Genomic DNA, 56,593 nt, shown 5'->3' on the forward strand with positions numbered 1-56,593 from the left:
CCTCTTCAGTGAATTTAGCCAAAAGAAAAGCACCTCCAAATGTTAGATGATTTGTCTAACATTTGGGGTGCACTTCAATATCAGCTCTTGATGCAGTCATAATACCGAGGTTTGGGTTGCCTTTCTGGCTAATTCATTACAAATTATTTGCCGCATAATTCATTTTAAAATGGGAAAGTTCTTTTTCAATTAAGCCGTCTATTTGTGTGTCTTCCATTAAGTCGATTGATTGATAGCTATCTTTGTCGAGGATTTCTCTTTGGATTCTTTCTATGTGTTTCTTGCAGCTTTTCTTGTTTAATTTGCACGAAATTGTTAATTCCTGAATGGCTATTTGCTGTTTGATCAAAAAAGCAGCCCTGTTCCTTTTATGATTATCTAGTATGGAAATGACTTTTTTAAGCCGAAGTTGATAATCTTGGATTCGTTGGTTTTGCAAATCTAATATTTCATTTAGGCTTTGTAATTTCTGCTGTTCTTTTACTTTTTCGCGGACCATATCCTTGGCGGCTTCATCGTTTCCCATCTTTACATACTGGATGATGATTTTATTGATACTCTGCATTCGGACGTGCAGGCTCTTTTTTTGCTCAACCAAGGACTTGCCCAATGCTCTATGTTTGGCTAATGCTAATCGTAGAATTTGAATGTCCTGCTCAAGGGCTTTTATTGCGTCATCTAATGATTGCCGGTAATCATTTAATTCTTCGAAGAATAATTCTTTGTCTGTTTTGAAGTATCGGGTGATTTTTTTGACTGATATCCTCATGCTACCCCTCATTCTTAGTAGTATTAATAATCCTCTTGAGTTCCACGATGCTTCAGTAAAACGAAATAAATGCCAAGTGCTTCATCTTAGTACATGGAATAAGGAAGTCCTTTTAGGTATCATGACCATGCATCTCTGAGAGGTTTATTATTCTATTTTTGTATCTTTGATTTACTAATGTCTAAGTGACTTCTTATGAAGAAAAACTTTTAGAATGTAATTATCATTATAATTCAAAGAGTTTCTTTAATTAACTAAATTGCTCCTTAAGTAGAATTAATTTACTTTTTGGTCATAATTATACGACAGAGCCATGGTTCTTGCTTTAAATTGAAAACTTATACTGAAATAGGGCGGCAACTCTTTCTAAGGCTAAGATTTTTTATTATAATTGAAGTGAAATATCTCCATAATTGCATTTCTAGACACTTGGTTCTATTTGTTTAAAAATGTTATATCGAGGCTATTTAACTCATTATCACTATTTATATAGTTAATTGATCGATAGAAACTTTCTTACTGTTTATTGACTGTAAAAAGTAGTTGTAATACATTTACTATGTAGTAATCTAAACTATGTATTTTGATGGGTTAATCGTTGTGCTATATTCGAATGCCAAATAATAATTAAAGGGGTTTAGTCAATGAATCAAAAACAGCCGAGAATTGCCTGGATTACAGACACAACATGTACCGTGGGAGCAGATTTTATTAAGGAAAACCAGTTGAATGTCATCCCGCTGCAAGTCGTCATTGATGGTAAGTCATATAAAGAAACCATCGATATTACGGATAAACAGTTCTATGAAAGAATGGCAAGTGAATCTGTCACATTTCAATCGTCCCAGCCTTCCGTTGGCGAGTTCATCGAATTATATGAAAAGCTGAAGGAAGAGTATGATTGCGGAATAGCCTTCCACTGCTCCAGTAAACTTTCCGGTACTTTTTCTGCTTCTGTCATGGCTGCGGAACAGGTTGGTTTTAAGCTGTATGCGATTGACACTCGGACTGGTTCTTATCCCCATGCGTACTTGCTGAATAAAGGCATTGAGTTATTTAATCAGGGATTTGGTCCTGAAGAAATTTGCGATAAAATTGAGGAAATGAAAACGAATACACGGATATTCCTTATACCAGCCAATCTAAATCAGCTTCATAAAAGCGGACGAGTATCTGGAAGTGCACGCCTATTGGCTAATTTGCTCAATATCAAACCTATCCTATCTGTAGAGTTTGAAGGAGCTAAAATTAGGGATAAGGTGAGAACGGAAAAGAGAGCGATTAATTATATGCTGGATTTGCTCCGCGAGGATATGGAGGTCTCAAAGGTTAGCAAAATAATGATCATACATGCAGATGCTGAAGAGAATGCTATTAAACTAGAGAATTTGATTAATGCACAAGAAGAATTCAGCTCTATCCCGACAGATCGAATGATGCTTGTCCCTGTGGCAGGGGTTCATACAGGGGTTGGCACACTCGGGATCTCCTGGGTTTGTGAATAAAACGGATTATGTTAAGGCAGCAGTCCAATTTTGGACGCTGCCTTTTTTATGTCTTCTTAGCGGATGTGGTAGAATTTTCTTGAATCGTTCTTTTGAGGGGGCATGGGAAATATGGCAATCAAAAAGGTATCAATCATCGGATTAGGAGCATTAGGAGTGCTGTTTGGCCATCATTTATCGAAGAGGATGAAGCTTGAGGATTTAAGAATCATCGCTGATCAATACCGTATTTCACGGTATGAGGAGGAGATGGTCTATAGTAATGGGGAACTCTGTGAATTTCAGTATGTTACGCCTGAGGAAGAGTGTTCTCCGGCAGATCTACTGATTATTTCTGTTAAGTTTAATGGGTTGGATGAAGCACTCCACTCAGTCAGGAAGCATGTCGGTGAGAACACCATCATCCTATCCCTGCTCAATGGAATTACGAGTGAATCCATTATTGGTCATGTGTACGGAATGGATAAGGTATTATATTGTGTGGCACAGGGAATGGATGCGGTCAAGAGTGGGAATAAACTAACCTATGAAAATATGGGCATGCTTTGTTTTGGTTCCAAGGAGCCAGGTGTCGTGTCACCAAAGGCTAAGGAGCTCGCTGATTTCTTTGAAGAGATGGATATCCCCTATGAATTAGTTACGGATATGCACAGAAGGCAATGGGGGAAATTCATGCTGAATGTAGGCGTCAACCAAACGGTGGCCGTCTATCAAACGAATTATGGCGGTGTCCAATGTGAAGGTAGGGCGAGAGACACGATGATTGCAGCGATGAGAGAGGTCATTGCCCTGTCAGGGAAAGAAGGTGTCCATTTGACAGAGGAAGACCTTCAATATTGGCTGGATATACTCGGAACATTAGGAGCAAGCGGAAAGCCGTCCATGGCACAGGATGCCGAAGCACACCGGCCTAGTGAGGTTGAATTATTTGCCGGGACAGTGATCGAAATGGGGAGAAAGCATGGCTTGCCTACTCCTGTAAATGAAGAACTCTATGAGAAAATCAGAAGGATGGAAATGCACTATTCGGCTCAATAATCCAGATGTAATCCCTCCGATATCTACTAAAAATGCATTCTGACAAATGTATATGGGGAAAATCACCAATAACAGGATGGATACTATGGCCAGCAAAAAAGAAAAGAACGAAAGTATTAAGGAAGAAAAGAAGAATAAGAGTATTGCTGATAAAAGCCGAGTGCCTGATCAGCAAAATCATATGAAGGACCAGGAAAATTTGCGCCGGTAGAAAGAAAGCAGGGATATAGCCTTGATGGGGCATATCCCTGTTTTCTTGTAAGCCTTAAGATTTCGCATCCTCTAGGGAAGAATGTGCACTTAGTTTACGCGGATTAGGCTTTATCGTCTCTTGGTAAAGTAACCTAAAGAAATGAATGATGCTGAAAAAGAAAAACCATATGCACTTACATATGAAAAACGTGAAAAATAGCGTTATCAGCAGATTTTTGCCATAATCAGCTATCGCTTTTATTAGGCTGGCATCCATTCCTTGAAGGAGGGAACCAATTAAAGAGCCAAGGAAATAGGCAGCTAATAGAAAGGCCCATTGGGTAAGGACTTGTTTAATCGTGAACTTTTCCCGGAAATAATAGAAAATCATGAGTGGCAGCATCAAAGGAATCGGAAAAACATACAGGTTATCGTCAGTAAATTGACCATTGTCTATCATCCAGTTGGGAACATAAAAAAGACTGACTAAGAAGCAGTAAATCAAGCTCAGCCGGTAGAAAAACGTTCCATATTTATCAAGCTTCGCATATCTCCGCTCGCGTTTTTCCCTGATAGGGGCAGGTTCCCAGCTAAGTCCTGCACTATATTGTGTTCGAAAAGCTTCGAATGGCAAAGCAAGCGGGTACCGGTCTTTCAAATCATTCAACTCAGTTGTTGTGAAAATTTCATGCAAAGCAAAGGCGTTATAAGAAGATAGGTTATAGTTTGTTGTTTTAATTGGGGTATTCGGAGAGAATTTATTTAAGGTTTCTTCAAGCTGTTTTCTCGTTTCCGCACTTATTGAAGAGTATCCTTTCTTCCCATCTTCCGTCCACTCCCAGACAATACGGACCGTAATAAAATAGTACGGTTTTCTGGCAATTTTAAAAGCAGAAGGGCCAAGATAGATGCATTCAATCTGATCATAGGAGATGAAATGTTCCTTCGTTTCCTGACGGTCGAAATTGACAAAGTATTGATATATCCCGTCCTCCTTCAATTCAATCCCATAATCCTCTCTAGGTATGCGGGTGACCATCCGGATAAATAAGATGCCGGCTATAAATAAGATAAGTGCTCCGGTCGCCATGGCTGTTGCCCCAATTACACTCCCATCCTTATAGATCATGTAAGCGAACCAAAAGAAAAGGAAAGAACCTATTACAACGAGGCTTGTAGCGAAATACATAAAGATTCTGCCGACCCAATTCCAGAGGATACGGCTTTTATGAGTATGATGGATTTTTTTGAATGCCAAATGTATGAGACCTCCTTATAGAAATTCATATAATTTTACCATAATATGGACCGGAAGATTGAAACTATATCATCATCCATGCTAGTCCTAATTAGCCATGGCACCTATATAGACAAATAATTCCAAATATTCATGCTAATTAAATGCTGTCGCTTTATAATGAATAAAATGGAATTAACATAGGGGGATGAGGTATTGAAGAAGAAATTGATTGTTCCTGTCATTTTATCGTCAGCCATGATGCTGAGCTCGATTCCGATGGGCAATGTTTTTGCGGCACCCGTTGATTCACAGAAAGTGAGCAAGAGCTGGAATGAGAAGGCGAATGTTCCTCTATTTGTTAAGGAACGTCACGCAGAGAGATTCTCCTCCAGCACTCCTGCCAATGCTCTTAAGTACTTAAAGAACAGCCAGGAAGAGACAGGTCTCAGCAATCCGGATAAGAACTTGAAGGTAAAGGATGTTCAAAAGGATGAGCTGGGAATGACCCATGTTCGCTTTAATCAATCAATCAATGGAGTGAATGTGGAAGGTGCAGAAGTCGTTGTTCATTTCAATGAGGACAATGAAGTAGTTTCCGTGAATGGAAGGACCAATCAGACACTTGCAGAAGCTAATGTAGATACAAAAGTCTCCTTAAGCAGTGAAGCAGCCATTAAAGCTGCCAAGTCTTCTGTCAATGCCTCTCAAGAGCTTACATATGATCCAACCTCAGAACTCGTTGTCTATCCTTTCGAAGGAAAAAATTATACAGCCTATAAGGTCAATGTGAACTTCATGGGTGAGGAGCCTGGAAACTGGTATGTTTTCGTTGATGCGAAAACAGGAAAAGTCATTGATCAATATAACGCAATGATGCATGCGGATGAGCCTAAAACACAAAAAGGTACTGGCCTTGGTGTGCTAGGCGAACGCAGGGAACTGCATATTACCCGTGTGAAGGAACCGAAATCAGGCACGAAGTTTGCGCTGGCGGATTATGCCCATGCCAATCTTGGAGGCATTGAAACCTATGATGCCAAAAATGATAACACGGCAAGCAATGATACACTTTATGTCGGAAATTCTGCTGCCTTTAATGGAGATTATGACAGAGCGGCAGTTGATGCTCACTATAATTCCGAAAAGGTGTATGAGTATTTCCTGAAAGAGCATGGCCGTAACTCCCTCGATGGAGAAGGGATGGCCATTATTTCGAAGGTGCATTATGGAACCAATTATAATAATGCCTCCTGGAATGGGCGCTGGATGACGTATGGAGACGGGGATGGGGAGTTCATGATTTCTTTATCAGCCGGCCTTGATGTTGCTGCCCATGAGATGACGCATGGTGTTATCAGCCATTCGGCCAATTTGGTTTACCGCAATCAATCCGGTGCGCTGAATGAGTCCTTCGCGGATATATTTGGTGCCCTTGTGGATGATGATGACTGGGAAATGGGCGAGGATATTATGGCCCCAGCGGCAAAAGCGGACGGGGTTACCGTCTTACGAAGCTTGAGCAACCCGAACAGCGTCGTTGTCAGCAATGAGCAGCGACGGGCCTACAGCACAAATGGCGGCGTCTATCCGGATCATATGGATGAGTTCTATCATATGCCGACCTCTGTCGACGGGGGCGGCGTTCATGTTAACTCCTCCATTACCAATCATGCGGCTTACTTAATTGGCCAGGAGATTGGAAGAGAGAAGCTAGGAAAGATTTTTTACCGCGCTTTAACCGTCTATCTGACGGCAAACTCTGATTTCAGCGATGCGCGCCAGGCAGTTGTACAATCAGCGGTCGATTTATATGGAGCAGGAAGTGCGGAAACGGCGGCTGCTAATGCAGGATTTGATGCGGTAGGAATCTATTAATCACCTAGCAAAACAGACAGGCGGAGCTTTCCGCCTGTTTTTGTTTTTTTGAATAATTAAGGACCATTCTTTGGACAAAATGATAAAGTAGATTACATAGAATTAAAAAAGCAGGGTGGGATTGCACATGGAAAAAGTCATGAAAAAAGTAATAGAATTCAGAGATGAACGTGGCTGGGGACAATATCATAATGAGAAGGATTTGGCGATTTCGATTTCCTTAGAGGCGAATGAACTGCTCGAGAACTTCCAGTGGAGAGATAGCGAGGAGGCTGCGCGTGAATCACGGCAGAATATAAAAGAAGAGATGGCAGATGTGTTTATCTATCTTTTGCAGCTGGCCGATAAATTGGATATTGATCTGGAGGAGGAAGCGCTCAGAAAGCTTGAGAAGAACGCTTTGAAATATCCTGCTCCATCTCCATCTGATCAGTAATCATGTTAGTAAGACTGAACCTACATAATATGAATTCTCCAACAAAAAACACAATGTCCCTCCGCCTGAGGGTATTGTGTTTTTTAAAATTATGATACCAGCTTCAACCCAACAGCCGCTCCTAAGATCATGAAGATAAACAAAATCCTTTTCCAATCCTTCGATTCCCCATAAATCAACATGCCCAATATGGCTCCGCCTGAGGCGCCAATACCGGTCCAGATGGCATAGGCCGTGCCCATCGGCAATGTTTCCATTGCGATGGATAGGAAGAAGAAGCTTGCACCGAAGCCTAGAATCAGGAAAAGTAGCGAGCCCCAATTCCGATCATGATGCCATTTGTTTATCATCCCCACGCCAATCATTTCGCAAATTCCCGCCAAGATTAATGAAATCCATGCCATTAGGACTCATCTCCTTTCTTAGGCTCTTCATCTGTGACGAGCTTCAATCCAATCACGCCTGCCAATAAGACGAGTACGAGGAAGATTTTCTCCGCTTTAAATGGCTCCCCGAAGAAAAGAACCTCCGAAAAGACCGTCCCTGCGGTGCCAAGACCGACGAATACGGCATAGACGGTACCAACTGGCAGTTTTCGGCCGGCCATAATCAATCCGTAAAAGCTGATGACAATTGCTACAATCGTTCCGGCCCAGTCCAGAAGGCTGTCTGAGTGCTTCAGGCCTATCACCCAAAGCACTTCAAAGACTGCAGCAATAAATACTTTAATCCACTCCTTGCTCATTTCAATACCTCCTAAAATCAAAAAAGCCCGAGAGATAGCTGTAAACAGTATCTCCCGGGCTTTTATCCCTCCGTGGCACAGCAATTGCTGTGAGTTTTCTCTCGGACCAGGCCAATCAAGGCGATTGCGGAACCCTAGAAAACGTATTCGAATGATTTAATTCCTTTCATTATACGAAACTCTCCTTTTTAATCAAGTGAAAAATCTTTATGCAATCAGAAATGGCTTCAGCTATGTCAAAGGGGAATTTTAGCGAGAATAACAGAAAAGATGCCTTCTTAATAACCGACCACATATACACATATCATTCAATGTAATTCAGCTATTTAAATATATTTCCATGTCATATCACCTTATCTGAGGCTGTGATTTGACAAGCAGACCATAAATTAAAGTGAACAAGTTCATTTTTTCGGATATTAATGTCAGTATTATGGATTGTTGAAAGGTATGTAAGCGTTTACGATTTGATTGAAGGTATAGTTTTTGTTAAAGCCATTCTAAGTTTGTGAGATTTAACAGGAACATAAAAAAGGGGGACTATATTGATGAAGAAGGCAAAGTATCTTTCGTTCTTATTATTTATCGTATTAAGTATTTTTACTGTTTTAGCTGGTTGTTCATCTGATAAGGATGAGAAGGCGAGCGGCGACGGGAAGGAAAGTAAAGAGTTAATCGTCTATTCTCCAAACCCCATCGAATTTAATGAACCATTAATAAAAGAATTTGAAGCTGAAACTGGCATAAAAGTTGAGGTAATTTCCGCAGGTGCTGGTGAGCTGTTGAAGAGAATCGAAGCAGAAGGAGATAATCCGCTAGGTGATGTAATGTGGGGAGGGTCATTATCCTCACTAGAGCCATATGTGGATTATTTCGAGAAGTATCAGTCTGCGAATGAGGATAAGGTCATTGATGAATATAAGAATGAAGACGGATATATTACGCGTTTCTCCTTAGTGCCTAGTGTTATTATGGTAAACAAAAATTTGATTGGCGACAAGAAAATAGAAGGTTTTGCTGATTTGCTGGACAAAGACTTAAAAGGAAAGATTGCATTCGCCGATCCTTCTAAATCATCATCATCCTTTGAGCAAGTAATCAACCAGTTGTATGCGATGGGGAATGGGGATCCGGAAAAAGGCTGGGAGTATGAAGAAAAGTTGATTAAGAATCTCGATCAAAAATTATTAAGCGGTTCTTCTGCAACCTATAAAGGTGTTGCAGACGGCGAGTATGCGGTTGGATTAACATTTGAAGAGCCGGTTGTTAATTACATCAATGACGGAGCGCCGATTGACATTGTCTATCCTAAAGAAGGAACGATTGTTAAACCTGATGGAGTGGCAATTATAAAAAATGCAGTAAATATGGAGAACGCCAAAAAGTTTGTTGATTTTATCACTAATGAGGATTCTCAAACAATGGTAGCTAATGAATTAAGCAGAAGACCGGTTCTCTCAACAGTAAAAATAAAAGATGATATCGGGATGAAGCCGCTCTCAGAAATTAAACTTATTGAAGATGATCAAGAGTGGTCAAATCAAAATAAAGCATCCATCTTAGATAAATATAAAGAAATCTTCACTAGTAATTAAAATTAATCATACGCACAAAAGAGCATGAGTAGGAAAGCTGCTTATGCTCTTTTAATAAAGGGAGTGAACAACTTGAGTACATCAATTAAATTTGAACATGTTCGGAAGGATTATGATAAGAATACAGTTATTCCTGATTTGAGTTTAACCATAAAACCTGGAGAATTATTTACATTGCTAGGACCTTCGGGGTGCGGCAAAACTACCTTGCTACGCATGATTGCAGGGTTTCATAGCATTGACGGTGGGACGATTTCATTTGATGAACAAGTAATCAATGATATCCCTGTCCACAAAAGAAATATTGGAATGGTATTCCAGAATTATGCGATATTTCCGCATATGACTGTATATGACAATGTTAAGTATGGATTAAAAAATAAGAAGATAGGTAAGAAGGAAATGACGGAAAGATTAGAGGATATGCTTGAAACAGTCAAGATTACCGAATATAAAGACCGGCTGCCGAGTCGGTTATCAGGGGGACAACAGCAGCGGGTTGCTTTGGCAAGAGCAATTGTCATACATCCAAATGTATTATTAATGGATGAACCTCTTTCAAACCTAGATGCTAAACTTCGTATTGATATGAGGCGGGCTATTAGCGAAATTCAAAGGGATGTCAATATCACAACTGTCTATGTCACTCATGATCAAGAAGAGGCGCTCGCTATTTCTGATCGAATTGCGGTTATGAAGGATGGTATCATTCAACAGGTTGGTTATCCAGATACAATTTATCTGCGGCCGGTTAACCTTTTTGTTGCAACCTTCATTGGTCATTCCAATTTATTTGCAGCGACCATTATTGAAGAAAATAATCAAAAGTTTGTCCAAATGAATGAGAATTATCGAATTAACTTGGATAATCTAACAAGCAAAGCCATCAATGGCCGAGAGGTTATAGTTGCCATTCGTCCTGAGGAATTTGTAATGGCAAATGACCGAAGCGGATTGCATGCAAGGGTAAAGCATCGTAACTTCCTTGGCAAATATATTAATTATGAATTACTGCTAGATTCGGGTGAAAGTATTGAATACTCGCAAGATACTAACCAAACAAATCAATTTTTAAATGTAGATGACGATATCTTTCTAAAGGCTATACCTGCAAAGATAAATGTATTTAGCCGAGATGGTGAAGAAAATCTTATTTCCGGAGTGAATCGATATGTGGAATAAGATAATTAGCAAGATGGATTTCTGGAATATAGCCGTACTAATTATCTTTTTGTTTTTTGCTGTATTTCTGATTTACCCATTAGGATCATTGTTATTAAGCAGCTTTCAGGGAAATGATGGCCAATTAACACTGGAACATTATATGAGTTTTTTCGAGAAGAGATATTACTATGAATCTCTGTTCAACAGCTTTGCTGTCACAATTTCTGTTACGATTTTGTCGATATTGATAGGAGTGCCTCTTGCTTATTTAATGTCAACCATCAAAATATACGGAAAAGGGATTATTGAAGTGTTAATCATTATTTCCGTTTTATCACCGCCGTTTATTGGAGCCTATTCATGGATTCTACTTTTAGGCAGAAGCGGGGTAGTATCAAAGTTCTTCCAAGAACATTTAGGCATCACCGTGCCAAGTATCTATGGATTTGGCGGAATTTTGCTGGTGTTTACCCTTAAGTTGTTTCCATTTATATATCTTTATGTGTCTGGAGCGTTGAAGAAACTGGATTCCTCCTTGAGCGAGGCTGCTGAAAGCTTAGGGGTTACGGGAATAAGGAAGCTTTATACCTTGATATTACCGCTTATTCTTCCAACAGTATTAGCAGGATCATTGCTTGTGTTTATGAATGCGCTGGCCGACTTTGGTACACCGATGTTAATTGGTGAAGGATATTCAACCATGCCGGTTCTGATTTATTCAGAGTTCATCAGTGAAGTAGGAAGCAATGCCCATTTTGCCGCAGCATTGGCAACAATCATGGTTTTCATTACGGCTATTATTTTTATAGGGCAAAAATATGTGGTTAATAAAAAATCCTATGAAATGAGTTCTTTACGGCCCATTCAGCCTAAAAAGATAAATGGAACAAAGAATGTCCTTACTCACTTATTTATTTATGTGGTTGTTGGATTGGCAATCATTCCTCAAGCAACAGTTATTTATACGTCCTTCTTAAAAACGAAGGGTTCGATGTTTATAGAAGGATATACGTTAGAAAGTTATCGGAGGATTCTAGATAGGATGGGAGATTCCATCTTTAATACCTTTTTGTACGGCATTATCGCTCTTGCGATTATTATTATCCTTGGCATGCTTATCTCCTATGCTTCTGTCAGACGGAAGACCTTTTTTACATCCTTTATTGATACGATAGCCATGTTTCCGTATATTGTTCCAGGTTCCGTCTTAGGGATTACCTTACTTTTAGCTTTTAATAAATCTCCATTATTGTTAAGCGGGACAGCAGCTATTCTAATTGTTTCATTCATTATCCGGAGACTGCCATATACGATGAGGTCTAGTGCTGCAATTATTTATCAATTGAGTCCTAGTATGGAGGAGGCTTCCATAAGCTTAGGATATTCCCCGATGCGCACGTTTATCAATATCACCGCAAGGCTTATGATGCCGGGTGTGCTTGCAGGTGCTTTATTGAGCTGGATTACCGTAATAAATGAATTAAGCTCATCCATTATTCTATTTACCGGCAATACACGAACGATGTCTGTAGCCATCTATACAGAAGTCATAAGAGCGAGCTATGGGACAGCAGCTGCTCTCTCGACTATTCTGACGGTCACTACTATTATCTCATTGCTTATATTCTTTAAATTGACAGGTTCAAGGGATGTTAGTCTATAGGCGCCTGAAAAGACAACTATTGAGGTTGTCTTTTTACTTTAGCAGTTCATTTTGTCATTGGATGGAAAAATATGCTATTTTAAAAGAGTGGTGGATGGAAAATCCAGTGTAAACTTACAAGCTGCGTTGCTAGGAAAAAGTGGGGTGGAAATTTGGAATCATCTGAGAAGGTAACGAGGTTCTATCAAAAGGAGCTGAGGAACTCGTTAGTAGGAATTGGCGTAATTCCTGTACTGTTAATTACGATTCTCTTTTATAACCTCTTCTTTTATTTAAGCTACCAGTCAATCAAAAGTAATAATGTATCTGAGAGTGAACATGTTGCTAAGGAAGTCGTTCATAAGTTCTCTTATCTTTCAGAGCAGAGTCAGATATTATCGCGACAAATTGATATCAGTCGATTGGAAGCATCCAGTGAATATCGCTCAAAAGTGTACGAATCTCTATATAAGTCGGTTAATTCAAATAATTTCAAAAGTCTATTTTCAGTCATAGATTTAGAGGATAATGTTCTCGCTACCAATTGGGTAGAAACTCCAGCAGATAATCATAAGAATGCCGTCTGGTATTTGAATAAAAAGTTAAAGGCTGGTTTTTTTCAAGGAAGCATTATGTACCCGAATAAACAAAATTTAGAAAACGATAGAATCTTTTATAATATAGCAAATCCCATCTATAGCAAGGAAGGGCGGTTAACCGGATACATCGTTTTTAATCTATTAGAAAATCAATTTCGTCAGTTAATCAATAATGTTCACTATACGGATATTCTTATTACTGACCAATATGGCCATAGCGTCTTAACGTCTAATGAAATGCTCCTAACGCAATCCGGTAAGTTGAATGCATCAGAATCAGAAGATTATGTGATAAATAAGACAGCTGTATTGAATGACACGATTGAAGTGAATGCCATTATTTATGTGGGGCTCTTTAAAAAAATTTATAAATATGGACTATTGACATTATTGGCCGTCTTTTTATTGATAACGATTGGGACAGTTTTTATTGCGAATTATATTTCGAGAAAGAAAATGGCTTCAATTGATCAATTGCTAAGTATGATTCATTTGGCTAAGAAAGGCCTTTTCAAGCAGAATATCAGCATGAAGAAAAAGGATGAGTTTTTGGTTATTGCAGAGTATCTGCAACAGTTATTAAGAGATATTGAGAATCTCATTCAGAAAAATAAAGAATCCGTGGAGAGAACATCCCAGGCAGAAATCAAGCAATTAGAAACGCAGATTAATCCTCATTTTTTGTTTAATACGCTTGAAACCATTAAATATATGATTCAAATTAACCCTGAAAAAGCAGAGGAATTGATAATCATTCTTTCAAAGCTAATGAGATATAGTTTAGATAATAAGATGCAATTAAATAAAATCCATAATGATACTTCCTATTTATTCGATTATCTTACTTTGCAGAAAATCCGTTTTGGTGAAAGGCTGGAATATACAATAAACGTTCAGGAAAAGGCTAATAATTACCTGATACCTAAACTAATTGTACAGCCATTGATTGAGAACTCCATAAAATATGGCTTTACAAAAATGCATCTAAAAATCGATGTGGTCATCAGAAGTACAAAGAGAAATGTTTATCTTATTATTCGGGACAATGGAGAAGGGATTGACAGAGAGAAAATAGCTGTCATTCAGAGCGGTCTTAAAGAAGTGAATAATCAAAGTAATCATATCGGTATCTATAATGTTCACAGAAGGATTCAGCTGCTGTACGGAAATAGGTACGGGTTGAAAATTTATAGTGAAAAGGGAAGGGGTACTTTAATTGTGGTGAGGATTCCTATAGTTAAAGGGGTTAATTAACATGATAACGGCGCTGATTGTAGAGGATGAGGATATTATTCGTCAAGGAATGGTATACACCATTGATTGGAATAGCATGGGGGCGGAAATAGTTGGAGAGGCAACGACTGGCCAGCAGGGTTTAGAGAAGATTAAGGAATTACGTCCGGACTTGGTCATTACAGATATAAAGATGCCATTAATGGACGGAATTACGATGGTTGAAGAAGCTTTGAAGTTTCACGATTTTGAAACTATCATTCTGACTAGCTATAGTGATTTTGGATTTACGAAAAAGAGCATTCAGTTACAAGTCTTTGATTATCTTCTAAAACCTGTTGATCGAGATAATCTGCGAACAGTTGTCGAAAGCGCGAGGGAGAAGCTAGTGGAAAAGAGAAGAAAGGACTCATTATTAAAGCAGGCGGTTCTTTTGCAGCCATTATCGCAATTGGAGCAGGAGGGCGGCAGGAAGGATCATTTAAGTATCTATACACAAAAGGCCTTGGAATTTATAAATGAATTTTATGCTAAGCGGATTAGCATTGAGGATGCAGCTGGTGAATTGGCCATTAGCTCGAGCTACTTAAGCAGGCTTTTCAAGAAAGAAACTGCAGAAACGTTTCATCATTATCTTAATAAGCATCGTATTAAAGTATCTATTCCGTATCTTTTGTCAGGAAACTATATGATATACGAGATCGCCGAGTTGGTAGGCTTTTCTGACTATAAGCAATATAATGCAGCATTTAAAAAATATATTGGCATTGCACCTACAGAATTTACCCAAAAAATGAGGTGACCCTTGCAGGTTATCGCTTGATTAAATGTACTTGGTCAATACGTAAGTTGATTTTAGAACTAATACGAACGAATACAACGATAAAAGTACACAGTAAATCCTGTTATTTAACATATTTGGCTCATATTGAGAGAGGATAATCGATGAACAGTATGTTAAAAAGGAGCGAATATAGATGTGTACAGCTTTAACATTGAGAACAATAGAGGGCAATCATTTATTTGGCCGCAATATGGATTTGGATTATAACTTTAAACAATCCGTTATTTTGGTACCTAGAGGGTTTGAATATACCCATATCGCGACAGGTGAAGCGGTAAAGTCGAAGTATGCCATTTTAGGGATGGGGACAATTATGGACAAACATCCGATGTTTGCAGAAGCCTTCAATGAGAAGGGGTTGGCTTGTGCGGGCTTGAATTTTGAAGGATATGCTGCCTGGGAGAAGGATTTAGCTGAAGACAAAATCAATATTGCGCCCTCTGATTTTATTTTATGGGTCGTAAGCAATTTTGAATCTATTGAACAGCTTAGACCTGTATTAGCTGATGTATGTATTGTTGAGAAGTCCCTTAATGAAAATATACCGATTCCCACGCTGCATTGGATGGTTACAGATAAGGAGGGCGAATGCCTCGTCATTGAGAAAACGGAGGAGGGACTCCGGGTATTTACGAATCATGTTGGTGTTCTGACGAATTCACCTACATTTGATTGGCATATCACCAATCTATCAAGATATTTAGGGCTTAGCACGCATCAGCCGAAGGAAATAAATTGGGGCGATGAACAATTAAAGCTATTAGGGGTTGGAGCGGGAGCGCAAGGGCTGCCAGGCGATTATCTATCGACCTCTCGATTTGTGAAAGCTGCTTTTCTTAGGAATAATGCAGCTCTAGGCAATGATGAACATTCAGGCATTGTAGAGTTCTTCCGCATCCTAAATAATGTTTCCATGGTGAGAGGCTCTGTCATGACCAATCATCAAAATTATGATATTACCCAATACACCTCCTGTATGTGCCTCGAAAAAGGGGTTTATTATTATACGACATATAATAATTTACAGATCAATGCGATAGATATGAATAAGGAGGATCTCGATAGCACGGAAATAAAAGTCTTTCCATACCGAGATGCGCTAGCCATCCGCTATGAGAATTGATGGGTTAACCGGTTAAAGGTTGCCAGTGCCAGGCCATATTATTCGTTGTAAATCACCTGGAAAAAGGAACCATTCCTAAGTTGAATCGTATAAGTAGAAGGTAAGCATATTAGCGGTTTAGGGGGAATGGGATGATTATAACGATAATCCAAATTGTTTTCTTTCAATTAGTATTGCCGGCGCTTTTCGTTATCACCCTTTGGAGAGGAACGAGGAAGAGTAAGCTTGACTGGCTGGTGCAGGCTCTTTTCACGACACTCTATATAAGCTGGTTATTCATGACGGCTCCATGGGATTTCCTCAGTTATTATCTTCGTTATGTATGGGTTCTTCTACTGATAGGGGCATTAATCTTTTCCTATATGGAGGTCCGAGACAAACCGGTCAAGGTAGCTTTTGATAAAGGGGAAAAGTGGTCATTCGTCCTCTATGTATTTTTGGTGTTTGTATTTGGATTCTATAATGTGCAGGCCCTCAGCGGATTTTCGGCAGGCGAGAAGGCGATTGAGCTTGAGTTTCCGCTGAAGAATGGAGCCTATTATATCGGACAGGGCGGAGCACATGTTCAGCTTAACTACCATCATGCTTATGAAAGCCAGCAGTATGCGCTCGATATCGTGAAACTCGATAGATGGGGAGTGAGGGCTACAGGTATTTATCCTGGGGAGCTTTCCAAATACAGAATATATGGTGAAGCCATCTACAATCCATGCACGGGGAAGGTGACGGAAGTTGAAAAGGATTTGCCAGATTTAACGCCTCCAAACACGAATCCTGAGAAGGCAGCGGGAAATCATGTAATTTTGCAATGCGAGGGTGTAGACGCAGAAGTGCTGATCGCTCATATGCAGCAGGACAGCTTGACGGTTGATGCTGGAGATGAGATTGAAGCAGGGATGAAGCTTGGACTTGTCGGTAACTCCGGCAATACATCAGAGCCGCATGTGCATATCCATGCCGAGCGGGATGGGGTAGGCATACCTATCACCTTTAATGGGAGTTTCCTTGTACGAAACAGTCTGGTGTGGTGAAGGGGACTGATGAATTTTGCGAACGATTACTTTATCAAATGGAGAAACGGTTGAGGTCAAATGCCTGAGCTGTGCCTTAACAAGCGGATTGGTTGAGCCTGATGGCGGGGTAATTGGCGAAACAGCTCACTTTCACGCTCACCAGGATGTCGCCTATCCCATTAAGGGGCTTGTGATTGTGGCATCAAAGCGTCATGTCATTAGTCTAGATGAACTGACTGAAGAGGAGCGGCAGGATTACATAAGCTTTCTGGCGAAAATCAGGGGAGCACAGAGAGCAGCTCTTGGGATAGAGCATGTCTATTATTTCTACAATGAGGATACCACCCATCATTTCCATACATGGATGGTGCCACGTTATCCTTGGATGGAACGATTCGGCCGATCGGTTGAGTCCGTGCGACCCGTCCTGCTTCATGCACGTACACAAATGAATGATGGGAAGAGCAGGGAAGAGATGCTCAGCGGAATTCAAAGACTAACGGCTGAATTGAAAAAACAGATCGATTCCTAAATGTATCATATTCTTTGAGATTTACGGATGGTAGGAATGATTTACGTGCAAATCATCACGGTACGCCGCCCAAGTCCGTTGATGATTGATGGATTCATGCTAAAGTCAGGATTGAATAAATAAAGTGAATAAGAGCCCGTGTCTCTTCTAATAAGACACGGGCTCTTCGCGTTAAATCTTGCTGTCTAAGATTCTTATCTTTTTCTGCTTGCGATTGTATAAGAATAGTAAGGTGATGAACCAGATTGGCGTCAGCAAGAGAGCGAGCCTTGTTGCTTCGGCAAATAACATGATGATTAGCACGAAAGCAAATAGCGCTATGACCGCATAATTGATATATGGAGCTAATGGGGCCTTAAAAGTCGACTTTTCAGCAAGCTCTGGACGTGTCCTCTTGTATTGGATATGAGCAATCAAGATGATGCTCCATACCCAGATGAAACAGATAGCACTGATGGTCGTCACAATCGTAAACGCCTGCTCAGGGATGATCTTACTTAATAAGGCTCCGATAGACACGACAATGGCGGATAGGAATAACGCATTGCTAGGCACTGCCCGCTTATTCAGCCGGCCAACTCTCTTCGGAGCGGAGCCATCCTTACTTAAAGAGTGCAGGATACGGCTTGTAGAGAATAAGCCGCTGTTACAGGCGGACGCCGCTGATGTCATCACGACGAAATTAATGATGCCTGCTGCAACCGGTATGCCGATTAGGGTGAATACACCGACAAATGGGCTGCTGTCTCCATTCAAGTATGTCCATGGATTGATGGCCAGAATGACGATGATGGCTCCGACATAGAATAAGAGAATCCTTATAGGAATTTTATTGATTGCAGACGGGATGTTCTTGCGCGGATTGGCGGTTTCAGCCGCTGATACCCCTACAAGCTCCATTCCCACGAATGAAAAGACGACGAGCTGGAAGGAGAGCAGGAAGCCTTGAACTCCATTCGGGAACATGCCGCCATGGCTCCAAATATTTGATAGGGATACAGTTCCCGTATTTGTTTTAAATCCTATAACTAATAATACAATTCCAACCACGATTAAAGCGAGAATCGTGATGACCTTGATAATAGCAAACCAAAACTCCAATTCGCCAAATAGCTTGACGGATAATAAATTCAGCCCGACGAGGATAACCAAGCAGGCAAATGCAGGAATCCATTGAGGGATGTCAAACCAATATTGCATGTAAACACCGACTGCAATGATATCGGCCATTGCTGTCATAATCCAGCAGAACCAATAGGTCCAGCCTGTCACATATCCAGCCCACGGTCCAATGTATTCCGCGGCGAACTCTGTGAAGGATGTGTATCCAGTATTGGATAAAAGCAGTTCCCCCAAGGCTCTCATTACAAAGAATAGAGCAATGCCAATCAATAGATAGGAAAAGATGATAGAAGGTCCGGCAAGCTCAATTGACTTACCAGCCCCTAAAAATAACCCGGTTCCAATTGTGCCGCCAATCGCAATCAATTGTACGTGCCTGTTCTTTAAATCTCGTTTTAACTCTTGTTGTCTCAAGTTTCTTCGCCTCCGCATGGTCTAGGTAGAATGTACCGGATAAAGTTGAGTCCCTCGAGAAATAAAAAAGAGATTGGACAGAATCCAATCTCTAAAGGGTATTTTAGAAAAATAACAATGCAATACTTGCTACTCTCCTGTCCTTTTGCCTGAGATTATGAATCCTTCGGCGCTGCACATTGTTGTGCAGTCTCTCCAGAAGCCGCTCCTGCCATAGTTTGATCCACGGCATTCAACGCTTACTAGTATCCAGTTTTATAGGGAAATGGTTCCCATTCGTTTTTATAGAATAATGGAAGTCTATCATAGGATAGACAAGACGGTCAATTGATTAAATCCGAAATTGTCGAAATATCCATTGTGAGATTGTCTGTCAATTTTACTGACAAAGAGGATGAAGAGGCATAAGATTTTTGTAGAGATATGAATATATGGACTAGATAGATTAAGAAAATAGGCTTGGATTGGGAGGGCATGATATGGATGATGTGATGAAATATGGGATAGCTGAAGCAAGGAGAACGATGAATGAGAATTATGGAGGGCCGTTTGGCGCCTCCATTATTGATAAGACCGGAAAGGTAATCGCTGTTGCCTCGAATACGGTGCTGAAGGATCATGATCCTTCAGCACATGCGGAGGTCAATGCAATCCGTAAAGCAGGTGAGGTGCTGGGCACGCATGATCTGTCAGGCTGTGTGCTCTATGCGACGGGGTTTCCGTGCCCGATGTGCCTGTCAGCAATCATTTGGGCCAATATTCAGCAGGTGTACTACGGCTGCAACCCAAAGGATGCAGAGGCAATCGGGTTTAGGGATGACTTCATCTACCGATTCATACAGAAGGATTTGAATGATTCGTCTATTCTCCAGCTAGAAGAATTGGACCGTGTCCAATGCATTGAACTGTTTAAGGAATATGCTCAAGCAAATAAGAGCATTTACTGATGAAGAGGAGCCATTCTCACACATGAGAATGGCTCCTCTGTTTTTAATTAAGGAGCGGGTGTTAGCTTGCCGCCGCCAGGGAGGTCGTGTGTCCTGCCATTCAGCCAGCCATTCTCTTCCTCCTCTGAATCGTAATAGAGGGTGTGGCCGTTTGACTCGATATTACGGCAATCTTTTTGCTCGCTGTTCAATATACTGATGTAAGAGTCATCTGTCATATACCAGGAGCTTCCCTTCTCCAGCACCAGGATTGCGCTTCCTGTATGATCGGCATCGATGGCCCCTTTAAAGCAGCTGCCTTTTTTAAGCTCTAAGGAAACCGTGCTCGTATGATCACAGATGATATCTCCTGTTAAGGTTTGTTTATGGGCTTTGAAGGCGATATTGCCTGAATCCTCCGCCTTGATAAGAATACCTGACTCAAAGCATAGTTCGGTATTTATGATAGATACTTCTGCATCCGTCTTCGTTACGTAAAACATCGCCTCGTCTTGCGTTGTGCCCAGAAGGCTATCTTTGGCTGAAAAGCGTGCAAGGCCATTGTTAGCCGAATTAAGCTTGCCCTCATGGAGGATGATGCCATACTTTCCGGTCCCGGTTATGTCTGAGGCTGAAATGGCAAGGGTATTTGTTCCTTCGACGATGGCGGCAGGAGAGGAGCTGGCCAGTCCTAGGACCCCGTCTGCTTGAATGGTGCCAGCAGAAAATAGGCAAGGGGAGTCCTCCCCAGCTGTTGTCAATGTGGAGTCATTGAGTTTGACAACGCTGTTCTTTCCATCCGCAATTACAGCAGCGCTGTGGGCACCATTAGTCATAATACTAATATCTTGGCCTTTAATGGTTCCTTGGTTAGCCGCATAGAGCCCCTTGGCCGAGCCTCCTGTAGTTATGATGGAGATATCAGCTAGGTTTAAGCTGGCATTTTCACCGGAGGAAAAAAGAGCAGTCCCTCCTTCTGCTTCTGAATGGATTGTACATCCTTCTAAATGCCCGCTTCCATTAATCGCCGCAACAGCATTATTAACTCCATAAAGCCTGCTGTCTTCTTCACTTGTTGTATCGCCTGATTTAGTAATGGAAATATTGGTTGCAGTCAGAGTGCCATTACCCTCTATGAGAAGCGTATTTTCATCTGCGGCTGATGAGTGGATTGCTTCATCTGTTAATTTGATGCTTTTTCCTGCAACAACATAACGGCTCGATAAGGAGCGTTGCTTAGCTATAGCTCCTGATTGGGATTTGGCCGTCCAGTCAATTTTTAATCTAATCTTAATGGCGGTCTTATCATCTTCATCGACAATGACTGAAAGGATGTCGCCTGTTTGGATATCATTTAGGACCGCTTCTTTCGTCTTGCCATCCTCCTCAATCAGAATTCGTGTAGCAGCATCAGCGATTATCGCCGTTTCTTTGCCATTTAACTTTATGATTTGTTCATCTTTCGTAATGTCACCTGCAAGTGCGAGGGTGATTTCGTTATCTAAGATACTTTGTACCTGCCCGGTCAATCGGTCTGACTTGTGGAAGCAGCCAGCCAGAAGAATGAGCCCCACAAGGAGGAGGAAAAGGAAAAGTGTCTTTTTCACAGCATCACATCCTGAGTGTTGTTACTTAAATTTTAATATGCCCATCTTTCAGATATAAGTGTAATTGCTTACTGTAAAGGAAGGGATAGCCAATAAGCTAGGTGTTGTAATATTATCAATTTTGATGGGTTATATAGGTGATTATTGGAAGTGGAGTGCTGGAAGGGAGTAAATACTCTAATATGCATATGGTGCACCGCGATTTGGATTGCAGAGTTTGCTCAGGCTGAATTTCTTAATGACTTCTTTGACACAATTAAGGTCCTTGTTGTGAAGGAACATGTAGACGCAGTCTTGCAGGCAAATAAGCAGAAATGAGGTCCCTGTTCAGGGTCTATTTTAAAGGCAAAAAGTCCCGAATATACGGGACTTAGATGGATGGGGATTAGATTTTAATTTTGCTCGCCGATTAATGTCTCAGCAATGTTTTTAGAATGGTCGCCAACTCGCTCAAGATTGCTTAGGACATCTACAAATACCAAACCTGCTTGAGGGGTACATGTACCGCTGTTCAAGCGAAGGACATGCTGTTTACGTAGTTTGCGCTCCATTTTGTCTAAAGTTTGTTCATGCTCCACAACTTTATATGCTGCCTCTTTGTCCATGTTTTCAAAGGCCTCAAGCGCCTCTTTTGCAGCCTGAATCGCTACTGTGAACATTTCATTCAAATCAGACAGTGCTTCTTCTGTAAGGGTTACTTTATTGCTGAGCTGAAAATCAACGAGTTCAAGAATATTCTCGAAATGATCCCCAATTCTCTCGAAATCATTGATTGTGTGCATCAAGATGCTATGTTCATCAGATTCATGCTCGGATAGGGAACTCGCTGAAACCTTCACAAGATAATCTGTGATTTTGTGATCTAGGTTATTTAGGGCTTCTTCAATTTGTGTTGCTTGATTTAATGAAGATTTATCATGTGTCATTAAGTAATTTTTGGACTCCTCCAAGCCGTTCACGGCAAATCGGCCCATACGTAAGATTTCCTGTTTCGCTTGGCCAAGAGCAATCGCCGGGGCCTTGTCCATCAAAAGAGGATCCAGATGCTTTGGCTTGAAGTCAATAGCGGCATCCTCACCAGGAATAAGCTTCGTAACAAGCCATGCATAGGCGCCGATAAACGGGAACATGATGATCGTATTCGTTATATTGAATGTTCCGTGCGCAAAGGCAATCGTCATCTCAGGGTTAAGTCCAAGGGTTGTTTGGAACCAAGATATCAATGCCGTAAATGGAACGAGCAAAATCATAAAGATTGTGGCGCCTATTAAATTGAATAAAACATGGACACTGGCCGCCCTTTTCGCTGTTACGGATGCACCGATGGAAGCGAGGACTGCCGTAATGGTTGTTCCAATATTATCTCCAAATAAGACAGGCAAAGCGCCGTCAAGATCGATAAGTCCTTCTCCAAAGAGCCCTTGCAGGATACCGATTGTTGCACTGGAGCTTTGGACAATTAAGGTGAAGACCGTACCGACAATCAAGCCAAGGATTGAGTTTTCACTTAAGTTAACTGTTAAGTCAAGGAACCATTCAAACGAGCGAAGCGGCTTCATTCCGCTGCTCATCAATTCAAGACCGAAGAACAAGAACCCAAATCCAAAAATGACTTGTCCAATATTATGAATCTTTTCGTTTTTAAAGAAGAATAAAAGGATTGCACCTACAAAAATAATTGGGAGGGCATATTCACCGACGTCAATCCCAATGATGAAGGCCGTAACGGTTGTCCCGATATTTGCCCCCATGATGACGCCAATCGCCTGACGCAATGTCATAAATCCGGCGCTGACTAGCCCAACCGTGATTACGGTTGTCCCAGAGCTGCTTTGTATTAAAACCGTTACAAGTATCCCTGTTAAAATCCCCATTAACGGGTTTGTTGTATATTTATCTAGTAAATCGCGTAATCGGTCCCCTGCAGACTTTTGCAGGCCATCTCCCATGAACTTAATCCCAAAAAGGAAGACTCCTAATCCGCCAATGAACTGAAAAATCATTTCTTGAATATTTATCTCCACGATTTTCCTCCTGTGCTTCATTTTTACATGCCAATCTCTCAAATTATTATTTAGAAATTATGTAAAGTAAAGGTGTTGGTGGAAATCTTTACAATAAATTAATATTATGTTTACTTTAGTGCAACAATAGGTCGAATTGTACTAAATTTACATAATCATATCAAAGGCGTACTAATGAATTTGTTATTGTAAATAGAGAGAGGGTTACACTAGCCTTCTGTTGCAGTCTTTTTGAAAAACAAAAGCTCCAGTCTCTATTGAGAAAGGAGCTTTTGTCATATATTAATCTTGCTCGCCAATCAAGGTTTCAGCAATGTTTTTAGCATGGTCGCCAATACGTTCAAGATCGCTTAGAATGTCAACGAACATAAGTCCTGCTTGCGGTGTGCAAATGCAGTTGTTAAGACGAAGGATATGCTGCTTGCGTAATTGGCGTTCCATTTTGTCGAGTGTTCTTTCGTGCTCAACAACCTTATGTGCCATTTCTTTATCCATGTTTTCGAATGCTTCCATTGCACTGGTCGCTGCGTTGATGGCAACGGAGAACATTTCATCAAGATGCTGCTTCGCTTCATCTGTAATAGTGATTTTATGGCTGATTTGATGTTCAGCTAATTCAAGGATATTCTCGAAGTGGTCACCGATTCTTTCGATATCATTAATCATATGCATGAGGATGCTATGCTCATCTGATTCATGCTGTGATAAGGAATTAGATGAGATTTTGACCAGATATTCAGTGATTTTATGATCGAGATTATTTAAGGCTTCCTCTATTTGCTTACCGGTTGCTAAGGAAGAAGCCTCATGATTTAGAAGATAGTTTTTCGTTTCTTCTAATCCTTGTACCGCAAATCCTCCCATACGCAGTATTTCTTTTTTAGCATGTGCTAATGCAAATGCAGGAGGCTGATCGAGCAAGATTGGATCTAAGTGTTTTGGCTTGAATTCAATCACAGCATCTTCACCTGGAATAAGTTTTGTTACAAGCCATGCATAGGCACCGATAAACGGAATCATGATTATAGTATTTACGACATTAAATGTCCCGTGAGCAAAGGCAATCGTCATCTCTGGATTTAAATTGAGCGATGATTGGAACCAAGAAATCAATGTAGTAAATGGTATGAGTAAAATTAGGAATATTATCGAACCAATAATATTGAAAAGAACATGTACGCCTGCTGCTCTTCGGGCAGCTACTGATGCACCGATTGCTGCGATAATGGCAGTAATTGTTGTACCAATGTTATTTCCAGCTAATACTGGTAGAGCACCAGATAAATCAATTAAGCCTTCGCCGTATAATCCTTGCAATATTCCAATTGTTGCACTGGAGCTTTGTACAATAGCTGTGAATATTGTACCTACTAAGACACCTAATAGAGAGTGTTCACTCAAGCTAACCGTTAAATCAAGGAACCATGGGAATGAACGAAGAGGATGCATTCCGTTGCTCATTAATTCTAATCCGAAGAATAGGAAACCGAACCCAAAGATAACTTGGCCGATATTGTGAATTCGTTGATTTTTAAAGAAGAATAACATAATAGCGCCAACGAAGATGATAGGAAGAGCGTACTCACCAACATCTATTCCGATGATGAACGCAGTAATCGTTGTCCCGATATTAGCCCCCATAATAACGCCGATTGCCTGGCGCAAGGTCATAAATCCAGCACTAACAAGACCAACGGTAATGACGGTTGTGCCGGAGCTGCTTTGTATGAGGCAAGTAACAAGAATACCTGTCAGAATTCCCATAAATGGGTTTGTTGTATATTTATCTAATAAATCTCTCAATCTGTCCCCAGCAGATTTTTGCAGGCCATCTCCCATGAATTTAATCCCGAATAGGAAGATTCCCAGTCCGCCTAGGAATTGAAATATCATTTCTTGAATATTGATATCCACCATATTCCTCCTGAAAAGTATATTAATATAACGTTTATCATTATTAAACAGAAAAGGTTATTAGTAAAGATAAGTCGTTCAATCTTTACATTAACTTTACATTTGATTCATATTTGTAAATAAATGTGTTTCTATTAACTTTTAGCCTTTCCTTTCACCTGTCAGCTTTCATTGAAACGGGAGATAAGCCTTCCTGTTAGAAACTATTGGAAGAAAATTATACAATAAGGAAGATGACAGCAAAGACAAAGCGGGGGTTTAGATGGATAAACTGACAACATATTCATTTTTTGACGTAATGGGGGAGCTTTTTTCTGAGGAAATTTCGTTTGCTGTAACGAATACGGAGGAGTATATCTTTTATCGCGCAAGTAAGCGTATTAATTTAAAGATTTCTCCTGGTGATCCAGTAAAGGAGGGAACGATTACATTTAAGGCGCTCCAATCGGGGGAAAAAACATCAGAATTCATTAGCCGAGATGTTCTTGGTGTACCTTACCATGGGATTGCAGTTCCATTTCATGAGGATGGTAAGATTGCCGGCTGCATTACTGCTATTTATCCGGCACTAACGGAGGCTCGGTCTGTTGTGACGCTGAAGACAGCGGATGGATGGGTTCCGGTTTCCTATGAAGAAATATATTATATTGAATCAAAGAATCGGAGAACATATGTGACTTCAAGTACACATACCGGTACAAATAAGAACACCCTGCAGGAGTTTGAATTTACCCTCCCAAAGGATAGCTTTATCCGTTGCCACCGATCTTATATAGTCAACGTGAAGCAAATTAAGGAAATCTATCTTGATACACATTCGACCTTTGTCCTTTCCATGAAGGATGGGCAGCTAATTCCAGTAAGCCAATCGTATTCAAGCTATTTCAGAAAAATGCTCGGCTTCTAAAAAATGCTGCTTCGAACGTGGAAAATTCTGTCTCGTCTAAAAATTCAAGTAACCTATCGAAATGTGTCTGAATGGTGAAATTTATGAGGTACACTTATCAAAAAAACGATGAAAGAGTGATAAGATGCAGCTCAATTTAGATCGTATTCGAAACCATGCGTTACGTAACCGAATCGTTGAACCGGAAGAGGCGGCTACATGGATTAGTGACGGGATGACATTGGGATTAAGCGGATTTACTCGGGCAGGCGACGTGAAGGCTATTCCTGCAGCTCTTGTGAAACGGGCAGAAAAAGAAAACTTTAAGGTCAATATATACACTGGTGCTTCCATGGGTCCTGATGTGGATAAATATTTAACTGAAGCTGGAATCATCAATAAGAGGCTTCCGTTCCAAGCAGAGCCCGTCATGCGTAAGCAAATTAACCAAGGAAATATGTATTTCACTGATCAGCACTTATCACAGACATCCGAGTGGGTTCGCTCAGACGTATTGCCCTCTATTGATTACGCAATTTTGGAAGCGGTTTCTATTACAGAGGATGGTGTGATTATTCCAAGTACGTCTGTCGGAAACTCACAAATTTTTGCCGAAAAGGCTGAATCCATCATCATTGAAATTAATCTTGCACAGCCAGAATGGCTGGAAGGACTGCATGATATTTATGATCCAGGACAGCAAGGAAGCAGAAAGCCGATTCCACTCGTGCATCCGGAAGATCGTATCGGAGAGATTGGAATAAAGGTGGACCTAGACAAAATAAAGGGTATTGTCTTCTCAAACAAGCTGGATTCAGCTTCCACCATCGTGCCGCCTGATGAGGAAACCATCATCATGGCGAATCACTTGCTGACCTTCCTGCGTGAAGAGATAAAAGCAGGCCGATTGACGGAACAGCTTGCACCATTGCAGTCTGGTATCGGAACGGTCGCGAATGCGGTATTCCACGGATTTTTAGATTCAGAGTTCAATGACCTAGTGGTTTATTCTGAAGTGCTTCAAGATGCTGTGTTTGATTTAATGGACGCGGGCAAAATTAAATTTGCATCCGGCTGTTCCATCACGCTTTCTGAAAAAGCGATGGAGAATCTGCTCACAAACTTCGAGAGATATGTAGACAAGCTTATCTTGCGTCCGCAGGAAATCTCCAATCATCCGGAATTAATCCGCCGAATGGGCTTGATTTCTATCAATACGGCTCTTGAAATAGATATCTATGGAAATGTCAATTCCACACATGTGTGCGGTACGAATATGATGAATGGTATTGGGGGCTCAGGCGACTTTGCAAGAAATGCCCGCTACGGCATCTTTGTCACGAAATCAATCGCCAAGGATGGCAAAATCTCCAGTATCGTGCCATTTGTATCCCATGTGGACCACACGGAGCATGATGTCGATGTGGTTGTTACAGAACAAGGATATGCAGACCTACGGGGACTGGCGCCAAGAGAACGTGTCGGGGTAATCATCGAGAACTGTGCGCATCCGATGTATCGGAAACAGCTATGGGAATACTATACAGAAGCGTTAACACGAGGCGGACAAACGCCGCATCTTCTTGAAAAGGCTTTCTCATGGCACACAAACTATCAAACAAAAGGCACTATGCTCATGGAAGAGAAAGAATTGGCAGAGGTGGAAGGTTAAGAAGAATAGAGAGGCGCATTCTTAAGGGGAGAATGTCGTATCTATCATAGGTTTATACCTGGGAATATCTAATTGGGGGATTGGATGTTCCTCGCTCTGAAATACGAGCAAAGAGGTTTGGGGGATAACAAGGGGTAATAATATAGATATTGTTTAACAAAGGGCATCCATTAATGGACAGCCCTTTTTCTCTTGCGAAATGGATGATGGAGCAGCAAGGCGTATCTATTTCTATAGTCCACAGCCGTTCCCTGTTATTTTGACCAATTGCCATAGTGGGTATTGTAATTTCTGCTCTATCTCCTGACTGCATAAAAACGTCGGTTAGGATGTGTTTCTTCATAAAATATGCTAGACTGAGTGGACAATCGGAAAACAGGAGTGAGAGGTATGTACCTTTCTGTACAGGAAATGGCCGAATATTTGAACCTGCCGGCATCGTATTTGGAGCAGCTCATTCAGGAGAAGAAGATTCGTGCAGTCTACGACGGGGAGCAATATTTAATTAATCGTGATCAGTTCTCAAATTATCATGAACAGCTGGAAGTATACAGGAAGTTGTTTCAAGAGTGGCTTCATGAGCCAATTCCAGAGGACTGGGATGCCAAGGATGAAGATTGATCAAGTAAGAGGGAAGCACCTATTTAGGCGCTTCCCTCTCTTTTCGTTTAACAGCAGCGTGATACCTTGCCATCCTTTGCATTATAGCGAGCTTCCTGAGCCTCGCAGAAAAATTGCTTGCGCGTGGGAACGGGTTCATCCGGATGGTGCTTTTTCATATGTTCAACATAAGTCTCATAGCTTGGGACGCCTACTAAGAGACTAATGAATTGCTTTCGCAAAGAGAAGGCGTGTTTCAGTTGTTTCAGCATGGATATCTCCTTTCTCATCATACATTTCGGCTTACATATTCTGATTCATGCATGGTGATGGACTGACCTCTGATTAATTTAATCCAGATGCGAGCAGCTGAGATGAGGACAGTGATGACGACAATCATAAAGACGGCTGTTAAACCGGTATTAAGATAGTCGTTGAAGATTACTTGCTTCATTTCACCTAAATCTTTAGCGGGCGCAAGCACTTCGCCGTTATCATAAGCCTCCTTGTACACCTTGGCATGGGATAAGAAGCCGATAGATATCTTCTCGTGAAAGATTTTTTGTAGGCCGGCTGTCATGGTAACAATGAGAATCCATGTGGTTGGAATTAGGGTGACCCAGACATACTTGGTTTTGCCCATCTTAAACAGGATGGTCGTGCCAAGCAGGAGGGCGATTCCAGCGAGCATTTGGTTCGAGATTCCGAATAATGGCCACAGGGTGTTGATGCCGCCGAGCGGGTCGACAACGCCTTGATAGAGGAAGTAACCCCAGCCTAGCACGCAGATGGCTGTTGCGATAATATTAGGAATCCACGATTCAGTCTTGGCGAATGGTTTGTAGAATGTACCCATTAAATCCTGAACCATAAAACGGCCCACCCGGGTTCCGGCATCAATGGTTGTCAGGATGAACAAGGCCTCAAAGAGAATGGCGAAATGGTACCAGAAGGCCATGAGGGCTTTTCCGCCAATTACTTGGGAGAAAATATGTGCCATTCCAATCGCAAGTGTCGGAGCACCGCCTGTACGAGAAATGACGGATGATTCCCCGACATCATCAGCGAGTGTCGTTAAATCATCTGGGGTGATGGTATAGCCCCAGCTTGAGACGGTGGTCGCGACTGTTGCTGGATCTGTCCCAATCGCGGCGGCCGGACTGTTAATGGCAAAGTAAATGCCTGGTGTTAGAACACAGGCCGCAATCATTGCCATAACTGCGACAAATGATTCTGTCAGCATCGCCCCATATCCGATTGGACGAGCATGAGATTCACGTTCAATCATCTTCGGCGTCGTGCCGGAAGAGATGAGTGAGTGGAAGCCGGAGACCGCTCCGCAGGCGATGGTGATAAACAGGAATGGGAAGAGATTGCCCGAGAAGACAGGTCCTGTGCCATCGACGAATTGAGTCATTGCTGGCATTTCCAGATTAGGGGCAACAACGAGAATACCGATGGCAAGTCCGACAATCGTGCCAATCTTTAAGAACGTACTTAAGTAATCACGGGGCGCAAGTAAAAGCCAAACGGGCAGGACAGAGGCAATGAAACCGTAAATAATCAGCATGATGGCGATTTGTTCACCGGTAAAGGTAAACATGGCTGCCAATGTTTCGTGCTCTGAAACGTATTGACCAAAATAAATAGAAAGCAATAAAAGAATAATGCCAATAATGGATGCTTCACCAACACGGCCTGGCCGTAAGTACCTCATGTAAATACCCATGAAGACGGCAATTGGAATCGTAGCCGCAATCGTAAACATTCCCCAAGGGCTGTCTGTTAGCGCTTTCACGACAACTAAAGCTAACACGGCAAGAAGGATGACCATAATACCGAAGATGCCGACCATAGCGATAAATCCGGTGACAGGACCAATCTCCTCTTTAATCATTTCGCCAAGGGATTTACCATTGCGGCGGATGGAGCCGAATAAGATGACAAAATCCTGGACAGCCCCAGCTAAAACTACCCCGACAATAATCCAGATAGTTCCTGGCAGGTACCCCATCTGTGCAGCGAGAATTGGTCCTACCAGTGGACCGGCACCAGCAATGGCGGCGAAATGATGACCGAAGAGGACCCATTTATTCGTCGGTACATAATCCTTCCCGTCATTGTTTAACTCAGCCGGTGTTTTCCTGTTGTCATCAAGATTAAAAACCTTATGTGCGATAAATTTACTATAAAAGCGGTAGGCGATTGCATATGTACAGACAGCGGCAGTTAACAGCCAAATTGAATTGATTGTTTCCCCCTGATTTAATGCAAGTACCCCAAACCCGACTGCCCCAAGAGCAGCGATGATCCCCCAAAGAAGGATGGAACGCAATGCTTTCACGAATCTTTTCATCTCCTTTCTAGATTATAAAGCTATCATATTACATAATTTTGAATTTTTGAATAAATTTTCAATTAATTTTATATTGTACACTATTGAAACAATTGTTTATAATGTAGACAAATGTTTATGAAGGGTTGAATCCGATGAATGAAAAAGAGAGTCAGATCTTTCATTTAATAAAAGAAAACCCGTTTATTACTCAGAATGAGATAGCGGGGAAATTGAATCTCTCAAGGAGTGCGATAGCCGGTTATATATCTTCCCTGACCAAACAAGGAAAGCTTTTGGGAAGGGCCTATATCCTGCCGGAGGACAAGCGGATTGTCTGCATTGGGGGGGCGAATATGGACCGGAAGTCGATGCTTGAGCAAGTATTTTGCCTTGAAACGTCTAATCCCGTGCGGACAACCTCAACCCTTGGCGGTGTTGCCCGTAATATTGCGGAGAATTTAGGAAGATTAGGCGCAGATGTTCACTTGCTGACGATAGTCGGTGATGACAGAGAAGGCAAGGAAGTCCTGGCAAGAACAAACGAGTACGTAAAAATCCTTCCTTCATTAGAAGTTGCCGGGCAATCAACAGGTACATATACAGCCATCTTGGATGAGCAAGGGAATATGGCGGTTGCCCTTGCTGATATGGGCATCTATGATACGGTAGATATCCCATTCATCGAAAAACGATGGTCACACATTGCGGCAAGTGCCATGGTATTGCTTGATACAAACTTTCCTAAAGAGGTCATCGGCTATATTATTGAGCGCTGTACGAATGAGGGAATCCCTGTTTCTGTGGTCCCGGTATCCATTCCGAAATTGGATCGGCTTCCAGAGGACTTGCGCGACCTGGAATGGCTTATCTTGAACAGGGAAGAGGCTGAGGTGCTTTCAGGCATGACGGTCAACAACGATGATTCCGTTCAGCTAGCTGCCAGTCGGATTCTTGCGCAAGGTATTCGTAATGTTGTTATTACACGCAGCGAAAAGGGATTATATTATGCGAATAACACAGGAGAGAGCGGCTTCCTCATCGGACAGCCAGCTGATTCAGTCGTTGATGTGACCGGAGCAGGGGATTCGCTCGCATCAGGCATCATGCTTGGTGCCATTGAAGGCTATTCCATCTTAGAGTCCTGCCAATATGGAATGGCTTGTGCCTCTATGACAATTCGTTCAAGTGAAACGGTCAGCCCAGCTTTAAATCGCCCATCACTTGAGAAGGAAAAAGAATCATTATTTCAAAAGGAGACCAACTAACATGAATGAATGGATTAAATTATCTGAGGAAGTAAAAGAAGCGAAGAAAAACGGAACGCCAATCGTTGCGTTGGAATCTACCATTATCTCACACGGGATGCCATACCCGCAAAACGTGCAAACGGCGCGTGAAGTGGAAGCCATCATCCGTGAAGAGGGTGCCGTTCCAGCAACTATGGCTGTCATTGATGGTGTTCTTCGAATTGGCTTAAGTGACGAAGAGCTTGAATTCTTCGGGAAGACAAAAGGCATTGCTAAAGCAAGCCGCCGTGATATGCCATATTTGGTTGCAGCGAAGAAAAATGGCGCGACAACTGTTTCGGCAACAATGATCTGCGCGCAGCTTGCCGGCATCAAAACATTTGTTACAGGCGGAATTGGCGGTGTTCACCGCGGTGCTGAGACGACAATGGATATCTCTGCTGACCTTCAAGAATTGGCGAAGACAGATGTAGCGGTTATTTGTGCAGGTGCCAAATCCATCCTCGATCTTGGTTTAACAATGGAATACCTTGAAACTCAAGGGGTACCGGTTGTTGGCTATCAAACGGATAAATTGCCATCCTTCTTTACGAGAACTAGCCCATTCGATGTGAATTATCGCTTAGACACAGCAACAGAAGTGGCTGAAATGATGAAGGCGAAATGGGATATGAATCTTGAAGGCGGAATGGTTATCGCAAACCCAATTCCAGAAGAATTCGCTATGGAGGACAGCTTCATTAACAAAGTAATTGACGAAGCGGTTAAAGAGGCTGAATCCCTTGGTATTACTGGCAAGGACGTAACACCATTCCTTCTTGGAAAAATTAAAGACGTTACAGAAGGTAAGAGTCTTGAAGCTAATATCGCATTAGTAAAAAACAATGCGAAGGTTGGCGCTCAAATTGCTGTTGCTTTCGGGAAAATCTCTCAATAAGAATGCAGGCTGCCGGAGAAATTCCGGCAGTTTTTTAGTGTCTTATGGGGTTTCTTTGCTTTCATTTTGATACAATGAGAAGAGAAATAGGTACTGGATTAAAATTTGCGCTAGGGAGTGTTTTTGCATGAACTATGCAACGATTGGAACGAGCATGATTACTGAACACTTTATTGAAGCAGCTGCTGAAAGCGGACAGCTCACATTAAAGGCAATCTATTCAAGAGATTTAGAGAAGGCCACACGCTTTGCCAACCAATATGAGGTGAAACTCGTATTCAATCAGCTTGATGAATTGGCCAGCTGTGAGGAGATTGAGGTCGTATACATAGCGTCTCCGAACTCTATTCATTATGAGCAGGCGATTTTCCTGATGGAGCACGGTAAACATATCATTTGTGAGAAACCAATGTTTACGAGCATGAAAGAATGGGAGAAGGCCTTTGAGACAGCAAGAAAGAATAACGTCTTTTTATTTGAGGCGATGAGAACCATCCATACGCCAAACTTTAAACTATTGAAGGATAAAATAGATTGCGTCGGCCCAATCAGAAACGTCAACCTTCAATATATGAAATACTCCTCCCGCTATGATCAATACCTTGAGGGAGAGGTACCGAATATCTTCTCAGCCGAATTTGCAGGGGGAGCTCTTGTTGACTTAGGCGTTTATCCGCTCTATATGGCGATTGCCCTGTTTGGAGAGCCGGAGTCAAGTGTGTATGTACCGGTCATGCTTAAGAGCGGTGTCGACGGCGGCGGTACGCTAGTCCTTAAATACAATGATTTCGTATGTACTATTTTGTGCTCCAAAATAACAGATTCCTATGGTTCGAACGAAATTCTTGGAGAGAAGGGCAATCTCATCTTCCCTGGATCGGGAACCGTCGAAAAGATAGAATTTATTGACCGTGAAACAAAGGTATGCGAACCATTTTCCGCCGCGCAAACGGACAAGGATATGGTCTATGAAATCGAGGTGTTCACTGACATTATCAAGACAGGTGATCAAGAGCGGTATGAAGAATTGACAAACCTGAGTGGTCTTGTTTTGAATATCATGGAAGAGGCAAGAAAGAAATGCGGCATCATTTTTGGGCCAGATAAATCATAAGACCAGCAAAAGGGGCAGCAGGAGAGGGCTGTCTCTTTTTGTTTCAAAAATTCACATAATGACCATAAAATACATGTTTGTTTAAAAGGAAAAGTGGAATGAAAAGAGTGTAGGAGTATGGATAAAAATCAAAAAATGAGGTGGATAAAAAATGAGTACCATCCGTGATATGGTCAATAAGGCGTTCTCTTTTGGTTTAGGGGCAGCAATCGTGAGCAAGGAACAGATTGAGAAGTATGTGGATGAAATGGTTAAGCGCGGCGAGGTGTCTGAACAGGAATCCAAGGACATGGTCAATGATTTAATGGTACGTGGTGAGGAGCGCCAGAAAGAGTTCGAGCAGCAAGTCAACATGAAAGTCAAGCTTCGTCTTCAAGAAATGGACATCGCAACAAAAGAAGATATCGAAAGACTAGAGCAAAGAATTGCCGCATTGGAATTAAAACAAAATCAGCAATAAAGCTATTTAGGACCAATAGAGTAGGGGTGGAGACGATTGTTAAATAAAAGGATACGCCATTTTAATCGCTATCAAGATATTATACGTGCCATGATTCATCATGGCTTTGGCTCAATTGCTGAAGAGCTTGGGCTGGCCGATATGCTTCCCTTCGGTGGAAAATGGATTTTCGAAGGGAAGCATGTAAAGGATAAACCAGCAGGTGAGCGTATTCGACTAATCTTAGAGGAACTTGGTCCCACTTATATTAAGCTTGGGCAAATGATGAGTACACGCCCTGATATCGTCCCTGCTTCTATTATTCATGAGCTGGAGAATCTTCAGGATAAGGTGAAGGAGTTTTCCTTTGATGAGGTGAAGGCAATCATTGAGGATGAACTTGAGCTGCCGCTTGAGGAGCTTTTTGCAGAATTTAATCCTGTCCCTATTGCGGCGGCCTCTATTGGTCAAGTACATAAAGCCGTCCTTCCATCAGGTGATGTTGTTGCTGTGAAGGTTCAACGGCCGAACATTACGAAAACAATCGACACAGACCTAGAGATTTTGCATAATCTTGCGCGCATGGCGGAGAAGCGATATAAATGGGCACAAGATTATGGCCTAAAAGATATTGTAGGTGAATTCTCCATGTCCTTGAACATGGAGCTTGATTATGGCGTAGAGGGCAGGAACGCCGAGAAGATTGCTGCCCAATTCAAGGAGGATGACACGATTCGAATCCCGGCCGTCTATTGGGAATACTCCACGAAAAAGGTTTTGACGATGGAATTCGTTGAAGGCATAAAGATTAATGATGTTCAAAGCCTCGATGAGATTGGCTTTGACCGCCGCCTGTTAAGTGAGCGCTTTACGGAGGCAATGATGAAGCAAATTCTTCTTGAAGGCATGTTTCACGCTGATCCTCATCCGGGCAATGTTTTTGTCCAGCCGGGCAATCGGCTTGTTTTTCTTGATTTCGGCAACGTCGGCCGAATCAATGCCCAAATGAAATACGAATTTGCCTCCATGCTTTTGGCTTTGCGCAGGGGAAACACTGATTTTGTTGTACGTTCTATCATCAAGATTGGGATGACCCCGGATGAGATAAACTATGATCAGCTAAAAGCTGATGTACAGGAATTTATTGATAATTACTATGGCCAAACATTAAATTCCATCAGTCTTGGTGAGATTGTCAACGATTTCTTTACACTTACTTACCTGCATCATATCCGAATACCATCTGATTTGACTATGCTGGGTAAAACCTTCCTGGCTGTTGAAGGGGTTGTGGAGACCCTCTATCCCGAATACAATATCCTTGATATCGTCGAACCATTTGGTGATAATTTGGTCAAGGAGCGGCTTAAACCGAAAAATATTGCAGAAATGCTGTTTAATAAGGCCGTCGACTATTCTGATTTCTTTTCTGAGATGCCGCGCAGTGTGAAGGATTTGACGAACAAACTTAAAGATGGGAAATTCAGTGTGCAAATTAAGGTGCCGCAGCTCGAGATATTTTTGGCCAAGATGGATAAGATGGCGAACCAATTATCCTATGCCATCATCTTGCTCTCCTTCAGCATTATCATGGCAGGGCTGGTCATTGGCTCTTCATCAAGGGGAGGGACCAATATCCTTTGGCAGATTCCAATAATTGAAATTGGATTTATCATCGCTTCGGTCATGGTTCTCTATCTGCTTTATTCCATTTTTCGATCTGGACGATTTTGAGAGGATGGTTTGAATGGCAAAAGGAAAGACAAACGCAGTCAGGATGCTCGATCAGAAAAAGGTATCCTACGAATTACTCCAATATAGTCCAGATGATGGCAAAATTGACGGAGTATCAGTCGCCGAGAAGATTGGTGAGGATGCCCGTCATGTGTTTAAAACATTGGTAACCATCTCCTCAACGAAAAACCTGCACATATTTGTTATCCCCGTCACAGCAGAACTGGACTTAAAGCGTGCTGCACGAGTTGCAGGGGAGAAGAAAATGGATCTTTTGCCTGTTTCCGAATTGCAAAAGTATACCGGTTATATTCGTGGGGGCTGCTCACCCGTTGGGATGAAAAAGCTCTATCCAACCTTTATCGAAAAGCAGGCTGAGGAACTTGACCACATTATTGTTTCAGCTGGCAAGATAGGCATGCAAATGAAGGTTGGGATAGCTGATTTATTGAAAGTGACAAATGGACAAATAGCATCAGTTATTCATAAAGGGTGAGAAAGGCTTTGAACAAAGCCTTTCTTTTTTTGTCTAATTAAATATTCCATGATTTTCCTAGTGGGCATATGATAAAATCATACTGGAAGAATATGACTGTTTTTATTGGAGGAGAAATAACGGATGAAAAAAGAATATAAACATTTTGAAACGGCAGCTATCCATGCCGGGTATGATACAAAAAAGCACTTGGGGAGTCTCTCCGCACCAATCTACCAAACTTCAACATTTACTTTTGATACAGCAGAGCAAGGAGAAGCAAGATTTGCCGGAACGGAGGAGGGCTATATATATTCCCGGCTCGGCAACCCGACTGTTCAAGCGCTTGAGGAAAAAGTCGCCGTTTTGGAGGGAGCGGAAGACTGCGCTGCCTTCGCATCTGGAATGGGAGCGGTTTCAGCCGTTTTAATCGAATTAACAAAAACTCATGACCATATTCTATGCTCCCTAGGTGTATATGGCTGTACCTTCGATCTGTTGGTCCTGCTAAAAGAGAAATACGCGATTGACTACGACTTCAGTCCAATGGAAACAGAGGAGCAAATTCGAAACAGCATCCGGCCGGAAACGACCTGCATCTTTGTCGAAACGCCAATCAACCCGACAATGCGCGTCATTGACCTGGAAATGGTCGCTCGAGTAGCGAAGGAGCACGGTATCCCGGTCGTCGTAGATAATACATTCCCATCACCATATCTTCAATCGCCGCTTGCGCTTGGGTGCGATATCGCGCTTCACAGTGCAACGAAATACATCGGCGGTCATGGGGATGTCGTCGCAGGTCTTGTCGCCGGAAAATCATCCTTCATCTCCGCCATCAAGAAGAACGGTTTAAAGGATATTGGCAGCATCATCGCCCCATTTGATGCGTGGCTCCTTTTGCGTGGACTAAAAACCTTGCCAATCCGCATGGACCGCCATAGCGAAAATGCCATTAAAATCAATGAACAATTAAAAAAACACCCGCGCGTCAAAAATGTTTACTTTCCATGGAACGAAGAAAACGCCGGACACGAAGCCGCCATTAAACAAATGAAACAGCCAGGCGGCGTCATCTCCTTCGAACTCCAAGAAGGAGGCAAGCAAGAGGCACAAGCCTTTCTCAACAAGCTCCAGCTCATCAAAATCGCCGTAAGCCTAGGCGACGTCGAAACATTAATCTCTCATCCTGCCTCCATGACCCATGCTGTCATCCCTGAAAAAGAGCGCCGCGCCATGGGTGTCACGGACCAGCTAATCCGCCTCTCCGTAGGTTTAGAATCATGGGAAGACATATGGGCTGATATAGAGCAAGCGTTGAATGGATGATTGTTTGAGGGGAATGGGATCGAACTATTTTATGGTTCGATCTTTTTTATTTTCGGAGTTTTAATTCATGAGGGTAATGGGGTGAAGGGTGCGAAGGTGAAGGGTGGTCGAAAGGTGGGAAAAGCCAGGCAAAGCCCACCCTTTACCCGGGCAAAGGAGGTGAAGGGTGGGGAAAGGGCGGCCGAAAGGTGGGAAAAGCCAGGCAATTCCCACCCTTTACCCAGGCAAAGGGGGTGAAGGGTGGTCAAAGGGTGGTCGAAAGGTGGGAAAAGCCAGGCAATCCCCACCTTTATCCCAGGCAACAGGTGTGAAGGGTGGTCAAAGGGCGGTCGAAGGGTGGGAAAAGCCAGGCAAAGCCCACCTTTATCCCAGGCAAAGGGGGTGAAAGGTGGTCAAAGGGTGGTCGAAAGGTGGGAAAAGCCAGGCAAAGCCCACCCTTTACCCAGGCAAAGGGGGTGAAGGGTGGTCAAAGGGCGGTCGAAGGGTGGGAAAAGCCAGGCAAAGCCCACCCTTATCCCAGGCAAAAGGTATGAAGGGTGGTCAAAGGGCGGTCGAAAGGTGGGAAAAGCCAGGCAATCCCCACCCTTATCCCAGGCAAAGGGGGTGAAGGGTGGGGAAAGGGCGGTCGAAGGGTGGGAAAAGCCAGGCAATCCCCACCCTTATCTCAGGCAACAGGTGTGAAGGGTGGTCAAAGGGCGGTCGAAAGGTGGGAAAAGCCAGGCAATCCCCACCCTTTCCCCAGGCAAAGGGTGTGAAGGGTGGTCAAAGGGTGGACAACACCAGCAAAGCCCCCCACCCGGATCCTATCTGCTCGCATAAAAAATAGTCCAATAGCAGCTGCCACACCCAGCCTCCAATTAAAAAGGCGAAATCATTCCATCATGATTCCGCCTTCATCGTTTCTAAAACGGCTCGTGCCATAATCTCCACCCCGATTATTAGGCAGGAGTGATCAAAGGTCATTTGCGGATGATGCAAGCCTGGTGTGAGGTCGGCGCCGAGGGCGAGCATGGTTGCCTTAATATTAGGGCGTAATTTTGTATAAAAGTGAAAGTCATCGCTGCCGGGGGTGATGACGGTTTTGTGCAGCCCTTTTTTGCCGAGCGTGTCGATAATGGCGGTTTCCATGTAGTCTAAGGCTTCTTTAGAGATTATCGAGGCAGTTGTGTCCGGCTGTTGTTCTTGTTCAATGCTTATGCCGTACCATTTCTCAAGTGCAAGGAGTGAACGCTGGATTTCGCTTTTCAGGTAGTTGAGGTCTTCGTTTGATTGAGCCCTGGCATCAATACCGAATATAGCGGTGCCTGGGATGATATTTAAGTTATCGCTGCCGGCTTCAAAGCGGGTCAGTTTGACGGAGTGCGGATTCATTGGTGATAGTTTGATTTGGCTCAGTAAGTGGTGCAGCATCATACCGGCTTCGATGGCGCTTGTCCCAAGATGCGGCCTTGCTCCATGGGCGTCTTCACCAATTATTTTGCCGAGGATGTGGTGGCTTGCTCCGTGATTGATAGCAGGGGCAGCTGCACCAAGCGGCAGCTCTTCAATCGGCCGGAGATGGAGGCCATACAGAAAGTCAACATCGTCAACCAAGCCGAGCTTGGTGACAGCAATGGCACCTTCACCTGTTTCCTCGGCAGGCTGGAATATGAAGCGGATGGTGCCTTTCAAGCCATCGATGCTGTCTTTTAAAAGCGCCGCTGCAGCAAGAATGATTGACATATGGGCATCATGCCCACAGGAATGGACAGCTTGGAAGGTGCCGTCTTTTTCTTGCCAGAGGGCATCCATATCTGCGCGGATGGCGATGACAGGCTTGCCAGAGCCGATTTCAGCAATTAAGCCAGGAAAGGAGACAAAAGGGGTACATTTGAATCCATCTTCGCTTAGTCGCTGAAGAAGATAAGCAGTGGTTTCTTTTTCGTTCCAGCTCACTTCAGGATGAGAATGCAAATGAGCAAATAACGAATGGACATATGGTTCGAGTTGCTTCAGCTTCTTTTTCAAGTGAAGGTATCCTTTCTGTATGTGTATTTTTAGTATCAGGATAGTTTACGCAATTATGGCTAGAAGTTTCCGGTTTCTAAAATTTGTATATTATTTTAACTATTTAGTCAACTTATGTACAATAAAAAGAGATAAACACATTTTCAGGGGGCGGATTGAATGAATACATTAGACGAGATTTTGGCTCATAATCGTGAATTCGTAGAGAAGAAGGAATATACGCCATATAAGACAGATAAATTCCCGGATAAAAAGATGGTTGTCATTAGTTGCATGGATACGAGACTAGTGGAGCTGCTTCCGAAGGCAATGAACATTTCGAATGGGGATGTAAAGATCATTAAGACTGCCGGTGCCATCGTGAATCACCCGTTTGGAAGCGTGATGCGTTCTGTTCTTGTTGCTGTCCATGCGCTCGGTGCGGAGGAGGTTTTCGTGGTTGGACATGAGGATTGCGGAATGTCCACCATTGATCCAGATGCTTTTATTAGCCAAATGAAGGACAATGGCGTGCCGGAAGAAACCTTCCAGACCTTGGAGAATGTAGGCATTAAGGTGAACGATTGGGTGAAAGGATTCTCAAATGTGCAAGAAAGCGTGAATGGCAGCGTTCAACTAATTAAGAATCACCCATTAATTCCATCTCATATCCCGGTAACAGGGATGGTTATTCATCCGGAGACCGGAAGACTTTCAGTTGTAGCCGATGGGTATGAAGCAGTCTCAGGAAAGTGAAATTCTAATAAAAACACACCCGGCCGTTTTGTCCGGGTGTGTTTGGTTTATTCCGTTCATTGCTTTTCAGGCTTGAATTTTTTCTCGCTAGAGGAAGAGTTCTTCGTATCATGAGGATGTCTTTCTTCCTCGTTTTCCTGACGGAGGTCCTCGAGCGGGATAGAATCAACGTTTTGCTCTTCTTCAAACCTGTCGAGCATATGCTCTTCATCTGTCAGAGAGTGCTCTGGATTATCCATTTTGCCCCTAGATAATTGTTTTTTGTCTTTTGGCATTTGGCATCATCTCCCTTTTGTATTTCTTTTTCTTTACCCTAGAGACGAAAGATTATGCATGGAAGCGTTCTTTGTGCATGGTGAAGGCTTCAAGTGCATCGCGGTCTATGTCAAAGCCTAAACCGGGCGAAGTTGGTGTATCAATATAACCGTTTGATACTACGACCTCTGGTGCGGTGATATCCCGATGCCAGTAATTTTGGGTGCTTGAAATATCGCCAGGCAGATTGACCGCCTTCATGGAAGCAAGCGCAATGGTATGCGCACGGCTGATTCCAGTCTCAATCATGCCGCCGCACCAGACATCGACTCCCTCATCCTCGCATAGCTTAAGAATTTTGATGGATTCAGATAATCCTCCGACACGGCCGATTTTCAAATTGATGACCCGGCAGCTGCCAAAGCGGATAGCTTGCAGGGCATCGTGGGCAGATTGAATACTTTCATCCAGGCAAATCTTTGTTTTTAGCTCTTTTTGTAAAAGGGCATGCTCATATAGGTCATTATAGGCAAGAGGCTGTTCAATCATCATTAAGTCATATTGATCAAGCTCGCGCAGAAGATCTAAATCCGCTAATGTATAAGCGGAATTGGCATCTGCCATGATAGCAATATCGGGGTAACGGCGGCGCACCTTACTTATGAGCGAAATATCCTGACCAGGCTTAATCTTCAATTTAATTCTCTTATAGCCCTGTGTCAGGCTTTTATCTATGGCTGAATAAAGCTCCTCATCGTTTTTCTTCAAACCAATGCTGATACCGGCTTCAACTTGCTTTTTCTGTCCGCCTAAAGCCTTTGAGAGGGAGAGTCCGCGCTTTTGGGCATAGAGGTCCCACAGTGCGCCCTCAAGTGCGCTTTTGGCCATCGGATTCCGGCGTACTTGCGCGAAAATGGATTCTAGTTCATTCGGGTGATCAATCTGTCGGCCGATAATGGAAGGAATGAGTAAATCCTTTAATAGGTATGAACAGGTATGAATGGTTTCTTCTGTATACCATGGCTGGTTGAAGGCAACGCATTCTCCCCAGCCTGTCGCTCCATCTTCTGTTATCGCTTCTACGATGATAAAATGACGGTCTTTAACGGTACTGAAGCTGTTAGTAAACGGATTCTTGAGTTTCATTTGTATATAATGAAGGATTACGCTGGTTATTTTCATCTATTTTTCACCTCTTTGTCTCTCTTTAAAGTATCCCAAACACGGAGCCGATTCCGCAACAAATATAATGGACTGAATATTCTAAAATTAGTTGGTATAATGGAAAGAAATGAATGAGTGACGAATAGGGGGCAGCTATGAGCATGGGGCATTGGAATACAAAGGAAGGAATTTTAGATTTATTGCTAAGATTGGTCAGAGTTCCAAGCGTGACGGGAACAAGGGGTGAACTGCGGATGGAGGAGGAGATTGTCTCAATCCTCATGGAATTACCGTATTATCAAAAACGACCCGAATATATTTTCAAAAAAGCGATTCGTCATGATTCACTCGATCGGAAAGCTGTGGCTTGTTTATATAAAGGGAATGATGAAAGAAACCGGACGATTATCCTGTTAAGTCATTACGATGTTGTAGGGGTGGAGGATTTCGGAAGACTTACGCCTCTTGCATTCTCCCCGATGGATTATACAAGAGCGCTGGAGCGAGAGGAGCTGCCTATAGACGCGAAAGAGGATTTGCAGTCGGGCGAATGGATATTCGGAAGAGGCATCATGGATATGAAGGCTGGGCTTGCTGTGCAGCTAGCCTTGATATCAGAGGTATGTAAACAGCAGGATCTCGGCTATAATCTTCTCCTTCTGGCAACGCCGGATGAGGAAAGGTATTCAGCAGGAATGTTTGCCGGGGTTGAATTATTAGATGAAATCAGAGCACAATTTGGACTGAATTATGAGCTGACCATTTGTTCAGAGCCAAGCTTTGGAGCTTACCCTGGCGACCGGTCTAAATATTTCTATACCGGATCAGTCGGAAAGATGCTCCCCCTCATTTATTGCACAGGAACAGAAACACATGTTGGAGAGCCTCTTGAGGGATTAAATGCCGCTTGGATGGCTAGTGTATTTGCTGAAAGGTCAGAGCTTTCGGCAGATTTTCTCGAAAGTTCACAGGGAGAACGTAATCCTTTACCGACGACCCTCAAGCTGACGGATTTAAAGGAATCATATGATGTACAAACACCCACGAATGCCTACATCCTTCTGAATATCCTCACACTCCTGCAAACTCCTGAGGATGTAATGAGCAAGCTAAAGAATATTGGGAGAGAGAGCAGTGAATATATTGGGAAGCGGCTTATGGAAACCTATCAATCATTAGGCTATCAGGAAGGTGCCGATACACGGAATATCACTAAGCCAAAGGTGTATACGTATTGGGAATTATACGAGAAGGGACTAAAGGAGCATGGAAGTACCTTCCGCCAGGCTATTGAAGAACATGTTAAAAAGCTGGAGCAGGATCTTGGAACGAATATGGGGAAATTGACAGCTGCTATCGCTGGAGTAATTTCTTCTTATTTCAAACATTTGGCTCCCTTCTACTTGATCATGCTGTCACCGCCCTTTTATCCCCATGTATATCTGAAGGAAGACGAGAAGGATGAGAAGGCAAGGGGAGTGGTTATGAGTTGTATTGCTAAGGCGAAGAAGGAATACAATGAAGAGATCGGAATGGTTTCTTATTTTCAGGGGCTGTCGGATGTCAGTTATTTCCGTCTGCGTGACAAAGAAAAGGTTGCCAAGGTTTTGGAGAAAGAGATGCCTCTTTATGGAGCAGGCTATGACATCCCGCTTGAATTAATTGCCGACCTAGATGTGCCTGCAATTAATATTGGTCCCTATGGGAAGGATGCCCACAAGCGGACTGAGCGGCTGCATATCCCCTTCTCTACGGAAGTATTGCCGGCCTTGTTGAAGCATGCTGTCTATTCCTGCTAATCATATTTCACCTCCTTTGTGAGAAGCTAAGTCAGTGAAGGAGGTGAACACATGAGTCGAGGCAATAGCTTCAATCATAAGAAGAAGAGCCATCCAGGAGAATTTCCCCATCATGCCGAAACGGGCGGTAACCATGAGAAACATGAGACGGAAGAACAGTATATAGTTACAAAGGAAGCATTCAAGAATAGGGTGCCTAAAGAAGGCCATTGATGGAATTAATAGGCCGCCATAAAATGGCGGTCTTTTATAGTACAGTTTCGTCATTTGGATAAGTTCTTATGTAACAGTTTTGAGATTCTTCCTATTTAATTTATATGGAAATAATTTATAACAATCCAATAACCCTTGATATATATGGTTTGTTTGCATTTTCACAAAATGATTGAAAAAAAGGTGTTCACAAATTCACATTTTAGATGTATCATTTGATTATAGATAACTGTTATACCTATCAATCAGTCATAAAACAAATCATTTGAAGCATATAAATGCAAGATAATGGAGGGTTTAAGTATGGAACAAGTATTAACTAAAGTTAAAGATGCATGGAGAGGATTTGCTGGCGGCGACTGGCAGAAAGAAGTTAACACACGTGACTTCATCATGAAAAACATCACTCCATACACTGGTAACGATGAATTCCTAGAAGGTCCAACTGAAGCAACAAAAGAATTATGGAAACAAGTAATGGATCTTACAAAACAAGAACGTGAAGCAGGCGGCGTCCTTGATCTCGATTCTACAATTGTTTCTACAATTACTTCACATGGTCCTGGCTATTTAAATAAAGACCTTGAAACAATCGTTGGTTTCCAAACAGATAAACCATTCAAGCGTTCTCTACAACCGTTCGGCGGTATCCGTATGGCAGTGGCTGCAGCTGAATCTTACGGTTTCACAGTAGATGAAGAGGTTCAAAAAATCTTCACTGAATACCGTAAAACACATAACCAAGGTGTATTCGATGCTTATACAGATGAAATGAAATTAGCTCGTAAAGCTGGTATCATCACTGGTCTTCCAGATGCATACGGACGCGGTCGTATCATCGGTGACTACCGTCGTGTAGCATTGTACGGTGTAGACTTCTTGATCGCAGAACGTAAGAGAGAATTGAAAAACTATGGCTCAAGAACGATGTCTGAAGATGTTATTCGTCAACGTGAAGAAATGAATGAGCAAATTCGCGCGTTAGGTGAATTGAAACAATTAGCAGAGATCTATGGTTTCGACATCTCTAAACCAGCTACAAACGCAAAAGAAGCAGTACAATGGTTATACTTCGCTTACCTTGCTGCAATTAAAGAACAAAACGGAGCTGCGATGTCTCTTGGACGTACTTCTTCCTTCCTTGACATCTATATCGAACGTGACCTTCGTGAAGGCACATTGACAGAACAAGAAGCACAAGAAATCATTGACCACTTCGTTATGAAGCTTCGCCTTGTGAAGTTTGCTCGTACACCAGATTACAACCAATTGTTCAGTGGAGACCCAACTTGGGTAACAGAATCAATCGGTGGTATGGCATTGGATGGAAGAACACTTGTAACGAAAAACTCCTTCCGTTTCTTGCACACATTATCAAACCTTGGACCAGCTCCAGAGCCAAACTTGACTGTATTATGGTCTACTAAGTTCCCTGAAGGCTTCAAGCGTTTCTGTGCAAAAATGTCTATCCAAACAAGTGCGATTCAGTACGAAAACGATGACATCATGATCAGAGAATACGGCGATGACTACGGAATTGCTTGCTGTGTATCCGCTATGCGTATCGGTAAACAAATGCAATTCTTCGGAGCGCGTGCTAACCTTGCTAAAGCATTGCTTTACACAATCAATGGCGGCGTGGACGAAAAACTTAAAATCCAAGTTGGACCAAACTTCCAGCCAATCACTTCTGAAGTCTTAGATTATGAAGAAGTTATGGCTAAATTCGATAACACAATGGAATGGCTTGCAGAGCTTTATATCAACACATTGAATGTTATCCACTACATGCATGATAAATACAGCTATGAGCGTATTGAAATGGCGTTGCATGATGTTGAAATCCTTCGTACAATGGCAGCAGGTATCGCTGGATTGTCCGTAGTAGCTGACGCATTGAGCGCAATTAAATATGCGCAAGTTAAACCAATCCGTGACGAAAACGGAGTAGCAGTTGACTTCGAAATCATCGGCGATTTCCCTAAATACGGAAACAACGATGATCGCGTAGACGACATTGCGGTTGAGCTTGTAAGAACGTTCATGACTAAATTGAAAAAACATAAAACATACCGTAACTCTGTGCACACACAATCCATTCTTACAATTACTTCTAACGTAGTATACGGTAAGAAAACTGGTAACACTCCAGATGGACGCCGTGCTGGTGAACCATTTGCGCCAGGTGCGAACCCAATGCACGGACGTGACACAAAAGGTGCGTTAGCTTCCCTATCTTCAGTATCGAAGCTTCCGTATGAGTGCTCTCTAGATGGTATTTCTAACACATTCTCCATGGTGCCAAAAGCCCTTGGACGTGATGAAGACCAACGTGAAGCTAACCTTGCAGCGATTCTTGACGGTTATGCATCAAAAGAAGGTCACCACTTGAATATCAACGTATTCAACCGTGACACATTACTTGATGCAATGGAGCACCCAGAAGAGTATCCGCAATTGACAATCCGTGTATCTGGATATGCGGTTAACTTCATCAAGCTTACTCGTGAGCAGCAAATTGATGTTATCAACCGTACGTTCCATGAAACAATGTAATTAATACTCCTAAGTATTAAGCAGAGTCTCCCTGTCCAAAGCAGGGAGACTTTCTTTTAAAAACGTATTTACATTTTTTGAAAAAAGAAAGGATGGGATCTCGTGATTTACGGGAATATACACTCTGTTGAAACGTGTGGAACAGTCGATGGCCCAGGGATCCGTTACATTGTATTCACTCAAGGTTGTTTATTGCGATGCCAGTACTGCCATAATGCCGATACTTGGAAAATTGGTGATGGCAAACAGGTGACTCCTGAAGAAATTGTTGAAGATGTTGTGAAATACAAAGCTTTTATGGATGCTTCAGGCGGTGGTATCACGGTAAGCGGCGGCGAACCGCTTTTGCAAATTCCATTTGTCACTGAGCTGTTTAAGCTTTGCAAGGCAAAAGGCATTCACACAACGATTGATACTTCTGGCGGATGCTTTGCTAATAAGCCGGAATTCCTTGAGGAACTGGATGAGTTGTTAAAATACACAGATTTGATTCTGTTGGATATAAAGCATATTGACAGCAAACGTCATGTCAAGCTGACAGGTAAACCGAATGAGCATATTTTAGAATTTGCCCGTTATCTCTCTGATAAGAAGGTGCCGGTCTGGATCAGACATGTATTGGTGCCGACTATCAATGATCAGGATGAATACCTAGAGGAATTAGGAGACTTCATTGGAACATTAGAGAACGTCGAGAAGGTTGAAATCCTGCCTTATCATCAGTTAGGAGTCTATAAATGGGAAGCTCTTGGGTATAAATATCCACTTTCTGAAATTAGCTCACCTAGTGATGAATCTGTGGAACATGCTTATCAGATGCTAACAAGAAACTTAAAGAAGCCTGTTTCTCAAGGCTGATATCGAGTAAGATAAGGTAGAGGAGATGATTCCTCTACCTTTTTTGGTTATAAGGAGGCCATCTTAATGTTAGTGAAATGGAATGCAGATGAGAGAAAGCGAATAATCAGTGAAATTCAGTATTTCTATCATCAGGAACGCGATGAGGAGATTGGTGAGCTAGCAGCCGGCACAATTCTTGATTTTTTTGCAGAACAGATTGGCCCCTACTATTATAATGCTGGGATTAAGGATGCGGTGAAGCAAGCTGAGGTTCATGCAAGCAGATTGGAAGAGGATTTGTATGCGTTGTTAAGAAAAGGGAATAAACGATAAAGAAAGCCCGCACCAGGACGTTCAAGTCTTTAGGTGCGGGCTTTTATAGTTAGAGGCGTTTTGCTCCAACATAACGCTTCTTCCAATATGAGTTGGTGAGTTTATCTGTTTTGACACCCTTTGATGCAGCATGAATCATTGTGTTATTTCCCATATAGATTGCTACATGGGAGATTCCTTTGCCGGATGTATTGAAAAAAAGCAGGTCGCCTTTTTTCAGTTTGGACTTAGATATTTTTGTTCCCTTTTTGTAAAGGGATGTTGTAGTGCGTGGTAAAGTCTTTCCGGTCGCTTTCTTAACGGTGTAGTTTACAAATCCTGAACAGTCAAATCCCACTGGTGTGATGCCGCCCCATTTATAGGGTGTACCAATATATTTCTTTCCGGTATTGACAATTTTATTGACACTATTCGATGAAAAGGCTGCGGAAGCGTCTGATTGACCAGGTCCAAATGGCAAAAGAGCGGACGACAACAGAATCGTAACAGCGATGATTAATTTTTTCACGATAGACCCCCATTTATATGTTCGACGGTTTTGGTAAATCATACCGCCTTTTCTCTACTTTTTTACTATAACTAAAAACCTAGTTTTGTAGGTTACAACACTATTAGAAAAAAATGACAATAATATTACATGAAATTATGGTCGTCGACATAATTGTTAAAATGCTAGGTAGAACAGCTCGTATAACTGGCTTTATTCATCTATTATCCACTTGTCATGAAAGGTGGATTTTGTCTAAATGCGTAAAAACTAAATGATTTACCCGGTGCCTTTTTACCTATTCTCAATAAGATAGTCTAAATGAGCTTGAATTCTTGTAAAGGAATGAGGAGGGGAACCGATATTAAGATAGATACTAGATTAGTAGGGAACGGGTGAAGAGAATGGATAAGACATCAATAATAGGAATCTTACTGGCTATCATTTCGGTTGGTACAGGAATGGTAATGAAGGGAGTGGATATATCAGTTCTTATCAATCCGGCTGCTATCTTAATTATTTTGGCAGGGACGGCGGCGGCCGTGTTTGTCGCATTTCCGACCTACGAACTTATAAAGCTCCCGAAATTAATCAAGATCATTTTCATTGAAGAGAAGGGCATCACGGCTGATGAATTAATATATACGTTTTCACAATGGGCTCAAATTGCCCGCAAGGAAGGACTTCTCGCTTTAGAGAAGATTTCTGAAACGGTGGAAGATGCTTTCCTTCGCAATGGGTTGAATATGGCTGTAGAAGGACAAAGCGCGGAATACATAAGGAATATATTATCTGACGAGATTGACGCGATGGAAGAGAGACATTCCGTCGGTTCACAAATATTTACGCAAGCTGGAACATATGCACCGACACTGGGGGTACTAGGAGCTGTTGTCGGACTGATTGCCGCATTAGGAAATATGAGTGATACGGTAGTGCTAGGTAATGCCATAAGTGCTGCTTTTGTCGCTACCTTGATGGGAATCTTCACTGGTTACTTACTTTGGCATCCTTTCGCTAATAAGCTAAGACGCAAATCCAGAGAGGAAGTCAGACGGAAAGAAATGATGATTGAGGGAATCCTATCTATTCTAGAAGGGGAAGCTCCGCGAACAATTGAGCAAAAGCTATCCTCCTATTTGCCATCGGCAGAACGAAAAAAATGGTTGGAAGGCGAGATGAGAGAGTATGTCCAGGCGAAGAAAGAAGAAATCTCAGCATGAGGAACATATGTCTGAATCATGGCTCTTGCCATATAGTGATCTCTTAACCTTGCTGCTGGCCCTATTTATTGTTCTGTTTGCGATGAGTTCGGTCGATTCGAGTAAATTCGATAAAATCTCTCGTGCTTTCAATATGGCATTTGAGGGTGGTACAGGTGTTTTTCAAAACCCTAGCCCTATGCCTGAAGACAGGCTGACAGGAATCAAGGGAGAAGAAGGGACAGATAAAGAAAAAGAAAAGGAAAAAGAAAAGAAGCCTGCAGATATGGAAAAAGAGAAGCTATCTGACATTCAAGAGAAGATGAATGCCTATATTGCAGAAAATGAACTGGATGGAAAGCTGGATACGTCATTGACGGATGGGGGACTTCTCCTTACAATCCGTGATAATGTGCTTTTTGATTCTGGTATTGCTGAAGTTAGGAAGGGGGATGAAGATGTGGCACGAGAAATCGCTTCCCTGCTAGTGATGGAACCGCCGCGCAACATTATGATTAGCGGACATACGGATAATGTGCCGATCCAGAATGTTGAATATGAATCGAATTGGGAACTAAGTGTTATGCGAGCGGTCAACTTCATGAAACTTCTGTTGGAGAACGAAAAGCTTAATCCAGCTCTATTCAGCGCAAATGGATTTGGAGAATATAAGCCCGTAGTTTCAAATGAAACCGAGGCTGGAAAGGCAAGAAACAGGCGAGTGGAAATTTTGATTCTGCCCCAGACCTCCCTTGTTGAAGCAACACAATGAATATGAACCAATAAGCAGCATGCTCACATAGGAGGGCATGCTCTTTTCATTTTTCATGATTGGGTTTATAAAAGTCCTTGGAGGGAAGAAATGGAAGTGTAGATACATTTCAGAACTATGGGAGGAATGGAAAAATGGGTAAAAAAATTGCATGTGTAATCACAGACTTATTCGAAGATGTAGAATACACAGATCCAGTAAAGTCTTTTAAAGAGGCTGGTCATGAAGTGGTGAACATTGGTTTTGAGAAAGGGCAAACGGTAAAAGGGAAACAGGGACAGGAACAAGTATCAATCGATAAAGGCATTGGCGAAGTTACTCCTGATGAGTATGATGCATTACTTATCCCTGGCGGCTTCTCACCAGATCAGCTTCGCGGCGATGAGCGCTTTGTTTCGTTCACAAAAGCTTTCATGGATGAGAAAAAGCCGGTTTTTGCAATCTGTCATGGACCGCAGCTGCTCATTACGGCTAAAGCACTTGATGGCCGCAATGTGACAGGATATAAGTCCATTAAGGTAGATTTGGAATATGCAGGAGCAACCTATCATGACCAAGAGGTATTCGTGTGCGGCGAACAGCTTGTGACAAGCAGGCAGCCGGATGATATCCCTGCCTTTAATCGTGAATCCCTGGCTCTGCTTTCTAAATAATATCAAAAGGGAAGGACATTATTTTGTCCCTCCCTTTTTTGCTATTTCTTAAGATTGCCGAGTTCTTCCACGATTGCCTGCATCTCTCTTGGACTAAAGCGGTCCTTTGACATGACCATTTCATAAATCTCGAGCAAGTCTTCGTAGGAGCTTGCTGTGAAGCTTTCTGGCTTCATAGCAGCAGCGTTAATCATTTGTAATTTTCCCTGTATGGATGAAATGATGTGTTCAATGTTCTCTGGGCTTTTCTTCGTTAAATCAGCCAATATATTCATCCCTCACTTTTATGATTGATAGCCTTTATTTTTCCATGTATCTATACAGGTGTCAAACAGTTATTTTTCCTATGGTTGAAGAGAGGGTATGAACGATGAATTATATAGATGAAATCAGGAGATGATGTTTACAACTTCCTTTATATAGGTAAATCTATGAATATAAATTAAAATATAAAAAGGAGCGATTGATATGAATAATAAAAAAAGCAATAAGTTATGGCTCGGTATTATAGGAGGAGCAGTTGCTGGGATTGCCATCAGCCTGCTTGATAAGAACACGCGAAGTTCAGTGATGACTGGCAGCAAAAACATGATGACCAATATTAAGGGGATGGCGAAAAATCCGGATGATCTTGTGGGCAGTGTAAAGGATATGAGCGGCAAGCTTCGTACCAGCATTGAACAGATCAGTGAGGATGTATCCTTTATCTCAAGCAAGGTAGATGAAATGAAGGAAGTGCCTCCGCAGGTTGCGGGTGTGATTAAAGAAACGAAGGAAGTTGTCGTTGATAAGCATACGAATAATGATGAGAAAAATCAAACATCCTTAAATAAGAATGCCACTTCTACTTCCATCCAATAATCTACTCGAATTCTAAGGAGGAACTGATGTGGCGAAAGTTGTGACTGATGTCGGTCGATATAAGAAGAAAACAATTTTAAAGCATCTTTATGAAAAGATTAAGGAAGATGAAATAACTGGGCTTGCAGCCCAGCTGGCTTATTACTTTTTATTATCGATTTTTCCGTTGTTAATCTTTACAATTACCTTGCTTCCCTATTTTCCTGTAACAACACAGGATATTATCAGTATGCTTGAAGCATACGTGCCTAGTGAATCGGTGAAATTGCTTGAGTCGAGCCTTTCAACGGTGATGGAGAATCGTAATGGCGGCTTGTTATCCTTCGGGATCCTGGCCACAATCTGGTCAGCGTCCAACGGGATTAACGCCATTATCCGAGCCTTGAATCATGCTTATGATGTAGAAGAGAGCCGTTCTTTCATCGTTAGCCGCGCGCTTGCTCTTGTGCTCACTGTAGCGATGATTATCGTTGTAGTGATTTCGCTCTTGCTTCCGATTTTTGGTAAGATGATTTTGGGTATAGTATTTGATTTCTTGGGCTTTGAGCCATCGTTTATGTATACCTTGCTTCGATGGACAATTTCAATTGCGGTTACTACTTTCGTCTTTACGATGCTCTATTGGCTGGGACCAGATGTGAAGCTGCCGATTAAATGGGCATGGCCGGGAGCGCTATTTAGCAGTATAGGATGGGCGTTGTCGTCACTAGCCTTTTCCTTTTACGTCAACTCCTTCGCTAATTTTTCATCAACGTACGGAAGCTTAGGCGGGTTGATTGTCTTGATGCTCTGGTTCTATATATCTGGCTTAGTCATAATTGTTGGCGGGGAAATAAATGCTGTTCTAAGGCATAATCGGACGATTAAATAGAGGGACTTTCCTTTTTAGGAGAGTCTTTTTCTTATGGGGAAGCTTGGTGAGAGCTAACATGCTCTAGTAGTTGTGATATGTATTTAACCTGCAGTTTAGCTGAATTGACGAACTCCATTGGCTATGGATGAAAACCTTAAAGTTTGAAAATCATAGCCCAGATGCTCAAATCGTTGTTTTCTATTTTGTGCTTTCTGATTAGAAGCGCGGCATGAGCAAGGCTTCTGGTCTTTAGCATAAGTAATCATGCCGAGCAAAATCAAAGAACCCGCTGGAGCGGGTTCTTGTAATTTCATGATTTGAGTAAGCGTAACCCGTTCAAAATGACGAGAATGGTACTTCCTTCATGTCCAATGACGCCAAATGGGAGATCGAGAATCTGGAAGAAGTTCGAACATATGAGCACCATAATGACGGTGATGGAGAAGATGACATTTTGGCGTATGATTCGATTCATCTTTTTCGATAGCTTGATGGCTTCAGCAATCTTAGGCAAATCATTTTTCATCAAGACAATGTCAGCTGTCTCTAAAGCGACATCGGTGCCTTCGCCCATGGCAATTCCGACTGATGCGCTTGCGAGTGCCGGGGCATCGTTAATTCCATCTCCGACCATGGCGACGGCGGCATATTCCTTGCGCAGCTTCTTGATTTCTTCCACTTTTCTCTCAGGAAGGCATTCGGCCACATAACCGGCTAAATGGCTCTCTTTCGCAATTGCATGGGCTGTTCTTTCGTTATCGCCTGTTAGCATGCATGTATAGATACCTTGGTCTTTCAAGGCTTCTAAGGCATCCTTTGTCTCGTTGCGGACGATGTCCTTTAAGGCAATGATACCAGCTATACCGTGGTCGTCTTGAACGAATGACAAGGTTTTGCCATCTTCAGCGAGGACATCGGCAATACCATTATGAAAGGCGTTGGCTGCGTTTCTGCCGACGAAATCCTTTTTCCCGATTTTGTAATGTGTGCCTTCTATGATTGCCGCCACTCCGTATCCGGACACTTCCTCTGATGCTATACGAGGCAGTGTTTCTTGATAGGTATCATTCACATATTGAACTATTGACTGGGCGAGCGGGTGATTGGAGTTCTGTTCAATTGAAGCAACCCTGAGCATAAACTCTTTTTGGTCAACATCGCTACGGGTTATGATATCGGTTACAACTGGTTTGCCTTGGGTAAGTGTGCCTGTTTTATCAAAGGCTATGGCTTTTATGTGACCGAGCTGCTCGAGATGAGCGCCTCCTTTGAAGAGAATCCCATTTCTCGCTCCGTTAGAGATGGCTGCTAATGTTGCTGGCATGACTGATGCAACGAGCGCGCATGGGGATGCAACAACGAGAAGGACCATTGCTCTGTAGAACGTCTCTGTCCATGACCAGCCAAGAACATAATGGGGCAGGAACATCATGACGGCAACGATAACGAGCACCGATTTCACATAAGTATCCTCAAATCGCTCTATGAATAATTGTGACGGCGATTTCTCGCTTTGTGCATTTTGGACAAGGGTAATGATTTTTTGGAACAAGGTTTCGCTATTTGGCTTCGTTACTTCGACTTTGATTGTGCCGGTAGCATTTACGGTCCCGGCGAAAACTTCTAAGCCTGCTTTTTTGCTGACTGGGATGGACTCACCAGTAATAGCTGCCTCGTCTATGGATGTTTCGCCGAATTGGATTATTCCGTCTGAAGGCACCCTTTCACCTGGTTTGATAAGAATGAGGTCACCAACCGCTAAGTCTCCGACAGAGACCACTTCCTCTTTATCGTCAATGATCCTCAAGGCTTCCTCTGGCTGTAGGTTCATTAAGGATGAGATTTCTTTATGACTTTTGTTCATTGTATATGTCTCAAGAGCACCACTTAATGAGAAGATGAAGATCAAAATAGCCCCTTCTGTCCAGTAGCCAATGATCGCTGATCCCACAGCAGCTAAAATCATTAATAGCTCGACGTTAAGTTTCTTCTCTTCAATCGTTTGTATGATGCCTTCCTTCGCTTTGGCGTAGCCGCCAATAATATAGGCTAAAATATAGGTGATAGCAGACATAGCCGCTAAATCCTGATTGGAGAGCAGCCAGCCGAGTAAAATGAGTAAGCCGCTGATGCCGGCTGCGATTAATTCCCAAAAGGAGCTGAAATTATCGGATAATTCCTTCCATTTAGTGGGTTTCTTCTGTGAAGTTTGAGTACTGCTATTAATTACGGTCTCCATGATTGCTTCCTCCTTTTGTTCTAATCGAGAATCTGAATCAAATAATTAAGAATGAATCATTCTAATTGAGAATAATATTCATCGTCATTAAAGGGTTTAAAAATAATGAGCTGCCTTCAAGTGTTGAGGCAGCATCACTTTATTCTGTTATTTATAATAATTATTATGTACACATTATTATAACATGCTTGTAAGTGGGTGTTAAGTGGTATTATGGAATGGGCAAGTTTTAATTTATTGGAGGAGCTTAGAGTGAGTGCACAGAAATTTTTTACACATCCGGCAGGTGTGCTGGCATCTGCGATAGCAGCAACCTTTTTATGGGGAAGTGCCATTCCAGTCGTTAAGAAGAGCTACGAGCATTTTGGAATTGCTTCAGGGGAATTCGGGAAACAAATGCTTTTTGCCGGCTATCGTTTTTTCTTAGCCGGTCTTTTATTGTGGCTGGTGTTTTACCTATGGAAGGGAATAGCGCTGCCAAAGAGGGAAGAGCTTCTTCCGGTTATAAAGGTTGGTTTGTTCCAGACCTTTCTTCAATATGTTTTTTTCTATATAGGTCTCAGCCTCTCCACAGGGGTACAGGGATCAATCATAGCGGGCACGACGACATTTTTTCAAATTATTTTCGCCCACTTCATTTATCTTGATGATCGGTTGAGTGTAAGGAAATTCTTAGGTATGGTCATTGGATTTACAGGTGTGGTGCTCGCTAATATGAACAGCGGGAAGCTGGACATTCATTTCAGCACGGGAGAATGGCTTTTGATTGTGGCAATGATTGCAAGTGCTCTCGGGAATATTCTGGCTAAGCAGGCAAGTGTGAAAGTGGCTGTAGGTGTCTTGACCTCATGGCAGATGATGATGGGAGGAGCGGGCCTTGCCTTGATTGGAATAAGCCTGGAAGGAGTGTTTCCTTTCCGCTTTGATTGGGTTGCGGGGCTCTTATTGCTTTATTTATCATTTGTATCCGCAACAGGGTTCTTCATTTGGAATAATGTGATGAAGTATAATCCGGTTGGGAAGGTTTCTATGTACTTATTCCTGGTGCCGGTATTTGGCGTTCTCCTTTCCACTATCTTATTAAATGAAACTTTGCAGGGAATGGTGTTAGTCTCTCTTTGTTTGGTGGCAGCGGGCATCATTATTGTAAACCGGGAAAAACAAGCGTAAGGTTCTGTTTTTCTTTTGTTTCCGAAGAATAGAAAAAGGTATGCACCTCACAGGTGAACTGCACCCTATAAAGTAGACAGTTTAATAAAAAGGGATGTGCCGTGTTTATGCGGCGATGAGATGACTTCGGT

The 56,593-nt window shown here is 42.3% G+C and carries 52 protein-coding genes and 2 riboswitches; of the genes, 36 read left to right on the forward strand and 16 right to left on the reverse strand.

What is annotated here, in order from left to right; genetic code table 11:
- Window positions 1-136: 136 nt before the first annotated feature.
- The gene (locus tag CYL18_RS16290) at window positions 137-769 is read right to left on the reverse strand and encodes a hypothetical protein (RefSeq protein WP_104850571.1); all 633 of its coding nucleotides are present in this window, start codon (window positions 767-769) and stop codon (window positions 137-139) included.
- A gap of 644 nt (window positions 770-1,413) precedes the next feature.
- On the opposite strand from CYL18_RS16290, the gene CYL18_RS16295 reads away from it, so the two are divergent.
- From CYL18_RS16295 to CYL18_RS19635, 3 genes are all read left to right on the forward strand, one after another.
- Window positions 1,414-2,274, forward strand: a complete 861-nt coding sequence (locus tag CYL18_RS16295) for a DegV family protein (RefSeq protein ID WP_104850572.1) — start codon at window positions 1,414-1,416, stop codon at window positions 2,272-2,274.
- A 111-nt stretch (window positions 2,275-2,385) separates the two neighbouring features.
- Window positions 2,386-3,312 (forward strand): ketopantoate reductase family protein, encoded by a 927-nt coding sequence (locus CYL18_RS16300; protein WP_104850573.1) that lies wholly within the window; start codon window positions 2,386-2,388, stop codon window positions 3,310-3,312.
- 85 nt (window positions 3,313-3,397) lie between these two features.
- Window positions 3,398-3,523: a hypothetical protein gene (locus tag CYL18_RS19635; protein ID WP_269089198.1), complete on the forward strand. Its 126-nt coding sequence runs from the start codon at window positions 3,398-3,400 to the stop codon at window positions 3,521-3,523.
- Window positions 3,524-3,577: 54 nt separating this feature from the next.
- On the opposite strand, the gene CYL18_RS16305 is transcribed toward CYL18_RS19635, so the two are convergent.
- Window positions 3,578-4,762: a hypothetical protein gene (locus tag CYL18_RS16305; RefSeq protein WP_104850574.1), complete on the reverse strand. Its 1,185-nt coding sequence runs from the start codon at window positions 4,760-4,762 to the stop codon at window positions 3,578-3,580.
- Window positions 4,763-4,957: 195 nt separating this feature from the next.
- Between CYL18_RS16305 and CYL18_RS16310 the strand changes: the two genes are divergently transcribed.
- Complete coding sequence (locus CYL18_RS16310; RefSeq protein WP_104850575.1) at window positions 4,958-6,619, forward strand: M4 family metallopeptidase; 1,662 nt, start codon at window positions 4,958-4,960, stop codon at window positions 6,617-6,619.
- Window positions 6,620-6,746: 127 nt separating this feature from the next.
- Window positions 6,747-7,055: a nucleotide pyrophosphohydrolase gene (locus CYL18_RS16315; RefSeq protein WP_104850576.1), complete on the forward strand. Its 309-nt coding sequence runs from the start codon at window positions 6,747-6,749 to the stop codon at window positions 7,053-7,055.
- An 89-nt stretch (window positions 7,056-7,144) separates the two neighbouring features.
- Here the strand turns inward: CYL18_RS16315 and CYL18_RS16320 are convergent, their stop codons facing one another.
- A complete protein-coding gene (locus tag CYL18_RS16320) occupies window positions 7,145-7,459 on the reverse strand; it encodes a DMT family transporter (protein WP_104850577.1) in 315 nt (104 codons plus the stop codon).
- Window positions 7,459-7,800, reverse strand: a complete 342-nt coding sequence (locus CYL18_RS16325) for a DMT family transporter (protein WP_104850578.1) — start codon at window positions 7,798-7,800, stop codon at window positions 7,459-7,461. The genes CYL18_RS16320 and CYL18_RS16325 overlap by 1 nt, the downstream gene beginning before the upstream one ends.
- 49 nt (window positions 7,801-7,849) lie before the next feature.
- Window positions 7,850-7,949, reverse strand: a riboswitch (guanidine-I (ykkC/yxkD leader).
- A 399-nt stretch (window positions 7,950-8,348) separates the two neighbouring features.
- Here CYL18_RS16325 and CYL18_RS16330 point away from each other — a divergent pair.
- The 8 genes from CYL18_RS16330 (at window position 8,349) to CYL18_RS16365 (ending at window position 17,545) form a co-directional block, all read left to right on the forward strand.
- Window positions 8,349-9,395: an ABC transporter substrate-binding protein gene (locus CYL18_RS16330; protein WP_104850579.1), complete on the forward strand. Its 1,047-nt coding sequence runs from the start codon at window positions 8,349-8,351 to the stop codon at window positions 9,393-9,395.
- A 72-nt stretch (window positions 9,396-9,467) separates the two neighbouring features.
- Window positions 9,468-10,577 carry an ABC transporter ATP-binding protein gene (locus CYL18_RS16335; RefSeq protein ID WP_104850580.1) on the forward strand — a complete coding sequence of 370 codons (1,110 nt, stop codon included), beginning with the start codon at window positions 9,468-9,470 and terminating at the stop codon, window positions 10,575-10,577.
- Complete coding sequence (locus tag CYL18_RS16340; RefSeq protein WP_104850581.1) at window positions 10,567-12,222, forward strand: ABC transporter permease; 1,656 nt, start codon at window positions 10,567-10,569, stop codon at window positions 12,220-12,222. The genes CYL18_RS16335 and CYL18_RS16340 overlap by 11 nt, the downstream gene beginning before the upstream one ends.
- Window positions 12,223-12,374: 152 nt before the next feature.
- A complete protein-coding gene (locus CYL18_RS16345) occupies window positions 12,375-14,054 on the forward strand; it encodes a sensor histidine kinase (protein ID WP_104850582.1) in 1,680 nt (559 codons plus the stop codon).
- Window position 14,055: 1 nt separating this feature from the next.
- Window positions 14,056-14,835 (forward strand): response regulator transcription factor, encoded by a 780-nt coding sequence (locus CYL18_RS16350; protein ID WP_104850583.1) that lies wholly within the window; start codon window positions 14,056-14,058, stop codon window positions 14,833-14,835.
- Between the two features lie 175 nt (window positions 14,836-15,010).
- On the forward strand, window positions 15,011-16,000 hold the full coding sequence (gene bsh / locus CYL18_RS16355; protein ID WP_104850584.1) for a choloylglycine hydrolase: 990 nt from the start codon (window positions 15,011-15,013) through the stop codon (window positions 15,998-16,000).
- Between the two features lie 131 nt (window positions 16,001-16,131).
- Window positions 16,132-17,031: a M23 family metallopeptidase gene (locus tag CYL18_RS16360; protein ID WP_104850585.1), complete on the forward strand. Its 900-nt coding sequence runs from the start codon at window positions 16,132-16,134 to the stop codon at window positions 17,029-17,031.
- Window positions 17,032-17,047: 16 nt separating this feature from the next.
- Entirely contained in the window at window positions 17,048-17,545 is a 498-nt protein-coding gene (locus CYL18_RS16365) for an HIT family protein (protein WP_104850586.1), read from the forward strand.
- 171 nt (window positions 17,546-17,716) lie between these two features.
- On the opposite strand, the gene CYL18_RS16370 is transcribed toward CYL18_RS16365, so the two are convergent.
- Window positions 17,717-19,081, reverse strand: a complete 1,365-nt coding sequence (locus CYL18_RS16370) for an amino acid permease (RefSeq protein ID WP_104850587.1) — start codon at window positions 19,079-19,081, stop codon at window positions 17,717-17,719.
- A 127-nt stretch (window positions 19,082-19,208) separates the two neighbouring features.
- Window positions 19,209-19,290: riboswitch (glycine riboswitch) on the reverse strand.
- A gap of 270 nt (window positions 19,291-19,560) precedes the next feature.
- On the opposite strand from CYL18_RS16370, the gene CYL18_RS16375 reads away from it, so the two are divergent.
- Entirely contained in the window at window positions 19,561-20,028 is a 468-nt protein-coding gene (locus tag CYL18_RS16375; RefSeq protein WP_104850588.1) for a nucleoside deaminase, read from the forward strand.
- Window positions 20,029-20,075: 47 nt separating this feature from the next.
- Here CYL18_RS16375 and CYL18_RS16380 read toward each other — a convergent pair whose 3' ends face one another.
- From CYL18_RS16380 to CYL18_RS16390, 3 genes are all read right to left on the reverse strand, one after another.
- Window positions 20,076-21,614 (reverse strand): hypothetical protein, encoded by a 1,539-nt coding sequence (locus CYL18_RS16380; RefSeq protein WP_104850589.1) that lies wholly within the window; start codon window positions 21,612-21,614, stop codon window positions 20,076-20,078.
- A 392-nt stretch (window positions 21,615-22,006) separates the two neighbouring features.
- On the reverse strand, window positions 22,007-23,638 hold the full coding sequence (locus CYL18_RS16385; RefSeq protein WP_146102857.1) for a Na/Pi cotransporter family protein: 1,632 nt from the start codon (window positions 23,636-23,638) through the stop codon (window positions 22,007-22,009).
- A gap of 282 nt (window positions 23,639-23,920) precedes the next feature.
- Window positions 23,921-25,555, reverse strand: a complete 1,635-nt coding sequence (locus CYL18_RS16390; RefSeq protein ID WP_104850590.1) for a Na/Pi cotransporter family protein — start codon at window positions 25,553-25,555, stop codon at window positions 23,921-23,923.
- A 259-nt stretch (window positions 25,556-25,814) separates the two neighbouring features.
- Here CYL18_RS16390 and CYL18_RS16395 point away from each other — a divergent pair, with 259 nt between their 5' ends.
- From CYL18_RS16395 to CYL18_RS16405, 3 genes are all read left to right on the forward strand, one after another.
- Window positions 25,815-26,459 carry a LytTR family DNA-binding domain-containing protein gene (locus CYL18_RS16395; protein ID WP_104850591.1) on the forward strand — a complete coding sequence of 215 codons (645 nt, stop codon included), beginning with the start codon at window positions 25,815-25,817 and terminating at the stop codon, window positions 26,457-26,459.
- 124 nt (window positions 26,460-26,583) lie between these two features.
- Complete coding sequence (locus CYL18_RS16400) at window positions 26,584-28,110, forward strand: acetyl-CoA hydrolase/transferase family protein (RefSeq protein WP_104850592.1); 1,527 nt, start codon at window positions 26,584-26,586, stop codon at window positions 28,108-28,110.
- A 390-nt stretch (window positions 28,111-28,500) separates the two neighbouring features.
- Window positions 28,501-28,731 carry a helix-turn-helix domain-containing protein gene (locus CYL18_RS16405; RefSeq protein WP_104850593.1) on the forward strand — a complete coding sequence of 77 codons (231 nt, stop codon included), beginning with the start codon at window positions 28,501-28,503 and terminating at the stop codon, window positions 28,729-28,731.
- A 47-nt stretch (window positions 28,732-28,778) separates the two neighbouring features.
- On the opposite strand, the gene CYL18_RS16410 is transcribed toward CYL18_RS16405, so the two are convergent.
- Both CYL18_RS16410 and CYL18_RS16415 read right to left on the reverse strand, forming a co-directional pair.
- Complete coding sequence (locus CYL18_RS16410; protein ID WP_104850594.1) at window positions 28,779-28,982, reverse strand: YbdD/YjiX family protein; 204 nt, start codon at window positions 28,980-28,982, stop codon at window positions 28,779-28,781.
- Window positions 28,983-28,999: 17 nt separating this feature from the next.
- A complete protein-coding gene (locus CYL18_RS16415) occupies window positions 29,000-31,054 on the reverse strand; it encodes a carbon starvation CstA family protein (RefSeq protein ID WP_104850595.1) in 2,055 nt (684 codons plus the stop codon).
- 146 nt (window positions 31,055-31,200) lie between these two features.
- On the opposite strand from CYL18_RS16415, the gene CYL18_RS16420 reads away from it, so the two are divergent.
- The 7 genes from CYL18_RS16420 to megL all read left to right on the forward strand — a co-directional run bounded on the left by CYL18_RS16420 (window position 31,201) and on the right by megL (window position 38,323).
- Entirely contained in the window at window positions 31,201-32,313 is a 1,113-nt protein-coding gene (locus CYL18_RS16420; protein ID WP_104850596.1) for a PfkB family carbohydrate kinase, read from the forward strand.
- Between the two features lies 1 nt (window position 32,314).
- Window positions 32,315-33,232 carry a pseudouridine-5'-phosphate glycosidase gene (locus CYL18_RS16425; RefSeq protein ID WP_104850597.1) on the forward strand — a complete coding sequence of 306 codons (918 nt, stop codon included), beginning with the start codon at window positions 32,315-32,317 and terminating at the stop codon, window positions 33,230-33,232.
- 127 nt (window positions 33,233-33,359) lie between these two features.
- Window positions 33,360-34,346, forward strand: coding sequence for a Gfo/Idh/MocA family protein (locus CYL18_RS16430; protein WP_104850598.1), 987 nt, complete (start codon window positions 33,360-33,362; stop codon window positions 34,344-34,346).
- Between the two features lie 151 nt (window positions 34,347-34,497).
- Window positions 34,498-34,806, forward strand: coding sequence for a phasin family protein (locus CYL18_RS16435; RefSeq protein ID WP_201741303.1), 309 nt, complete (start codon window positions 34,498-34,500; stop codon window positions 34,804-34,806).
- Between the two features lie 36 nt (window positions 34,807-34,842).
- Window positions 34,843-36,519 (forward strand): ABC1 kinase family protein, encoded by a 1,677-nt coding sequence (locus CYL18_RS16440; protein ID WP_104850599.1) that lies wholly within the window; start codon window positions 34,843-34,845, stop codon window positions 36,517-36,519.
- A gap of 13 nt (window positions 36,520-36,532) precedes the next feature.
- Window positions 36,533-37,015, forward strand: coding sequence for a Cys-tRNA(Pro) deacylase (gene ybaK / locus CYL18_RS16445; RefSeq protein WP_104850600.1), 483 nt, complete (start codon window positions 36,533-36,535; stop codon window positions 37,013-37,015).
- Window positions 37,016-37,138: 123 nt separating this feature from the next.
- Window positions 37,139-38,323 (forward strand): methionine gamma-lyase, encoded by a 1,185-nt coding sequence (megL, locus tag CYL18_RS16450; protein ID WP_104850601.1) that lies wholly within the window; start codon window positions 37,139-37,141, stop codon window positions 38,321-38,323.
- An 879-nt stretch (window positions 38,324-39,202) separates the two neighbouring features.
- Here megL and CYL18_RS16470 read toward each other — a convergent pair.
- Window positions 39,203-40,330, reverse strand: coding sequence for an amidohydrolase (locus CYL18_RS16470; RefSeq protein ID WP_104850605.1), 1,128 nt, complete (start codon window positions 40,328-40,330; stop codon window positions 39,203-39,205).
- A 159-nt stretch (window positions 40,331-40,489) separates the two neighbouring features.
- Here CYL18_RS16470 and CYL18_RS16475 point away from each other — a divergent pair, with 159 nt between their 5' ends.
- Entirely contained in the window at window positions 40,490-41,065 is a 576-nt protein-coding gene (locus CYL18_RS16475; protein ID WP_104850606.1) for a beta-class carbonic anhydrase, read from the forward strand.
- 56 nt (window positions 41,066-41,121) lie between these two features.
- On the opposite strand, the gene CYL18_RS16480 is transcribed toward CYL18_RS16475, so the two are convergent.
- On the reverse strand, window positions 41,122-41,340 hold the full coding sequence (locus tag CYL18_RS16480; protein WP_104850607.1) for a hypothetical protein: 219 nt from the start codon (window positions 41,338-41,340) through the stop codon (window positions 41,122-41,124).
- 52 nt (window positions 41,341-41,392) lie between these two features.
- Window positions 41,393-42,502 (reverse strand): o-succinylbenzoate synthase, encoded by a 1,110-nt coding sequence (menC, locus tag CYL18_RS16485; RefSeq protein ID WP_104850608.1) that lies wholly within the window; start codon window positions 42,500-42,502, stop codon window positions 41,393-41,395.
- A 137-nt stretch (window positions 42,503-42,639) separates the two neighbouring features.
- On the opposite strand from menC, the gene CYL18_RS16490 reads away from it, so the two are divergent.
- From CYL18_RS16490 to CYL18_RS16505, 5 genes are all read left to right on the forward strand, one after another.
- The gene (locus tag CYL18_RS16490) at window positions 42,640-44,283 is read left to right on the forward strand and encodes a M20/M25/M40 family metallo-hydrolase (protein WP_104850609.1); all 1,644 of its coding nucleotides are present in this window, start codon (window positions 42,640-42,642) and stop codon (window positions 44,281-44,283) included.
- A 51-nt stretch (window positions 44,284-44,334) separates the two neighbouring features.
- A complete protein-coding gene (locus CYL18_RS19420; protein ID WP_201741304.1) occupies window positions 44,335-44,496 on the forward strand; it encodes a hypothetical protein in 162 nt (53 codons plus the stop codon).
- A gap of 303 nt (window positions 44,497-44,799) precedes the next feature.
- Window positions 44,800-47,052 carry a formate C-acetyltransferase gene (pflB, locus tag CYL18_RS16495; RefSeq protein ID WP_104850610.1) on the forward strand — a complete coding sequence of 751 codons (2,253 nt, stop codon included), beginning with the start codon at window positions 44,800-44,802 and terminating at the stop codon, window positions 47,050-47,052.
- A gap of 102 nt (window positions 47,053-47,154) precedes the next feature.
- On the forward strand, window positions 47,155-47,910 hold the full coding sequence (gene pflA / locus CYL18_RS16500; RefSeq protein ID WP_104850611.1) for a pyruvate formate-lyase-activating protein: 756 nt from the start codon (window positions 47,155-47,157) through the stop codon (window positions 47,908-47,910).
- 66 nt (window positions 47,911-47,976) lie between these two features.
- Entirely contained in the window at window positions 47,977-48,225 is a 249-nt protein-coding gene (locus CYL18_RS16505) for a DUF2164 domain-containing protein (RefSeq protein WP_104850612.1), read from the forward strand.
- Window positions 48,226-48,274: 49 nt separating this feature from the next.
- Here the strand turns inward: CYL18_RS16505 and CYL18_RS16510 are convergent, their stop codons facing one another.
- Window positions 48,275-48,733 carry a C40 family peptidase gene (locus CYL18_RS16510; RefSeq protein WP_236636501.1) on the reverse strand — a complete coding sequence of 153 codons (459 nt, stop codon included), beginning with the start codon at window positions 48,731-48,733 and terminating at the stop codon, window positions 48,275-48,277.
- A gap of 383 nt (window positions 48,734-49,116) precedes the next feature.
- Here CYL18_RS16510 and motA point away from each other — a divergent pair, with 383 nt between their 5' ends.
- From motA to CYL18_RS16525, 3 genes are all read left to right on the forward strand, one after another.
- A complete protein-coding gene (gene motA / locus CYL18_RS16515; protein WP_104850614.1) occupies window positions 49,117-49,935 on the forward strand; it encodes a flagellar motor stator protein MotA in 819 nt (272 codons plus the stop codon).
- A gap of 7 nt (window positions 49,936-49,942) precedes the next feature.
- Window positions 49,943-50,686, forward strand: a complete 744-nt coding sequence (motB, locus tag CYL18_RS16520) for a flagellar motor protein MotB (RefSeq protein WP_236636502.1) — start codon at window positions 49,943-49,945, stop codon at window positions 50,684-50,686.
- Window positions 50,687-50,820: 134 nt separating this feature from the next.
- A complete protein-coding gene (locus CYL18_RS16525; RefSeq protein WP_104850616.1) occupies window positions 50,821-51,339 on the forward strand; it encodes a type 1 glutamine amidotransferase domain-containing protein in 519 nt (172 codons plus the stop codon).
- A 41-nt stretch (window positions 51,340-51,380) separates the two neighbouring features.
- Here the strand turns inward: CYL18_RS16525 and CYL18_RS16530 are convergent, their stop codons facing one another.
- Window positions 51,381-51,605, reverse strand: coding sequence for a DUF1128 domain-containing protein (locus tag CYL18_RS16530; protein WP_236636503.1), 225 nt, complete (start codon window positions 51,603-51,605; stop codon window positions 51,381-51,383).
- Between the two features lie 202 nt (window positions 51,606-51,807).
- Between CYL18_RS16530 and CYL18_RS16535 the strand changes: the two genes are divergently transcribed.
- A complete protein-coding gene (locus CYL18_RS16535; RefSeq protein ID WP_104850618.1) occupies window positions 51,808-52,200 on the forward strand; it encodes a YtxH domain-containing protein in 393 nt (130 codons plus the stop codon).
- Between the two features lie 28 nt (window positions 52,201-52,228).
- Entirely contained in the window at window positions 52,229-53,071 is an 843-nt protein-coding gene (locus tag CYL18_RS16540; RefSeq protein ID WP_236636504.1) for a YihY/virulence factor BrkB family protein, read from the forward strand.
- 292 nt (window positions 53,072-53,363) lie between these two features.
- Here the strand turns inward: CYL18_RS16540 and CYL18_RS16545 are convergent, their stop codons facing one another.
- Entirely contained in the window at window positions 53,364-55,280 is a 1,917-nt protein-coding gene (locus CYL18_RS16545; protein ID WP_407984613.1) for a heavy metal translocating P-type ATPase, read from the reverse strand.
- Window positions 55,281-55,544: 264 nt separating this feature from the next.
- On the opposite strand from CYL18_RS16545, the gene CYL18_RS16550 reads away from it, so the two are divergent.
- Window positions 55,545-56,462 carry a DMT family transporter gene (locus CYL18_RS16550; protein ID WP_104850620.1) on the forward strand — a complete coding sequence of 306 codons (918 nt, stop codon included), beginning with the start codon at window positions 55,545-55,547 and terminating at the stop codon, window positions 56,460-56,462.
- The last annotated feature ends 131 nt before the right edge of the window (window positions 56,463-56,593 follow it).

The sequence above is a fragment of the Pradoshia eiseniae genome (assembly GCF_002946355.1).
Taxonomy (GTDB): domain Bacteria; phylum Bacillota; class Bacilli; order Bacillales; family Pradoshiaceae; genus Pradoshia; species Pradoshia eiseniae.

What these genes read in the sequence shown, in the direction of transcription:
- CYL18_RS16290 (WP_104850571.1), bottom strand. Translation starts at nt 769, where the DNA reads ATGAGGATATCAGTCAAAAAAATCACCCGATACTTCAAAACAGACAAA.
- CYL18_RS16295 (WP_104850572.1), top strand. Translation starts at nt 1,414, where the DNA reads ATGAATCAAAAACAGCCGAGAATTGCCTGGATTACAGACACAACATGT.
- CYL18_RS16300 (WP_104850573.1), top strand. Translation starts at nt 2,386, where the DNA reads ATGGCAATCAAAAAGGTATCAATCATCGGATTAGGAGCATTAGGAGTG.
- CYL18_RS19635 (WP_269089198.1), top strand. Translation starts at nt 3,398, where the DNA reads ATGGCCAGCAAAAAAGAAAAGAACGAAAGTATTAAGGAAGAAAAGAAG.
- CYL18_RS16315 (WP_104850576.1), top strand. Translation starts at nt 6,747, where the DNA reads ATGGAAAAAGTCATGAAAAAAGTAATAGAATTCAGAGATGAACGTGGC.
- CYL18_RS16320 (WP_104850577.1), bottom strand. Translation starts at nt 7,459, where the DNA reads ATGGCATGGATTTCATTAATCTTGGCGGGAATTTGCGAAATGATTGGC.
- CYL18_RS16325 (WP_104850578.1), bottom strand. Translation starts at nt 7,800, where the DNA reads ATGAGCAAGGAGTGGATTAAAGTATTTATTGCTGCAGTCTTTGAAGTG.
- CYL18_RS16330 (WP_104850579.1), top strand. Translation starts at nt 8,349, where the DNA reads ATGAAGAAGGCAAAGTATCTTTCGTTCTTATTATTTATCGTATTAAGT.
- CYL18_RS16340 (WP_104850581.1), top strand. Translation starts at nt 10,567, where the DNA reads ATGTGGAATAAGATAATTAGCAAGATGGATTTCTGGAATATAGCCGTA.
- CYL18_RS16350 (WP_104850583.1), top strand. Translation starts at nt 14,056, where the DNA reads ATGATAACGGCGCTGATTGTAGAGGATGAGGATATTATTCGTCAAGGA.
- bsh (WP_104850584.1), top strand. Translation starts at nt 15,011, where the DNA reads ATGTGTACAGCTTTAACATTGAGAACAATAGAGGGCAATCATTTATTT.
- CYL18_RS16360 (WP_104850585.1), top strand. Translation starts at nt 16,132, where the DNA reads ATGATTATAACGATAATCCAAATTGTTTTCTTTCAATTAGTATTGCCG.
- CYL18_RS16375 (WP_104850588.1), top strand. Translation starts at nt 19,561, where the DNA reads ATGGATGATGTGATGAAATATGGGATAGCTGAAGCAAGGAGAACGATG.
- CYL18_RS16390 (WP_104850590.1), bottom strand. Translation starts at nt 25,555, where the DNA reads ATGGTGGATATCAATATTCAAGAAATGATATTTCAATTCCTAGGCGGA.
- CYL18_RS16395 (WP_104850591.1), top strand. Translation starts at nt 25,815, where the DNA reads ATGGATAAACTGACAACATATTCATTTTTTGACGTAATGGGGGAGCTT.
- CYL18_RS16400 (WP_104850592.1), top strand. Translation starts at nt 26,584, where the DNA reads ATGCAGCTCAATTTAGATCGTATTCGAAACCATGCGTTACGTAACCGA.
- CYL18_RS16405 (WP_104850593.1), top strand. Translation starts at nt 28,501, where the DNA reads ATGTACCTTTCTGTACAGGAAATGGCCGAATATTTGAACCTGCCGGCA.
- CYL18_RS16410 (WP_104850594.1), bottom strand. Translation starts at nt 28,982, where the DNA reads ATGCTGAAACAACTGAAACACGCCTTCTCTTTGCGAAAGCAATTCATT.
- CYL18_RS16420 (WP_104850596.1), top strand. Translation starts at nt 31,201, where the DNA reads ATGAATGAAAAAGAGAGTCAGATCTTTCATTTAATAAAAGAAAACCCG.
- CYL18_RS16425 (WP_104850597.1), top strand. Translation starts at nt 32,315, where the DNA reads ATGAATGAATGGATTAAATTATCTGAGGAAGTAAAAGAAGCGAAGAAA.
- CYL18_RS16430 (WP_104850598.1), top strand. Translation starts at nt 33,360, where the DNA reads ATGAACTATGCAACGATTGGAACGAGCATGATTACTGAACACTTTATT.
- CYL18_RS16435 (WP_201741303.1), top strand. Translation starts at nt 34,498, where the DNA reads ATGAGTACCATCCGTGATATGGTCAATAAGGCGTTCTCTTTTGGTTTA.
- ybaK (WP_104850600.1), top strand. Translation starts at nt 36,533, where the DNA reads ATGGCAAAAGGAAAGACAAACGCAGTCAGGATGCTCGATCAGAAAAAG.
- megL (WP_104850601.1), top strand. Translation starts at nt 37,139, where the DNA reads ATGAAAAAAGAATATAAACATTTTGAAACGGCAGCTATCCATGCCGGG.
- CYL18_RS16475 (WP_104850606.1), top strand. Translation starts at nt 40,490, where the DNA reads ATGAATACATTAGACGAGATTTTGGCTCATAATCGTGAATTCGTAGAG.
- CYL18_RS16480 (WP_104850607.1), bottom strand. Translation starts at nt 41,340, where the DNA reads ATGCCAAAAGACAAAAAACAATTATCTAGGGGCAAAATGGATAATCCA.
- menC (WP_104850608.1), bottom strand. Translation starts at nt 42,502, where the DNA reads ATGAAAATAACCAGCGTAATCCTTCATTATATACAAATGAAACTCAAG.
- CYL18_RS16490 (WP_104850609.1), top strand. Translation starts at nt 42,640, where the DNA reads ATGAGCATGGGGCATTGGAATACAAAGGAAGGAATTTTAGATTTATTG.
- CYL18_RS19420 (WP_201741304.1), top strand. Translation starts at nt 44,335, where the DNA reads ATGAGTCGAGGCAATAGCTTCAATCATAAGAAGAAGAGCCATCCAGGA.
- pflB (WP_104850610.1), top strand. Translation starts at nt 44,800, where the DNA reads ATGGAACAAGTATTAACTAAAGTTAAAGATGCATGGAGAGGATTTGCT.
- CYL18_RS16505 (WP_104850612.1), top strand. Translation starts at nt 47,977, where the DNA reads ATGTTAGTGAAATGGAATGCAGATGAGAGAAAGCGAATAATCAGTGAA.
- motA (WP_104850614.1), top strand. Translation starts at nt 49,117, where the DNA reads ATGGATAAGACATCAATAATAGGAATCTTACTGGCTATCATTTCGGTT.
- motB (WP_236636502.1), top strand. Translation starts at nt 49,943, where the DNA reads ATGTCTGAATCATGGCTCTTGCCATATAGTGATCTCTTAACCTTGCTG.
- CYL18_RS16525 (WP_104850616.1), top strand. Translation starts at nt 50,821, where the DNA reads ATGGGTAAAAAAATTGCATGTGTAATCACAGACTTATTCGAAGATGTA.
- CYL18_RS16535 (WP_104850618.1), top strand. Translation starts at nt 51,808, where the DNA reads ATGAATAATAAAAAAAGCAATAAGTTATGGCTCGGTATTATAGGAGGA.